Raw genomic sequence first — 54,350 nt, 5'->3', positions numbered from 1 at the left:
GCGGCAGGCCGGTCACTTCCTTGCCCTCGAAGACGTTGTAATCGATCGCCGACTGCTGGGTCTTCGACGAGATGGTCTTGGAGCGCTTCGGATCCCAAACCACGATATCGGCATCGGCGCCGACGAGGATCGCGCCCTTCTTCGGATAGATGTTGAGAATCTTGGCGATGTTGGTCGAGGTAACGGCAACGAACTCGTTCATCGTCAGGCGGCCAATGTTGACGCCGTGCGTCCAGAGCATCGGCATGCGGTCTTCGAGACCGCCGGTGCCGTTCGGGATCTTGGTGAAATCCCCCACGCCGAAACGTTTCTGCGCCGTCGTGAAGGCGCAATGGTCGGTCGCGACCACCTGCAGCGAACCGGAGGCAAGCCCGGCCCAGAGACTGTCCTGATGCTGCTTGCTGCGGAATGGCGGCGACATCACGCGACGGGCGGCATGATCCCAGTCGGGGTTGGAATATTCGCTCTCGTCGAGTGTCAGGTGCTGGATCAGCGGCTCGCCATAGACGCGCATGCCCTTGGCACGGGCGCGGCGGATCGCTTCATGCGCCTGTTCGCAGGAAGTATGGACGATATAGACAGGGCAGCCGGCCATGTCGGCAATCATGATGGCGCGGTTGGTGGCTTCGCCCTCGACCTCGGCAGGGCGGGAATAGGCGTGAGCCTCGGGGCCGTTATTGCCCTCGGCGAGCAGCTTCGCCGACATCGAGGCGACGACGTCGCCGTTTTCGGCATGCACCAGCGGCAAGGCGCCGAGTTCGGCGCAGCGCTGGAAGGACGCGAACATCTCGTCATCGTCGACCATCAGCGCGCCCTTATAGGCCATGAAGTGCTTGAAGGTGTTGATGCCCTTGTCGCGGACGATGGTCTCCATCTCCTTGAAGACCTGCTCGCTCCACCAGGTCACCGCCATATGGAAGGAATAGTCGCAATTGGCCCGGGTCGATTTGTTGTCCCACATGGTCAGCGCTTCGAGCAGCGACTGGCCGGGGGCGGGGAGGGCGAAATCGACGACCATGGTCGTGCCGCCGGAAAGGGCCGCGCGTGTGCCGCTCTCGAAATCGTCGGAAGAATAAGTGCCCATGAAGGGCATTTCGAGATGGGTGTGCGGATCGATGCCGCCAGGCATGACGTAACAGCCGGTCGCATCCAGCGTTTCGTCGCCCGAGAGGTTCGGACCGATCTCGACGATCTTGCCGCCGTCGATCTTGACGTCAGCCTTGTAGGTGAGGTCGGCCGTGACGATGGTGCCGTTCTTGATGACTGTGGTCATGATCGTTGCCTATCCTTATTTGTGAATGCGGCTGGCGAATAGAAGCCGGGCAGTTCGGGACTGAATTCAAGCCGGCCCTGCAAGGCCGCAAAGATCGTTTCGAGTACTGAGCGCCGCTCGCGCGAGATTTGCTGATTCCAGAAGCGCAGTACTGAATAGCCATTGGCATTGAGCCATTCGGTACGGCGTTGATCAGTCGCGTTATCGGCGTGCTGGAAGCCGTCGACTTCGACAATCAGTCGTTCGTCGCGACAGAGGAAATCGACAATGAATGGGCCGAGCGGAGCCTGTCGCGCGAATTTGTAGCCGTTCAGGCGTCGTGCGCGTAAGTCGCTCCAGAGGTAGTATTCCTCTTCGGTTTCGTTGCGGCGAAGCTGGCGGGCTTGCCCGGTTTTGGCCGGACGATGTTTACGGATATCCTGTCTGATAATTTTCGTCTCACCCGGAGCCCCCTCATCCGCCCTTCGGGCACCTTCTCCCCGAGGGGAGAAGGTGGAAGCCGCAACGTCAGCCGCTCCCTTCTCCCCAGCGGGGAGAAGGTGGCCCGAAGGGTCGGATGAGGGGGCTCCGGGTGAGACACTAGACATCACACCACGATCTCCGCCGTCTCCACCACCGCATGGAACAGCACATCGGCACCCGCTGTCGCCCATTCCTTGGAAATCTCTTCCGCTTCATTGTGCGAGAGCCCGTCGACGCAGGGGCACATGACCATCGTGGCAGGCGCGACCTTGGCGGCCCAGCAGGCGTCGTGGCCGGCGCCAGAGATCAGGTTCATGTGGGTGTAGCCGAGGCGCTCGGCGGCGGAGCGGACCGCGGTGACGAGCTTTTCGTCGAAGGTAACAGGCGCGAAATGACCGATCACCTCGATGGAACAGCCGACGCCGAGCGTGTCGCAGATCTTCGGGGCTTGCGCCTCGATCTTTGCACGCATGCGGTCGAGCTTGGCCTTGTCGGGTGAGCGGATGTCGACGGTGAAAACCACCTTGCCAGGCAGCACGTTGCGGGAATTCGGCGAAAAGAAGACTTGGCCGACGCCGCCGACGGCGCCCGGCTGTTCGCCCATCGCGACAGCCTGAACCATTTCCAGGATGCGCGACATGGCAAGGCCGGCATTCACGCGCATGTTCATCGGGGTCGAGCCGGTATGGGCTTCCTTGCCGGTCAACGTGAATTCCAGCCACCAGAGGCCCTGGCAGTGGGTGACGACGCCGATCTGCTTGCTTTCGGCTTCGAGGATCGGACCCTGCTCGATGTGATATTCGAAATAGGCGTGCATCTTGCGGGCGCCGACTTCCTCGTCGCCGACCCAGCCGATGCGCTTCAGCTCGTCGCCGAAGAGATTGCCCTCGGGATCTTTGCGGTTATAGGCGAAGTCCAGACTGTGCACGCCGGCAAAGACACCGGAAGCCAGCATGGCGGGGGCGAAACGCGCACCTTCCTCGTTCGTCCAGTTGGTGACGACGATGGGATGTTTGGTCTTAATGCCGAGATCGTTCATGGTGCGCACGACTTCGAGGGCCGAGAGCACGCCGAGCACGCCGTCATATTTGCCGCCGGTCGGCTGGGTGTCGAGATGCGAGCCAACATAGACGGGCAGGGCATCGGGATCGGTCCCAGGGCGGGTGGCGAACATCGTGCCCATCTGGTCGACGCCCATGGTGAGGCCCGCTTCGTCGCACCATTTTTTAAAGAGGCTGCGGCCTTCGGCATCCGAGTCCGTCAGCGTCTGGCGATTGTTGCCGCCTGCAACGCCCGGTCCGATCTTCGCCATGTCCATGAGACTGTCCCAAAGACGGTCGCCATTGACGCGCATGTTCTCGCCTGGTGCTGCCACCATTTTCAAGCCCTCACCTGTTTGCGGCAGTCATGCAAGGGGCATGCCTGCCTGTTCCCGTGGTCTTTCCCAGCGCCTCTTATTGGTTTTGTCGAGCGCCGGAAAATCGCCAGTTGCCTTTGGTTTTCATCTGGCGGATATTTGACCGATTGGTAAACATTACAACTTCCACCGCGGGGCTCAAGACGAAAATCACGAAAATTGCCGATAAAAATGCGGGCAGTTGCTTAAGAACGCGGCAGGGGGCTTGCCCTAGCCAAACTTGAGCGAAGAAGTTGAATTTCAAGGGGAAACAATAGCCGATGGCTATTCCGAGAGCAGCGAAGACACTGAGGCGGACACGAATCCAGGAGGAGAAGGAAGAGCAGATTCTGGAAGCAGCGCTCGACGTGTTTTCAGCGCGCGGCTTCCGCGGCTCGACGATCGATCAGATCGCCGAAGTGGCCGGAATGTCGAAACCCAATCTGCTCTATTATTTCCGCACCAAGGAAGCCATGCACCGGGCGCTTATCGACCGGGTGCTCTACACCTGGCTGGAGCCGCTGCGCGCGTTTGATGCTGAAGGCAATCCGGAGGAGGAGATCCGCAGCTACATCAGACGCAAACTGGAGATGGCGCGCGATTTTCCGCGCGAGAGCCGGCTGTTCGCCAATGAAGTTCTGCAGGGGGCGCCGCATATTGAAGACGAGCTGAAGGGGCCGCTGAAGGAGTTGGTCGACGAGAAGGCCGAGGTCATTCGCGCTTGGGCGAAATCAGGCAAGATCATCGAATGCGATCCCTACCACCTGATCTTCTCCATATGGTCGACGACCCAACATTACGCCGATTTCGATGTCCAAGTGCGGGCTGTGCTGGGGCAGGAGCACGCCGGCGACGAGCGGTTCGAAGACGCGGCGCGGTTCCTGGAACAGCTTTTCATCGGCGGTCTGCGGCCGGATTCCCCTCGGCCCTGAGGCCTACCCTTTCTTGCGCAACGGCACCTGGGCAAGAAGATCCGTATGCCTTCGGCTGTATAGGGCTTCTGTAAGACCGGCGCATCCGAATGGCTGTTCGCCTGCGCTATGCCCTCGCCATAACCCGTCGCAAAGACGAAGGGCATGCCTTCGGCAGCCAGCCGGTTGGCGATCCCCAAGCTGGTCTCGTCGCCGAGATTGACATCGAAAAGCGCGAAGTCGAAAGACTGCCCGGTCAGGATTTCCATGGCGTCGGCGACGCTCGGAGCCATTGTCACGTCGGCGCCCAGGCGGCGCCGGATGGCATTTCCCGTTCATGGCGATAATCCTTTCCACCAGCAGGATCTTCAGACCCGAAAGCGGTTCTTGATCGGTGGAGACGCGCTTGTGTTCGCCAATGCCGGCCGGCGCCGCATCCGGTAATCCGCGTTTCGGATTGACATGGAGAGATCGAGCGGCTGGCTCTGTTCGTCCAGTTGCGGGAGAACCGGCACGGGTACCGCGTCGACATCGACGATGATGCGAACAGATTGCGCAGATAAAGAGCGCGCGCCTGCACCCGCGCGCCTTCACGGAAGAAGGCATCCAGCAATCTGCTGTTTGTGCGCGAAGCACGCTGCGAAGTGACATGTGGACCGTATTCTGGGTGATATCGCAGATGATGCCGTTTACAGGAGGAGGGCGAAGTAGCGATATACTGCAGCATCTCTGTAATCCCAGAGAAACCCAGAAAACATGGGCCTCGTTCAATCCCGATCCACTGCTCTGCCCAAGCGCAGGCGCCACCTGTGGCGCGAGCGCTCTTCAATCCATCAGGCGAGGCAGATTTGCCGCCAATATATCGATGGCAAGGCGGACCTTCGGCAGCATCACCGGTGATCTCGGCCACACGGCATAGGCTTCAAAGATGTTGGACGGCACATCGGTCAGAACCCGCACGAGTTCACCTGATAGGACCCTGTCGCGCACGAGCCAACAGGTCAGCCAGGCAAGCCCCCGGCCTTCGACTGCGGCGTCCGCTATCGAGGCCAGATCGTCGAGCCGCAGCCGCGATTTCGGCAGGACTTCGCGCGGGGGACCGACCGCCGACGGAAAAATCCAAGCCCTGTCGTTGTCGCCCCTGCGATAGATGATACCCTGATGGTGGGCGAGCTCGTCGAACGTTTGCGGCACGCCATATTTTTCCAGGTAGGTAGGCGAGGCGCAGACCGTCATGGACTGCCGGGCGATCGCCCGCGCCATCAGGTCGGGATTGTCCTTCAGCGGGCCGTTGCGGACGGCAAGATCGAAGCCGTCTTCCAGGAGGTCGACAACGCGGTCGCTGAAGGAGAAATCAAGTTCGAGATCCGGGTGATCATCGAGCAGGCGGGTTAGAATCGGAGCGGCGCAATGACGTCCGAACAGCACCGGCATCGACACCCGCAGCCTGCCGCGGACCGCGCGCCTGCCCGATTCGAGCTGGGCCTCGCCGATCCGGATTTCTTCGATGGCTCTGAGGCAGCGCTCATAGAAGAACCGGCCTTCCTCGGTCAGGCTTTGGCTCCGAGTCGTACGGTTAAAGAGCCGGACGCCGAGCCTCTGTTCGAGTCGGGCGATCGTCTTGCTGACCGCCGAACGCGTAAGATGAAGCCGTTCGGCGGCGGCTGAGAAACCGCCGGCTTCGGCCGTCTGGACAAAGATCGAAATCCCCTTGAGCTGCTCCATATTTGTTTCCATGATGGCACCATTCTGTCGATTTAATATCGCAACAGCGGACAGATTTTCAACGATATATCTGCTGCTCCTCAATCGAGAAGGAGCAGACAGATGCAAACCACAAGGCAGTGGCAAACCGGCGCCATCGGACCGGAAGCCGATCTTAAGATCGGCGAAGCCAGAATCCCCGACGTGTCGGGCACGATGATCCGTGTGCGGACGCAGGCGGTCTCTCTCAATTTCCGTGACAGGCTGGTGCTCGAGAGCGGCATGGGCCTGCCGCTGCAGTTTCCCTTCGTGCCGGCCTCCGACATGGCGGGTGTGGTCGAAGCCGTCGGGCCCGACGTCACCCGATTTAAACCCGGCGACCGGGTGATCTCCACCTTTTCCCCAGACTGGATCGAGGGTCGGGGGCCGGGCACGGCCCACACTCCGCATTACCAGACACGGGGCGGCTTCTATCCGGGCGTGCTGTCCGAACATACCGTGCTTTCCGAAGAGTGGTTCACGCTTGCGCCGGCAACGCTCGATGCCGGCGAAGCGAGCACGCTGCCCTGCGCCGGCCTGACCGCTTGGTTTGCCCTCATTGAATGCGGCAGGCTCAAGGCAGGCGAAAAGGTGTTGGTGCAGGGAACCGGCGGTGTCGCGCTCTTCGGCCTGCAGATCGCTAAGGCGCATGGCGCCGAGGTCTTCATTACCTCAGGCAGCACCGAAAAGCTCGAGCGGGCGTCCGCGCTCGGCGCCGATCATCTGATCAACCGGCACGACGGCGATTGGGTGGAGCAGTTCTATCAATTGACCGGCAATTACGGCGCCGACCACGTGCTTGAGATCGTCGGCGGACCGCATCTCGGCCAGGCGCTGAAGGCTGTGGCGGTCAACGGTCGGATTTCGGTGATCGGCGTATTCGAGGGTTTTGATGTCTCGGCGCCCGTAGCGCCTTTGCTTCTTAAGGCGCCTGTCGTGCAGGGAATAACGGTCGGCCATCGCCGGGCGCTCGAAGATCTGGTGCGCGCCGTGGACCAGACCGGGCTCAAGCCTGTCGTCGACAGGCGTTATGCCTTCGAGGAACTGCCGGAGGCGCTCGATCATCTTTATCGCGGCCCGTTCGGCAAGGTCGTCATCGAGTTTTGAAACATGCGCTCCCCTCGCCTCAGGGAGGGGAGCGTTCTGCTATTCGGCAGCGACGGCGCCGCTTTCGAGGGCGAAACCTTCATCGACCCAGCCGGTCATCCCGCCGATCATCAGCTTCGCCTTTAGGCCGAGCTTGGCGAGGCGGAGAGCAGCCTTATCCGCGCCGTTGCAGTGGGGACCGGCGCAATAAACGACGAACAGCGTCTCCCTCGCCCACTCCGACATGCGGTGCGCGGTCATCTTGCCGTGCGGAAGGTTGATCGCACCTGGCACGTGGGATTGTGCAAATAGGGCCGGTGAGCGCACGTCGAGGAGAACGAAGTCCACCATGGCGCGGGCAAAGGCGGTATGGACATCCGAGCAATCGGTTTCGAATGCGAGCTTGGCGGCATAGTGGGCGGCGGCGAGATCGGGCTCGGCGGCTGGTACTTCGGCGACGGGGCTTGCCATCGGTCTTTCCTTTCCGTGTTGGAATTGCAGCTTGGTATCGCTGATGGTAGAGCTTTGCGAAATTGGCCATTATGACTGACATCGTAAAGATCATGCCAAACACATCGCCGCATCAGACGAAAGGACCGTTGGTCGCGGTGCTTGCCTATGACGGGCTCTGCACCTTCGAATTTGGGATAGCCTATGAGGTCTTCGGCCTGCCGCGTCCCGAGATGGGTGAGGGGTGGTATCGCTTCTCCGTCTGCGGCATCGAGCCGGGGCCGCTTCGCGCCGCCGGTGGATTGACGGTCGCGGTCGACAAGGGGCTGGAAGTGCTCGATGCGGCGGACCTGATCGTCGTTCCCGGCTGGCGGTCGATCGATGCGACGGTGCCAAAACCGCTCGCCAATGCGCTGAGAGCAGCGCATCAGCGCGGCGCGCGCATCATGTCGCTCTGCTCAGGTGTTGCGGTTCTTGCAGGCGCCGGACTGCTTGCTAACCGCAGGGCGACGACACATTGGCGTTATGTCGCCTCGATCGCGGCGCGCTATCCCGATGTCATGCTCGATGCCGACGTTCTCTACATCGACGAGGGCAGCCTGCTGACGGCGGCAGGCAGCGCCGCCGGCATCGATCTCTGCCTCCATGTCGTGCGCGGCGATTTCGGCTCCGAAGTCGCCAATAGCGTCGCCCGGCGTCTCGTCGTGCCGCCGCACCGCGAAGGCGGACAGGCGCAGTTCATCAGCGCGCCGGTTCCGGAGGAACGCGAGGGCATACGGCTCGGCCCGCTGATCGAATGGATGCGTCAAAGCCTTGCCGAAGAGCAGCCGATCAGCCTGCTCGCCAAAAAAGCCGGCATGAGCATGCGCACATTCCAGCGCCGCTTTGAAGCGACGACCGGTCTGAGCGTCGGCGAATGGCTGCTGAAGGAGCGGCTGCGCCATGCGCGCGACCTTCTCGAAAGAGAGCTTGCCGTATCGCTCGATGACATCGCGATATCAAGCGGCTTCGGCACGCTGGCGACGATGCGACACCACTTCCGCAAACGGCTGGGGACGAGCCCGCATGCCTATCGGAAGTCATTCGGCGGCTAGCGACTGAAGCTGCCACGGTGTCCAAGTTGTCGACAATTGCGTATCGTCGAAAGCCATCACTTTGTCGCCCGGCGAAGAAACCATCCAAGCCGAAAACTTCACTTACACTCTATGGCAAAGGTCTCGTACGGCTTGAGCTCAACAGTTTCGCCGATCATGTGCACCGGTTCATAATTGCAGATGAGGCATTCTCCGTTGATGGCGAGCTCCGTCGGCAAACTCAGCGCAATGTCTCTGGGTGTGAAGTTGGCGACCACGATGATCCAGCTCCTGTCGAGCGTGCGGGTATAGACGAAGACATCAGGGTGCTGGTCGAGCCAGGAGCGGTATTCGCCATAGATGATGATAGGATGGGTTTTCCGGAGAGCGATCAGCTTGCGATAATGGTTCCAGATCGACTTTTCGTCCCTGATGGCCGCTTCGGCGTTGACCTTCGGGTAATTGGGATTGACCTCGATCCAGGGGACGCCTGTGGAAAAACCGCCATAGGGGGCGGCGCTCCATTGCATCGGTGTGCGGGCATTATCGCGGCCGTTCTCGTTTGCCCCGCGGATGAACTCCTCCGGTGAAAGGCCGGCCTCCACATGCAACCTGTGCATGTTGATGGTTTCGATATCGCGATACTGTTCGATCGAGGTGAAGGGGACGTTCGTCATGCCGATCTCCTCGCCCTGATAGACGAAAGGCGTGCCCTTTAGGAGATGCAACACGGTCGCCAGCATCTTCGCCGACTCGACGTGATAGCCGCTGACATTGCCGTAGCGCGAGACGGCGCGCGGCAAATCGTGATTGCCCCAGAAGAGCGAATTCCACCCATCTTCGGATAGAGCAAGCTGCCACTTGCTGAGGACGGTCTTGAGTTTCACGAGGTCGAACGGCTTCGGGCGCCATTTCCCATAGACCGCATCCCATTGCTGGGTGACGTGCTCGAACTGGAAGATCATCGACAGTTCCCGGCGTTCGCGCCCGGAATAGAGCAGCGCTGCGCCGGGTGTGGCGCTCCAGGCCTCGCCGACCGTCAGAATATCGCGGCTGCCGAAGGTCTTGGCATTCATCTCCTGCAGATAATCGTGCAGATGCGGCCCGTCCTTGACGAGCTCCCGGTCCGCCTGCTTGCCGATGTAGTCGATGACATCCATGCGAAAGCCGGCAATGCCGCGCTCGAGCCACCAGTTCATCATGTCGTAGATTTCCGTCCGTACCTTCTCGTTCTCCCAATTGAGGTCCGGCTGGCGGCGTGAAAACATATGCAGGTAATATTCGCCGGTGGCGGGATCGAGCGTCCAGGCCGGCCCGCCGAAGGAGGATTTCAGGCCGTTGGGCGGTCCCCCGTCCGGCGCTGGTTTGCGCCAGATGTAGAAGTCGCGGAACAGGTTATCCAGCTCCTGCCGGGACTGGAGAAACCACGGATGCTCGTCCGATGTGTGGTTGACGACGAGGTCGAGCATGATGCCGATCCCCCGATTTTTCGCCTCAGCCACCAACTGGTCGAAATCTGCGAGCGTGCCAAACTCGGGGGCGATGTCCCGATAGTCGGATATGTCGTAACCATTATCGTCCATCGGCGACTTGTAGATCGGCGACAGCCAGATGATGTCGATCCCGAGTTTCTTCAGGTAATCGAGCTTTGCCGTGATGCCGGGAAGATCGCCGATGCCATCTCCGTTCGAGTCGCAGAAGCTGCGCGGATAGACCTGGTAGACAGTTGCCGTATGCCACCATTTCGGTTGGAGAGGCGATCGCGCGGGACCTCCCAGCGGTATCGTGGACTGATCCATCGGGCTTTCCTACTTGCTTGGGATCTTGGAAGAACACCGGTGATGCCTGCGGGTTCCACCGGGCCGGACCTTCATCCGGCTTCCCGTGGCCTCGGCCGACCTGGCGCAACTCAAGGAACCCCCACCCTCCGGGACCGTTAGAAGGTGTGCAACAGAGATTAACGGGAGACCGTCACGGTGCCGAACCGAAGCAGCAGCTGGTATGAGGAGGCGGTGATCTGCAGCATCGATGTCGAGAAATTCGCCGATGGCAATAGCGACGGCATTGGCGACTTCGTCGCATTGACCGAAAAGCTGACCTATCTTTCGGAACTCGACGAGGCGTGTCTGAAAGTGCGGCCGGAAGATATGGATGACCATGTGCGCATCTCCGCCGATCGGCAACATGATGTCGAGTGGCCGAAAGCCGATGTCGCGATGGGATTTGAAGAGATCTACATCCACAATGTGGGGCGCAATCAGCGCGAATTCATCGAAATCTACGAACGTGAGGCGCCGCCCGTTTTCAGGTCCGGCGCGACGGCTGCTGCATCCGATCTCTCAATCCGCGGGAACTTGACGGGCAGGCCAGGGATCAGCTGACGAGGACTTCAAATGCGGCTGATTTTGCACTCGCCGTACGAGTTGCCTGTCCAAAGGAGGTATCATGTTCAAGAAATACGCCTATGCCTGGATCACCGTCGGTTTCTTTCTGTTTTCGCTCACCGGCCACTGGTTATTTGGTTGGTTTGCTTTTGTCGGCGAGCAGCAGAGTCACGGTCAATCCGTTGATATCGATGCCTATCTCATGGAGATGGGCAGAGACACCTTTGAAAATTGGCAGTCCGAATTTCTGCAATTGCTCTGGCAGGTCGTCGGCCTTGCCTACTTCCTCTACATCGGATCTCCGTCTTCCAAGGAAAACGATGACCGCGCGGAAGCGAAACTGGACGCTCTGATCAGATTAAATGCCGGAGAGAACGCTGAAGCGATCATCGCCGAGATCGATAAGCACTTCATGAGAACCGGTGGACATGCGGGACCCTACGCCCACGACCTGGAAACGCGTAGGGGTCCTGAGAGGATCGGCGGCGCCACCTGACTTGGCTCATGAAACGGAGCTGCCGATAAGCTCCGCGTCATGGGAGGGTTATGCGGAGTGGTATTTGAGTCAGAGGCCGGCGTCTTCGGCTCGCGAAATGCCGGCTTGCCAGCTCTTCATGGGTACACCTGAGGCGTTTCGCCGGTTCCTGACTCTTGCGGGTGCGAGAACCAAAGCGATATCGCCGTTCAATACCCAACGCCGCTGGAAATCATAGGGTCGGCGCCCGCTGCCACCATATGAGGGATTTTCACTTGACCAGGAGAGACGCCATTGATGATCTTGTGGTGGAGCAAAAAGCGGATCCGGCAGACTGTCGATCACGAGATCATTGCCGAAGTTGATCAACAATAATCTCTCGTCGGACGGCTCCTCCGCGAAGAACCTCAGGAGGAAGGCGGTGCTGGACAAGATACTACCGTCCATTTGGCCGTCACGGGCGCAGGCCTGGCGAGAAAAAGCCTGATCTGTCTGACGTAGCTTCAGCAGGTCGCGATGAAGCTGAACGACTGGCGCGTTCCTCTCCCATTCGGCCCAATCAAGCTTCACCTTATCGAACGTCGCGCGAGCACATGGATCCGCCATGTGTCTGATAAGTTCTTCATCCCTCAGGTTGGGGAATTGGCTTATAAAACTGCGCCGTCCCTGCCGTACGATATCGGCGATTTCTCCGGTGTGATCGGCGAAATAATAGAACGGAGAAGAGGAACCAAACTCCTGTCCTTGAAAGAGCATGGGCGTCTGCGGCCCCAGCAGCTGGAGCGCCGTCAGGACTCGAAGGCGAGCCGGTGATGTTATGTGGCCGATCCTGGCTCCTGTGCCGGAGTTGGCGACCTGATCGTGATTTTGGAGAAAGTGCACGAAATTCCACGGCTTGAGGTCGAGCCCCGCAGTGCCCCGTGGCTTGTCCTGCCAATCATATCTTTGTCCCTGAAACAGGCAGCCATATTTGGCGGCAGAAACGAGTTCCTGAGCCGTGCCGCGATGATCATGAAAATAGGCTTCATTGCGGCCCGTCAGCGCTACCGTCGCGGAGCGGTGAAAATCCTCATTGCACAAGGCGTCCAGCCCATGCCCTCCCATCTCGGCCGGCCGCACCATATTGGTTTGTTGCGGCTCGTTTTCGCTGACGAGATAGATTTGACGCTGTCTCGCTGCTGCGCGAGCTTCCCTGGCGATGACCGTGACGATGTGTTCGCGGCTTGAGTCGAATAAGGCCTGCGTTGCATCGATGCGCAATCCATCAAAATGAAATTCGTCGATCCAATAAGCCGCGTTCTTCGCGACGTATTCGCGAACGCCACGGCTGTTCGGACCATCGAAGTTGATCGACTTGCCCCATTCGTTCGAGTAACGGTCGGTAAAATAGTCTGGTGTGAATTCGCAAAAACGCTCGCCTTTACCGAAGTGATTGTAGACGACGTCGAGGATTACCCCAATGCCGATCCGGTGGGCTTCGTCGACGAAGGCGCGCACATCATCCGGTGGTCCATAGAGCCGGGTCGGAGCATAGAGCAACGTGCCGTCGTAACCCCAGCCGAACTCGCCTTCAAACTCGTTGATCGGCATTACTTCGAGGCAGTTGATGCCAATCGTACGAAGTTTTTTCAGCTTCTCCCGAGCTGCCGCAAAGGTGCCCTCCCTTGTGAAGGTGCCGATGTGCATCTCATAGAGAGCAGCTCCGAAGGCTCGGATTCCTCGCCAATCTTGATCATTCCACTGATACCGCGCCGGGTCGACGACAACGGACGGTCCCGATGGACCATCCGGCTGAAAACGCGAGGCCGGGTCGGCAAGGAGATCACCTGTGTCTCCAAAGTGAAACCGGTATCGCGTCCCTGCAGCCAGCCCGGGCAGATAGAGGCAGAAGTAACCGCCGTCGTTCGCTGTCATCCTGTATTCGGAATTTTCCTCGATTACGAGGAAACAGCGTTCTCTAGCAGGGGCCCATAATCGGAACGAAACGCCGCTGGCATCAACCTCCGCTCCGATCGGGAGGCGTCGGCTCGAACTGGGAGACACCGGTTTCGACTTTTCGCTGCTCAAGTTATCGTGCATGGCTCTCTCGTGGAGATCGCCTGCGCTAACTTCGGCAGCCTCATGATGTTCCCGGAATTGCTTTTCGCGACCTTTCGGGCAGCCCATCAAGCCCGAAATCCGAATTTATGGCACAACGCAGTGCCGCGAACCGAGCTTGTCCGCGGCACTGCAAAGCCGTCATTCCGCCGCTTGGCGGGCCATCGGATTGTTCGGGTGGGTCGTCCAGTTGGCATAGTTCGGATCGACGACGCGGCCGGTGCGCTTGTCGATGGTGCCGGCGGCAAGCGGTTCCATGGTGATGCAGTTCTCGACCGGGCAGACGTTGACGCAGAGATTGCAGCCGACGCATTCCTCTTCGATGACCTCGAAATGGCGCAGGCCATTGACGACGCTGGTGATCGCCTGGTGCGAGGTGTCCTCGCAGGCGATGTGGCAACGGCCGCATTTGATGCAAGCGTCTTGGTCGATCTTCGCCTTGGCGACGTAGTTCAGGTTCAGATACTGCCAGTCGGTGACGTTGGAGACGGCGCGGCCGGTAATGTCGTCGAGGCTGCGATGGCCCTTTTCGTCCATCCAGCCGGAGAGACCCGTTATCATCTCCTGCACGATCTTGAAGCCATATGTCATCGCCGCCGTGCAGACCTGAACGTTGCCGGCGCCGAGAACCAGGAATTCGGCCGCGTCCCTCCAGGTGGTGATGCCGCCGATGCCCGAGATCGGCAGGCCATAGGTTTCGGGATCGCGGGCGATCTCGGCGACCATGTTGAGGGCGATCGGCTTGACTGCCGGGCCGCAATAGCCGCCATGGCTGCCCTTGCCGCCGACCGTCGGGTTGGGAGCGAAGTTGTCGAGATCGACCGACACGATCGAATTGATCGTATTGATCAGCGAGACGGCATCAGTGCCGCCGGCCTTGGCGGCCCGGGCAGGGCGGCGGATGTCGGTGATGTTGGGCGTCAGCTTGGTGATGACGGGCATGCGGGTGTACTGCTTGCACCAGCGCACGACCATTTCGATATATTCCGGGACCTGGCCGACGGCGGAGCCCATGCCGCGCTCCGACATGCCGTGCGGACAGCCGAAATTGAGTTCGATGCCGTCGGCGCCGGTCTCCTCGACCAGAGGCAGGATCGACTTCCAGGCCTGTTCCTCGCAGGGCACCATGATGGAGGCGATCAGCGCCCGATCAGGCCAGTTCATCTTCACCTGCTTCATTTCGCGCAGGTTTGTGTAGAGGTCGCGGTCGGTGATCAGCTCGATATTGTTGAGGCCCAGCAGGCGGCGGTCGGCGCCGAAGATCGCGCCGTAGCGCGGACCGTTGACATTGACGACGGGCGGGCCTTCCTCGCCGAGCGTCTTCCAGACCACGCCTCCCCAGCCGGCCTTGAAGGCGCGCTCGACGTTATAGGCCTTATCGGTCGGCGGCGCGGATGCCAGCCAGAACGGGTTCGGGGATTTGATTCCGACGAAGTTGTTGCGGAGATCAGCCATTGTTCATTCTCCCCTTCAAGCAACCGCGACAGCCGGAGCGGCTGTTGCGGAGAGGGCGCGATGGATGGATTCAGCCGCGTCGCGGCCATGGGCGACGGCGGAAACCGTGAGGTCCTCGCCGCCAAAGACGCAGTCGCCGCCGGCCCAGACGCCGTCGAGCGAGGTGCGGCCTTCGACGTCGACCGCGATGCGGCCGGACTCCATGCGCAGCGAACCAAGGCCGGAGGCATCAAAGGTCTGGCCGATCGCCTTGAAGATCTGGTCGGCGGCAATCACGCCGGTCTCACCGGTGCCGACGAGGCGGCCCTCGACGATCTTGGTGTATTCCACTTCGATCGCGGCAACTTTGCCGTCCTGCGACAGGATCGATTTCGGCGCCAGCCAGTGGCGGATGATGACGCCCTTCGAGCTGGCCAGATCCTGCTCGTATTCTGAGGCGTTCATGTGCTCCTTGCCGCGGCGGTAACAGATCGTCACTTCCTCGGCGCCAAGCAGCTTTGCCTGCACGGCAGCGTCGATCGCCGTCATACCGCCGCCGAGCACGACGACCCGGCGGCCGATCGCGATTTCGCCTTTGTCTTCAGCCTGGCGGAGCGCAGCGATGAAATCGACGGCGTCGTCGACGCCGGCCAGGTTTTCGCCCTCGATACGCAGCGCATTGACGCCGGCAAGACCTATGCCCAGAAAGATGGCGTCATATTGCGACTGCAGATCGGAGAGCGAGAAATCGCGGCCAAGGAGGGCGCCGTGGCGGACCTCGATGCCGCCGACCGAGAGCACGTAATCAACTTCCTGCTGGGCGAAATCGTCGACCGTCTTATAGGTGGCGATTCCGTATTCATTGAGGCCGCCGGATTTTTCCCTGCCGTCGTAAATCGTGACGGAATGACCCTTCACGGCGAGACGATGGGCAGCGGCAAGACCTGCCGGGCCGGCGCCGACGACGGCGATCCTTTTGCCGCTCGCTTCGGCCCTGACATAGAACTGTTTGCCGACCTGCATGGCGGCATCGGTCGCATAACGCTGCAGGCGACCGATTTCGACGGGCCGTTCCTCGGCCGTGTTGCGCACGCAGGCCTGCTCGCACAGCTCTTCGGTGGGACAGACGCGGGCGCACATGCCGCCGAGGATGTTCTGGTCGAAGATCGTCTTGGCCGCACCCAGCGGATTTCCGGTCGAAATCTGGCGGATGAAGAGCGGAATGTCGATCGAGGTGGGACAGGCCGTCATGCACGGCGCGTCATAACAGAAATAACAGCGGTCAGCGGCGACCAGCGCCTCGTGATTGTCGAGGCGCGGATGCAGATCGGAAAAATTAGCCTCATACTCGGCGCGCGAAAGCCGGCCGGCATGAATCCCAGTTTCCAGTCGTTCCATTGAAGTTCCCTCATTATTGGTAAACGGCCTGTGAGGAAAGCGTAACTCAGGTTTAAAAATTTATCAAACGGTAAAATTTTTACGGATCCTCCTCGGAGGCGTTCCGGTAAGTGCCGGTTTTTTAAAGATTAATTTCTTCAGTTTTGACCGATGATTCATCTGAAGATGAGGCGAGGGAAGAGCATCAGAAAAAAGATCACAAAAAAACGTTTTTTTTCGAATGCCAGGGAACCAAACACGGACTTCGCCGTTATCGCGATATCCGGATGGTGATCGCATCGACCCAACATGCGCGCCCCCAACCCACCATCCGGACGTACTCACGGTCCCCTCCCGGTGAGTGAAGACAGCCGGTGCGCCGCCCTCGCACCGGCTGTTTTTCTGTCGTCGGCAGGCTCATCGTTTCTGGCTTTTACACACGCTTGAAGATCTCGAATTCGGTTTCCGGAATAGTCAGCCGATATTCTATGCGGCCGGGCACCAGGCTCAATTCCGCTTTGCCGTTGACAGACGAGGGCACGACACGCTCCAGCACTGTGCGGCCGAAGCTGTTGTCGCTGAATTCGTGAATTTCAGACTGATCCTGCAGCACTTCGGCCCAGGCGATCTCGATCGCCTTCCTGTCGTTGATCATCGCTTCGCGGCAGTTCAACGTGATTGAAGTGGCGCCGCCTGATATTGCCCCGTAGGAAGCGGAGTTGACAATGAGCTCGTGGAGGGCGAGGCCGAGATGCACGGCGGCATTCGGCGTCAGATGGGCATTGATGCCGTAGATCGGCATGGAGCCGGATGTCTCCGGCCAGTAGGGAGCGAACTGTTTTTCCGCGAGCTCGAAGAGATAGGCGCCCCGCCAGCTCGAATCCGTGACGAGGTCCTGGGAATTGGAAAGCGATTGCAGCCTGCCGCGGAACTTGAGGAGGAAGCTGTCGAGCGAGAGCGTGTTGCGCGCAGTTTGGGTCGCAATGCCCTGAATGATGGCGAGAAGGTTCTTCGAACGGTGGGAGAGCTCACGCAGCAGCGATTTCAGCACTTTTTCGCGATGCCGGCTTTCAGTGACCTCAGTCATCACGGACAGAAGTCCAATCGTGCCGCGGTCGCCGGTGCGTTGGATCTTCAATTCATAGGTACGCATTTCCCCGTCGACGTCGATCTCGACCTCGGCATTGTTGGGAATGCCAGTCTCCAGCACCCTGCGTTTCAGCGCCGTCAGATATTGGCCATGGACATCGCCGAATAGGGCGGCATCACTGCCGCCAGGCATAAAAAGCGCTGCGAAGTGCGGCGGCAGATTTTCGACGTAGAAGATTGAAAGCCGGGCGTCCTGGCAGAGGATCGAAATCCCGGCGCTGCCGAGCGCCCGCTCCATCATTGCGGCTTTGCCTTCGAAGGTGAAAGGCGTGCCCGACAATGGTTCAGTCGTATTCACTCGGCCGCCTTTCCCTGTGACATCTCGGAGCGTCGCTTAACGGAACGCCGCGCCACCCGTGCCAACTCTAGAATAAAGCGTTGCAAAAACCGTTAAACTCATCGGGGCGGCCCGGTAGCACCGGAACGCCTGTCTCGGTCGTTTGGTTCCGAGAACCGGAAAATTGCGTCTCAGGCGGCTACCTTGGTCGATTCATTGAAGAAAAGCGCTTGACTGATCAGGGCTTTGACCATGTCGGGATTGAACGGTTTGGTGACGAGGAAAGTGGGTTCGGGGCGTTCGCCCGTCAAAAGCCGTTCCGGGAACGCGGTGATGAAGATCACCGGCACACTCGACGTCTTGAGGATGTCGTTGACCGCGTCTATGCCGGAACTGCCGTCGGCAAGCTGGATGTCAGCGAGCACCATGCTCGGCTTTGTCTTGTTGTAGAGCGCTACGGCTTCAGCATGCGTGCGGGCAATGCCGGTGACACGATGGCCGAGGCTTTCGACCATCTGCTCTATGTCCATAGCGATCAGCGGTTCATCCTCGATAATCATGATGTCGGTTGCGACCTGACGGGAGATTTCCTGCGAGGCCTTGTTGAGCAACTGCATGACATCCTGTTCATCGAGTTCGAGAATTTCCGCGATTTCTGCAACGCGAAAATTCTCCACCGAGGCGAGCAGGAAGGCCTGACGGGCGCCCGGCGAAACCTTGGACAGGTTGAGCGTGGCGCGCTGTTCCCATGCATAAGGGGAAGTCGGCTCCGGAATCTGGACCGCGGTGGAACCAAACAGTTGCGTGAACAGTTTGTAAAGTGCGACCCGGTCATTGGCCGTATCCGGGAAAATCGACAAATCGGCTATAATGGCTTCGAGAACGGCAGCGACATAAGCATCGCCTGAAGTCTGGGTGCCGGTAAGGGCGCGGGAATAGCGACGCAGATAAGGAAGGTGCGGCGCAATTCGAGTAGAAAGTGTCATCAAGGGCTCCCGTATGCAGGCCGGTCGTAGGTTCAATGGGCAGTTAACGCTGCCTTGGTAAAAAAGTTCCGGAACGGCAGGAACTTTTTTTGTCGCGCCGCATTATTCCACCCGACAAAGAAGGGGCGTAGCATTTTGATCCATGCCGCGGCAAATATCAGCGATATCGATAGTGGAACGGTCGGTGTCGGTGGTTGATTTCTTGATTGCACGCCTCTGGAACAGATAACGGTGAGAAGACGAGTTGATGACTACACGAAATAAAGAGGCGGCGGATCAGCGGAAGCTGGAGCTGCGGGCAAGCGATATTCTGGACCCGAACAACCAGATCGGCGTCAAGCTGCGGTCGCTCTATGCCGCGGCACAGGAAGAGGCGATCCCCGATCGTTTTCTCGACCTTCTCGAAAAGCTCGACCATGCTGAAATGATGGCTTCTGCCAAGATGGCCGAATAGGATCGTCGCATGGAAGAGAAACTGCAACCCAGCTTTAAGCGGGAATTGCTGGCGGCCCTCCCTAGCCTTCGCGCCTTTGCCATTTCGCTGATCGGACGCCACGATCGCGCCGACGATCTCGTCCAGGACACCATCATGAAGGCCTGGGCCAAGCAGGACCATTTCGAGATGGGCACCAATATGAAGGCCTGGCTCTTCACGATCCTGCGTAACGAACTCTACAGCCAGATGCGCAAGAGCGGTCGCGAGGTGCAGGACAGCGACGGGCTGTTCACGGAATCGATGGCCATGCATCCCTCGCAGTATGGCGCGCTCGATCTCCAGGATTTCAAGAAGGCGCTCGATCAGCTGCCGCCGGACCAGCGCGAGGCGATCATTCTCGTCGGTGCCTCAGGTTTTTCATACGAAGAGGCGGCCGAAATCTGCGGCTGCGCCGTTGGCACCATCAAAAGCCGTGTCAACCGGGCGCGGCAGCGCCTGCAGGAACTGCTGCAAATTTCAGGCGAGGCCGATTTCGGCCCGGATGCGACTTCGGCGCCGCTGACATCGAAGGCTTTTGCGTTCTGACAAGCGATTGTGCTTGAAAAGGAAGCGGGCTGCCTCGTGGGCGCGCCGGCGCACGGGGCGGACGCTGTGGCGGTTGTTATTCGAGGCACTACCCCTCCTCCTTCGTTCCTGTGCCTGTCACAGGAATGAGGGAGAGTCTTTTGCTTGCGTGTAGAAAGGGGATAGCACACCTTCCTACCTCTGTTCTTGTAGGCGAGCGAGTGGCTCCCTTAATCCTCCCGCTTCGAACCCATAAGATTGGCCGCGACGATGGCGGCCAGGACGCCGGCGGTGAGCAGCGGTTGGGCGCGGACGAGGCCGATGCCGACCGTCGCCAGAGATTCCAGCGCCGCACGGCGATCGCGGGCGCGGCGTGCCTCGCGGGCGTTGATGATCGACATCACCACCAGCATGATGATTGCGATCAGCAGCGCGCCGACGGCCAGGAAGAGGACGGCGGCGAGCGGACCGTAGATGCCGGCGAGCCAAATGGCGCCGGCGGCCACCGCCAGCGCATAGGCTGTGAGGAGGAAGAGCGCGGCAAGCGCAATGAAGATGCTGCTGCGTTTGACGCGCGCGACGGTCCGATGCACGCTTGCGCCCGTCAGCAGGCTAAGGATCGAGAGCATCGCGCTTCCTCAGCGACGGGCGAGGAAGGCGATGGCCAAGCCGAAAGCGGCAGCGGCGCCGATGGTTGCCAGCGGATGTTTGCGCACCGTCTCGCGCATTTCGGTGGCTCCGCGCTCATAGCCGTGCTGCAGCTCGCGCAGGAGATCCTCGCTGCGGCTGAGCAGTTCCTCATAGCCGGCGTTGGCTTGGCTGCGAATCTTCTCGCTCTGGTGGCGCGAGTTCTTGCCGACGAGGCGCGTCAGTTCGGCGAGCTCGTCGCGCAATGCCTCGAGCTGTTCTTCGATACTGGATTCGAGATGGTGGAAGGTGCCGTTGCGGCGGCTGCGGCCGGACTGGAAGATAGAATAGCTCATTGCTGTCTCCATTGGCTGGGGCGCGCGCGAGCCCGCCTGTTTCGCACGAGGGTCACCACCGTCCGTTGCATGAATGATGTCGCCCGGCATTGACCCAGATCATTGCCGACAACGTTTTGACGGGGCAAAAGTTCCGCGCGCGCAGGCTCAGGGACAGGAGAGGGCGCTGTGGGCGAGCACGAAAGGCGTGCCATCAGCCGGGATCTGATTGATCCGCAGCGCGCAACCAAAGACCGAAAGCATCGTCGCGTCGGTCAGCACTTCCTCGATGCTGCCGGCGGCGGCGAGCCGGCCTGACTTGATCAGGACGACGCGGTCGGCAAAAAGAGCGGTCAGGTTCAGGTCGTGCATGACGGCGATGACGCCGCCGCCGCGTTTGCAGAAATTGCGGGCGAGCGTCATGATGGTCAGCTGGTGGCTGATGTCGAGGCTCGAAACCGGTTCGTCGAGCAGCAGCCAGCAGGGCTTGCCGTCGACGATGGGTTCGGAAATCTGGCAGAGCACGCGGGCAAGCTGCACGCGCTGCTGTTCGCCGCCCGAAAGCTCCTGGTAAAAGCGGCCTTCGAAGCCGACAAGGTCGACGGAAGCGAGAGCGGCGGCGGCCGCCTGATCTGATTTGTCGGGGTGCAGGTTCAGGCCCGAGGTCAGGCCCATTCGGACGATCTCGCGCACGGTGAAGGGAAAGGAAATGGTGCTTGCCTGCGGCAGCACGCCGCGAACGGCGGCAAGCTGCCAGGGTTTCAGCCCCTTCACCTCGTCGCCGCCGATGCGCACCGAGCCGTCATAGGCGAGCTCGCCTGATATCGCCTTCATCGTCGTTGTCTTGCCGGAGCCGTTCGGTCCGGCGATCGCCGTCAGCTCGCCGGCCTTTGCGGCAAAGGTGACGTCGCTGATGATCGATTTGCCGGAAAGGCGCACGGAGAGGCCGGAAACTTCGATCATCTGACGTCGCTCACAAGTCGCTCAGAGGGCAAGGCGCGAACGCTGCTTCAGCAGGATCCACAGGAAGAACGGTCCACCGACCGCGGCGGTGATGATGCCGATCGGCAGCTCGGCAGGAGCGACCAGGGTGCGCGCCAGCACGTCGGCGAAGATCAGCAGCGAGCCGCCGAGAAGGGCTGCGGCCGGCAGCAGGAAACGATGGTCCGGGCCGATCGCCATGCGCAGGATGTGCGGCACGACGATGCCGACGAAGCCGATGCCGCCGCTGACGGCGACGGAAGCGCCGGTCGCGGCCGCGACGCCGACGATCGCGACATTCTTCAGCCGCTGTACTGGGACGCCCATGTGAAAGGCAGCGGCCTCGCCGAGCGTGATGGCATTGAGGCCGCGGGCCATGAAGGGAAGGGCGGTGAAGGACAGAAGCACGATCGGGCCGGCGGCGGCGATCTTCGTCCATGTGGCGCCGGCAAGCGAGCCCATGCTCCAGAAGGTTAGGTCGCGCAGCTGCTGGTCGTTCGCCATGTAGATCAGCAGGCCGGTCAGGGCCAGCGCAAGCGCGCCGAGCGCAATGCCGGCCAGCAGCATCGTCGCCACGGACGTCTGGCCGTGACGGGTGGCGATCCTGTAGAGCAGCAGCGTCGTGGCGAGGCCGCCGCCGAAGGCAGCCGCGGGCAGTGCGTAGATGCCGAGAGGCGCCTCGAACGGGGCTGCGAGACCACCGCCGAGCACGATCATTGCGACCGCTCCGAAGCTTGCGCCGGAGGAGACGCCGACAAGGCCGGGATCGGCCAGCGGATTGCGGAACAGGCCCTGCATCACCGTGCCCGAAACCGCCAGCGAGGCGCCGATGAGGAAGCCGAGAATCGTGCGGGGCAGACGGATATCGAAGATGATGATGCGGTCGCGGGCGCTGAGCGCCGTCTCGGAGCCGGCGATGTTGGCGATGACGTCGACGATCGAGGCATCCGAGGCGCCCGTCGTCACCGAAACCAGCATCGAGAAGATAGAGCCGGCGACGAGCAGGGCTATCGCCAGCAGGGCGAGGCGCGTCCTGTCGCCCGCCTGCCTGATGTCACGCATCTCTGCCAGCGGAAATCGTCGCCTTCGTTCCGTCATGGCTTGCGGCAGGGCCATGATCAGCCCCCGTAGATCGCCGCGTTCAGGTCCCGCACGGCGGCTGCCGTGCGCGGGCCGAAGCCGAGCAGGTAGACGCCGTCCATCCTGATGATCGCTTTCTTCTCGCCGGCCGGCGTCAGCGCAATTGCCGGCTGCGCCAGCAGGTCCTCATTCTTGGTGCTGGCGCCATCGCCGCGGTTCATCATCAGAATAATGTCGGGCTTGGCTTCGATGATCGCCTCGTCCGTCAGCGGCTTGTAGCCCGGGAATACGCCCACGGCGTTGACCGCGCCGGCGAGCTTGATGACGCCGTCGGCCGCCGTGCCGGTGCCAGATGCCATGATCCGGCCGTTCTGGGCGCTGAGGATGAAGAGAACGCGCTTGCGCTCGGTCTCAGGGCGCTTTTCGGCATCGGCGATCGCCGCATCGAGATCGGTCGCGACCTTTTCTTCGAGCGCCTTCGCCTTGTCGGGTACGCCGAGCAGCGTGCCGACCCGGTCGATCTTGGCGATGATGCCGTCGCGGGTAAAAGTGCTCGGCACGGTCTCGAAGGGCACGCTGGCATTCTTCAGCACAGCAAGCGCCTCCGGCGGACCGGACCCTTCGACGGCGATGATCGTGGTCGGGTTCATGGCAAGAATGCCTTCCGGCGAGAGCGCGCGCATGTATCCGACGTTCGGCAGCTTCAGCGCCGCCTCCGGATAGAGGCTTGTGGTATCGCGGGCGATCAGCCGGCTTTCCTCGCCGAGCGCATAGATGATCTCGGTGACGTCGCCGCCGACCGAAACCAGGCGTGAGGTGTCGAGCCTCTTCTCCTCGGCATAGGCGACGTGGACGAAGGCAAAGCTATTGCCGGCCGGCGCCGTGGGGATCAGCGGCAGTGCGAAGACGGCTGCCGTCAGGGCCAGCTCCCAAAGGCGATTCCCGCGCAGGTTGTTACGCATCGTCATTGCTGTGATCCTTATGCGGCGACACTTGCTGCCCGCGGCAGGCTTTCGATGATCTCGCGCCATTCGCTGCGTTCGCCGAAGCCTTCCTTTCGCTTGCCGAAGAACTGGATGATCATCTCGCCTTCGACATTGTAGGCCTCCAGCGAGGTGACGTGGCCGTCCCTGGTCGGCTTGCGCACGGCCCAGGTCTCGGCGATGTGATCCTGGCGCAGATGCAGGTGGAAGGTCGGGTCCATGATGTTGATCCACGGCCCCATCGCCTGCACATTGAAGATCGGCCCGGAATGGATCTGAACGATGCCGCTATTGGCTACGAAGCACATGATCGGCAGGCCCGATTTCACCGAAGCATGCATCATCTCGGCGGTCGCGGTGTTGTCGAGCTTCCAGGCATAGTCGTCGCCGACGTTGCGGATGGCCGCCTGGCGGCCGATCTTCAGGCGCTTCAGCATGCCGAAGAATTCGTGGGTATCGGTCAGCTTGCGCCAGTTTTCGCGTAGCTCGTCGCGGCTGACATCGGCAGCTTCGTCGGCGGTATTCGAGACCTCGGCCTCGACGAATTCCTGAGACTGGTCTTCGAGCTTCAGCTCGGCGACGATCGCATGATAGGCCTGGATATTCGAATTCGGGCGCAGGTGCACCTTATGCACGGCGTTCCCTGCCTTGTCGAAATATTGCAGGCTGAGGCGTTCCTGATCGCCATCCTTCTTGGAGACGGCGAAGCCGTGCTCCCAGCGGCTCGGGAAGATGCGCAGGTCGATATTCTCACCCAGCACGATTGCGCTCTGCATGCCGGTCTTGATGTTTTCGAAAACGCCGATCTTTTCGTGCACCGCGCTTTCGTTGCGCGACAGAGCCATCACCTCGCCGAGGCGTTCCACGCGCTCGAGAAGCTTCGTCGCGCTGCCGTCGATGCGGGTGATGCTGATGCCGGTTTCGGCGGCGACGAGGGCTGCCTCGGAAATCTTCAGCCGGGCGGCGATGTCGCGCTCACGCATTTTCGGATTTTCGGCGCGAAACGCACGGATTTCGGCCGGCGATGGTCTTTTCTGCTCAGTCATGTCTTACCTACTTATGGTCCTATTTATTGAGAATGAGCTTGCCCTGGCGGGTGATCTTCAGGCGGTAGACCAGCCCGTCGTGTTTGATCATGATCTCGTTCGTGCCGCGGAAGAGATCCGCGCTTTCGACGATCCGCTGTTGCGCCGCCGGCTCGCTGGGCAGTGGCGCATGCTTAAAGCTATCTGGCTTTTCAACCATCATTTCGGTTGGCAATTCCATGAGGCCGGGGATCGGTAGTCTCCGGTTGTGGCGACAATTAACTTGACTTTCTTACTCATACTTTTTTAAAGACGCAATAGGATACTAATGCAGTCAAGTTTTAGGGATTGCTGAGATGAAGCTGTCTGACGGCGGCCTGCGGTAATGACGGAGAAGCATATGACGATCAGGTTTGCGGCTGCTGCAGCCGGCTTATTGATGGCGGTTGCGGGCGTATGCCAGGCACAGGAGACGGCGCCGGCAGCCTCTCTCGATGTCGAGCTCAACGCGCTGGCGCCCTCGCAGAAGGGCCGCATGATGACCTTCGTCGCGCTCAACCAGCTGCCTGCCGCCATCAACAAGGTCTCCTTCGAACTCGCCTTCTTCAACGACACGAACGCCGTCGACCGCATTACCGTTCTCGACTTCCGCGATCTGCCGCAGGGCAAGAAGCGGGTGCGCCAGTTCGACATGCCGAATGTCAAATGCGAGAGGGTGACCCGCATCCTGATCAACGACACGCCAGTCTGCGACGGGCCGGCCGCCGGCGAATGCATGAAGGGTCTCGTCACCCGCTCGCAGATTTCCGTTCCTTTCGAGGGCTAAGATATCGCCGGGGATGGAACCCCGGCGGATATGTTTCAGGCTGTCCGAGGCGTAGACAATGGCGATTTCAGCGAAGTCCAGATCGAGACAGGTGCTCGTCGGGGAGGCGGACGCCGACGACAGTCTGAACGACAATACGCCCGGCATGCATCCCGGCCACGAGCTTCCGGAACTGCGCAACGCGCAACGCCAGCCGGCCGGCGAAACGGTGATCCACTACACGCGTTTCGCCCAGATATCTTCCTTCCCCGACCATCCGGAAAATGCGCCGGAAACCCCGGCTCCTGCGCCGCCGATGGATGCGTCGGTGGAAAAGCAGGAGGACGAGCAGACGCCGGTGCGGCGGCGGGTGGCGCTGAGTTGTGTTTGCTCGCTGATCTTCCATGCGACGCTGGCCGCCACGTTGCTTATTGTGATGCCTGCGCCCTCGGATGAAACGCTGATGGAGGCGGGCGAGGCCATCAGCGTGGTCATGCTTGGCAGTTCCGACGCCGATCAGAGCGCAGCCGGCGACACCGAGGTGACGATACAGGAAGAAGTGGTTCCAGAAGCTGTTGAACCCGATACGGTTAAGCCAGTCGAAACAGCGGAAGTACAGCCGGAGGTCGTCCAACCGGAAACCGTGCAGCCGGCTGACGCAGAGCCGGTCGAGACCGTTCAGCCTGTAAAGGACGTTACGCGTCAGTCAGCCGAGACGGTTGCGACTGCAGAACCGGAAGTTCTCGTATCGGAAAGCCCTGCCGAAACATCCGTCGCACAGCCGATGTCGACGGTGGTGCCGGAGCAGCCGGTGATGTCAAGCGAATCGCCAACGGCAGCCGCAATGCAGCCCGAACCCGAAGAAATCAAGCCTGTCGAGGTGGCTCCCGTCTCTCCCGAGCCGGAACCGCCGACAGAAGTGGTTACTCCGCAACCGAAGCCGAAACTAGAGAAGCCTGTAGAAAAGAAGGTGGTGGAAAGAAAACAGCCGCCGAAGAAAGCACAGGGTTCGGAGGGCGATGCCAAGCAGGAAGCGCGCCGGGGTGCCGCGGACGGACAGGCAGACGCCAATTCGAATGATAATTCGCGCACATCCGGCGGCAGGAATGGAGCAGGCGGCGCGTCGGAAGCCAACTACAAAGGCAAGCTTGTTGCGCGGTTGTTCCGTTGCGTCGATCGGATGGAGTCTCGCTATCGCGCGGCTCCCGCCACCTTAACCGTTCGCATCACCGTCAGCCGCAGCGGCGATATCACCGCATCGAGCGTTATACGCGGCTCGAGGCTCCCCGAGGTCGATAGCGCCGCCCTCGCCAGGGTGGCCTCCTGCAATCTGCCCGCGATGCCGGATACCATAGCGGCATCCTCGCGGACCTACACCTTCCCGGTCGAGGTGACTCCGCGATAAATATGATCAAAACAGTCTACTTTATACTTTACTCTAAAAATCAAGTTTAATAAGGTCCGTTCGCACACGCAGGAATCGTGTGACGATCAACGAGCGAACGGGTGGTATATGGCTCGCAAGGGCAAGAAGGGATCGAACCGGGAGGTCCGCGACAGCGCGGGTGAGGAGGCCGGCCAGGCATCCCATGGGCGATCGAAACTCGATGGCCGCAGCTTCCTCTATGTCGGCGGGCGTGACTGCCAGGTGGCGCATCTTCGCCAGATCTGCAGCAATTTCGGCGCCGAGCTTATTCATCACGACGGCGGCCTGCGCGAAGCGGTTTCCCGCATCGATACCGTGCTGCCTTCGGTCGACTGTGTGTTCTGCCCGATCGACTGTATCAGCCACGATGCCTGCCTGCGGGTGAAGACCGGCTGCAAGAAATTCGGCAAGGCCTTCATTCCGCTGCGCAACGGCAGCAAGTCCAGCCTGGAGCGTGCGCTGCAGTCGATGAACGAACGAGACAATTCCCGATGAACGACCACCACCCCGACGGCTTCACCATGATCGGCCTGCACAAGCTCGCCGCGCAGAGCAGCGACGGCCTCGTGCCCGAGCTCTACGAACTTTTTCAGCAGCATGCCGGACGCCAGCAGATCTATCCGAACGTGACGCTGTTCCCGACCTGGGAGGCGCGCATGCCCGGAGAAGCGACGACGAGACCGCTTGGCGCGGCGGCGGCAAACGGCAATAATATTCTCGCCTTTCCCTCTCGTGCGGCAAGGGCGGCCAAGAGGAAGGCGTAAGGAGATTTCATGTACATCGCAATGAACCGCTTCAAGGTCGTCACCGGGACCGAGGGCGATTTCGAGACCGTCTGGCGCAACCGTGATTCCAGCCTGGCCGAGGTGCCCGGTTTCGTCGAATTCCGCCTGCTGCGCGGCAAGCTCAACGAAGAGGAGGGCTATACGCTTTATTCCTCGCACACGGTCTGGAAGAGCGAAGAGGATTTTCAGAACTGGACGAAGTCCGAGAATTTCCGCGCCGCGCACCGCAATGCCGGCGACCGCAAGGCGATGTACAAGGGGCCGCCGGTCTTCGAAGGCTTCAACGTTGTCGACGGCATGTGAACCAGGGGCCTGATCGCATCGAGGTCCTGCCGGTTCTTCCGTCGCTCGATATCGATGCGACGCTTGCCTTCTATCGAGACAAGCTTGGCTTTGCCAATGTCGTCTATCAGGCGGAGGATTATCTCATCCTGCGGCGTGACGACATGGAACTGCATTTCTGGCGCACCGAAGATGCCGGGCTCTGCGAGAAGACCTCCGTCTATCTCAGGGGCGGCGGTATCGGCGCCCTTCATGCGGAATATCGCGAAAAGGGCATCGAACGCCTGACCGAGATGGAAGTGCGGCCGTGGAACATGGAGGAATTCTACATCCACGATCCACACGGCAACCTCTTGCGCTTCGGTCGCGTACCGCAGCAGCGCGGTTAAGCTCTGACGCGGAAGACAGCACCCGCCGCAACGGCCAGCCAGCCGAGCATCATCGCCCAGCCGCCGGTCGGGGCGGCATAGGGGAAGAGGCCGGTGCCGGTAAAGCGCAGGGTGACGAGGTCGCCCGCAAAGAGCAACGTTCCGACGATCATGAGAAAACCGGCCAGCCAGGCGGTTTTGAGCCTTGCGGCGCCGAGAGCCAGTGCCAGCAGGGCAGGGGCGTGGGCGAGGCACATGGTCGATGCGGAAGCCGCAAGGTTGGCTTGCCCGCCGCCATGGGCGGCAAGGGCGGCGAGCGCCACGCCTGATACACCGAACAGGCCGGCAAAGAGATAGAGCACCGGCTCCAGGCGCGTGTTCAGGCTCATGGCTGTTCCTCGTCAGGGGCCTTGTTCTGCATGTGATAGGCAAGGCGCTCGACCGGCGCCCAGATCAGGTCGCGCAACGCCTGGCTCGCGATCGTCTCGTCGAGCGCGCGGCGGAAGCAGAGCAACCATTCGTCGCGCTCGACAGGGCCGATATCGGCGACAAAATGGCGGCTGCGCAGGCGCGGATGGCCGCGCTTGTTGGTATAGAGCGGCGGGCCGCCGAGATAGCCGCTCATGTATTCGTAGAATTTCTCTTCGCTGCCTTGAAGGCTCGGCGGATGCACGGCGCGCACGTTTTTTGCCTCCTGCAGCGAGTCCATCAGCGCGTAGAAGCGATGCGTCAGCGCCCGCACGGCGGGATCGCCGCCGATCGCTTCATATAGAGTGGTGACCTTTTCCGTCACGAAACCATCCCCGATATCATTGCCATCCGCCCGACCCTTCATGCACCGGGCGGGAAATGATCGCAACCGTCATCAAAGTGCCGCGGCATTTCGCCATAATGCTTGCGGTTTAAGCAGTTCAGCCGTTTCTCCTTGACAAAACCGTCCGGACGGTATCTTTATAATCTTATGTCGAACGCTCACCATCGCAAGAAACAACCGGCTCTCGTGCGCCAGCAGTTGCTGGAGGTCGCAGCGCGGCTTGCTGCCAGCGATGGAATGGCGGCTGTCACGCTCGATGCGGTCTCTTCCGCCTCCAGCGTCAGCAAGGGCGGGCTGCTGCATCATTTCCCGACGAAGAATGCGCTGCTCGATGCGCTGTTCGAGAGCCTGCTCGAGAAGTTCGACGTCGATATCGAGGAACTGATGCGCGGCGATCCGCAGCCGCAGGGCCGTTTCACCCGCGCCTATTTGAGGGCGGTGTCCGGCCTCAAGGATCGTCCCGACGATTCAAGGAGCTGGACGCAGGTGACGATCGCGCTTCTTGCCGAACCCCGGCTGCGCCTTCGCTGGCGACGATGGGTGCAGGCGCGGGCGGAGGAATATGTCGGCACCGATTCTTCGCTCGATGCGCAGATCGTGCGCTTTGCCGCCGACGGCCTTTGGTTTGCCGATACGCTGGAGAGCCATGAGATCAGTGATTCTCTGAGGCGGGATCTCATCAACCGCCTTGTCGAGCTGACCGGAAAGTAATCCGAAAGGAATGCCGTCATGAGCCAGGCCGCCATTTACGGGCTGCTTTTTGCAGCCATCGTGCTCGAAGTCATCGGCACGACTGCGCTGCAATTGTCGCAGCAGTTCACCCGCATGGGGCCGACGGCCCTTGTCGTCGCTTGCTATGCGGCGGCGTTTTACTGCCTGTCGCTGACGCTGAAGAGCATTCCCGTTGGCATCGCCTATGCGATTTGGAGCGCTTTGGGGATCGTGCTGATTTCCTCGGTCGGCCTCGTCTTCTTCAAGCAGCGCCTCGATCTGCCGGCGATCATCGGCCTCGGGCTGATCATATCCGGCGTCGTCGTCGTCAACCTGTTCTCGAAAACCATTTCACATTGATTTTACTGCGATATTTTATAATTCTTCTCCAAGGTTTGCGCGACAAATTTCCCCTTTGTCAAACTCCTGACAAAGCGCTATGTGTTGCTCCGACGTGGAGGAGATCGAGGCGCACCTCAGCGCCTTTTTCCAAAGCGCTTTGAATTCTGCTTTTCCCGCTTATCAATCCTTCCTGCTTCCAGAGGAGCACAGCATGGCCATACGCACCGTTGTGTGGGGTGAAAACATTCACGAGAATACCAATGCGATCGTCCGGGGCATTTATCCGGAAGGCATGCATACGACGATCGCCAATGCGCTGAATACCGATCCTGGCATCTCGGCGACCACGGCGACACTGCAGGAGCCGGAGCACGGATTGAGCGAAGCCCGCCTTGCCGAGACCGACGTCCTGACCTGGTGGGGCCACAAGGATCACGGCGCGGTCTCCGATGTCGTCGTCGAGCGCGTCGCCAAGCGCGTCTGGGAGGGCATGGGCCTGCTGGTGCTGCATTCCGGTCATTTCTCGAAAATCTTCAAGCGGCTGATGGGCACGCCCTGCGCGCTGAAATGGCGCGAGGCGGGCGAGCGCGAGCGGCTGTGGACGATCAACCCGCGCCATCCGATCGCCGCCGGCATCGGCGAGCATTTCGAGCTGGAGAACGAGGAAATGTATGGCGAGCAGTTCTCGGTGCCCGAGCCGCTCGAAACGGTGTTCATCTCCTGGTTCCAGGGCGGGGAAGTGTTCCGCTCGGGCCTGACCTGGCGCCGCGGCGCCGGCAACATCTTCTATTTCCGCCCGGGCCATGAGACCTATCCGACCTATCACGACGCTACGGTGCAGAAGGTGCTGATCAATGGCGTCAAGTGGGCCTACAACCCTGAAGGCGCGTTGACTGGCATTACCGACGCTCCAAATGTGCCGGTGGAAAAGGCATTGGAGCCGATCGTCGAACGCGGCCCGAAACTGCACCAGGCCGGCGAAGCCGGTTACCGCTGAGGAGCATTCATGCGACTACTCGTTCTTGGCACGGGCGTGATGGCGAAAAACCAGCTCACCCACTTCAGCAAAATCGACGGGGTGACGGTGGTTGGTGCCGTCGACACCGATCCCGACCGGCTTTCCGCCTTTGCCGACAAGTTCAATATCGAAAAGCGGTTTCATTCGTTGGATGAGGCGATCGCCTGGGGCGAGTTCGATGCGGCGACGAACATTACGCCCGATCGCATCCATCACCCGACCACCATGGCGCTGATTGCGGCCGGCAAACATGCGCTCTGCGAGAAGCCGTTGGCGGAAAACTATCCGAAGGCGCTGGAGATGACGGAAGCGGCCGAAAAGGCCGGTGTCATCAACATGGTGAACCTCACCTATCGCAACGTCGCGCCGCTGCAGCGCGCCCGCGAGATGGTGCTCGCTGGCGAACTTGGCACGATCAAGCATGTCGAGGCATCCTATCTCCAGAGCTGGCTCGTCTCGCGCGCCTGGGGCGACTGGCGTACCGAATCGACCTGGCTGTGGCGGCTTTCCACCGGCCACGGCTCGAACGGCGTGCTCGGCGATGTCGGCATCCACATCCTCGATTTCGCCGCCTATGGCGCCGCGACCGACATCGACCATGTCTTTGCGCGGCTGAAGACCTTCAACAAGGCGCCGGGCGGTCAGATCGGCGAATATATGCTCGACGCCAATGACAGTTTCACCATGTCGGTCGATTTCGCCAACGGCGCGCTCGGCGTCATCCATGCCAGCCGCTGGGCGACGGGCCATCTGAACGAGTTGAAGCTGCGCATCTATGGCGAGAAGGGCAGCCTTGAGGTCATTCATCGCCCCAGCGGTTCCGAATTGCGCGGTTGCCTCGGCGAGGATGCGGAGACTGCCACCTGGAGGGAGATCGAGGTGACGCCGGTGCCGACCAACTACCAGCGATTCGCCGAGGCCGTAGCAAGCGGCATCCAGCCCGACCCGAACTTCCGCCACGCCGCCAACCTGCAGAAGGTGCTCGATCTCGCCATGGTGACGGAGCGCGAGCGGCGCGAGCTGAAGGTCTGATATCTGCTTGGGATATGGAAGCCGCCGTTCAGACGGCGGTTTGCCGCGCTATGGCGCGCCGATTGATCGTTGGTGCAAACGTAGAAAAAGGCCCCACCGAAGCGGGGCCCGAGGTAGTCAAGCCGCAGCAGGCGGTCTCGACCGCTTGATTATTCGATGACCTGCACGACTCGATGGGTGCGGGGTTCAACGATCACACGACGGTCGTTGACGACGGTATAGGCGTATTTCGGGTTGTCGGGCACCGGAGTGACGACGACATCGGCCGGAAGCGGCTTGCCGACGACGATCGGCTGCTCGACGACCACAGGGGAGGTCGGGGCCGGTTGCTGCTCGACATAGGTGACCACCTCGCGCGGCGGCGGATCGACAACGGCACCGGCGACACCGCCGGCTACGCCGCCGATGGCGGCACCCACAGGACCACCGACGATCGCGCCGGTGATGGCGCCACCAGCTGCACCGGTGACCGCTCCGTCAGCCAGAGCATTGGTGGCAAGCGACGATAGCGCAAGGGCGCCGGAGACAAGTATGATCTTGTACATTTTGCTTCTCCTTTGCTGGGGTTGCACTCGACTAACGATGTCGTCAAATCGAGGTTCCCGCAGCAAAGAGTCACGCTTTGGAAGGCCGGTTCATATTCTGTGAGGCGGCTGACGCATCCACCGGGAGGAATTATTCCAAGCGCCGGCGGAAGAGCCAGGCGGCAGCACTGAGCGTAACGGTGGCGATCAGCGCCAGCGGAATCGTCTGGTTCACCACCTCGCTCAAAGGGATATCCTTGAGGAAAACGCCTTTGACGATCACCAGGAAATAGCGCAGTGGATTGACGAAAGTTATCGGCTGCAGCCAGCCTGGCATGTTTTCGATCGGGGTCGCGAAGCCCGAGAGCAGCATGGCCGGGACCATAAACAGAAAGGCGCCGAGGATCGCCTGCTGCTGCGTCATCGACAGGGCGGAGATGAAAAGACCGAGTCCGGCAACAGAACCGAGATAAAAGATCGCGCTGCCGTAAAGCAGGAAGAGCGAGCCGCGCAGCGGCACCTCGAAGAGGAAGACGGCGGCGAGGATATAGACGGTGATATGGAAGAGGCCGATCATCATCGGCGGGATCAGCTTGCCAATCAGGATCTCGTGCAGGCGCAACGGCGAGACCATCAACTGGTCGAAGGTGCCGAGCTCGCGCTCGCGGGCGATCGAGAGCGCCGTGACGATCAGGCCGATCAGGAGCGCGATGCTGGCGATCAGGTTCGGCACCATGAACCATTGATAGGTGAGGTTCGGGTTAAACCAGTTGCGCGGCACGGATGAGACGATGCTGGCGCCGGCGCGTTTGCCGGCCGGCGTCTCGGCGGAAAGCGCTGCGCCGATTTGCGAGAGATAGCCCGCGACGATCTGCGAGGCGTTGGAGCGGCGGCCGTCGAGCACCACCTGCAGGTCGGTCGGCGTCCCCGCTTCGATATTGCGGGAGAAATCCGGGCCGATTTCGACCGCGGCGATGACCGCCTGATTGTCGATCGCCACCTGGACCTCAGCCTGTTCGGCGGCGATCTCGATATTGCGGAAGGTCGGCGAGCCATCGATGCGCTCGATCAGCTCCTGGCCCCAATGGCCGCTGTCGCGGTTGAGGATGATGACGTCGACATTGCGCACTTCGAGCGTCGCCGCATAGGAAAAGACGAGAAGCTGGACGATCGGCGGGCCGATCAGGATGGCGCGGCCCTTGGGGTCGCGCAGCACGGCGAGCAATTCCTTGACGATGAGGGCGTAAAGCCTTGTCCATCCCATCTCAGCTGATCCTCTTTCTGGTGCTGCGTGCGGCGAGCGCGAACATGACGCCGCCGATCGTCAGCATGACCGAGATTGCCTGTCCGAACATTGGCCAGATGTCGCCGGCGAGAAACACCGTCTGCAGGCTGGGGATCAGGTAGCGGGCCGGCACGATGAAGGTTATCCACTGGATGATCCTGGGCATGGAGTTGATCTCGAACAGGAAGCCCGAGAGCAGGAAGGCCGGCAGGAAGGCGGAGATCAGCGCCAGCTGCGAGGCGAGGAACTGGTTCTTGGTTGCCGTCGAGATCAACAGGCCTTGCCCCAGGGCCGGGATCAGGAAGGCGGCCGATAGGGCATAAAGCCCGGCGACCGAGCCGCGGAACGGCACGCCGAAGAGAAAGACCGCAAGCAGAACGCAGAGCGTCATCGAGGTGAGGCCGAGCAGAAAATAGGGCAGGATCTTGCCGGCAAGCAGCTCGACGGCCGTCACCGGCGTCGCCATCATCGCCTCCATCGTCCCGCGCTCCCATTCGCGGGCGACGACGAGCGAGGTGAGCAATGTGCCGACCAGCGTCATCACGATGGCGATCGAGCCCGGCACGAGGAAATTGCGACTGGTCAGCTCCGGGTTGAACCAGAAGCGCTGCTCGACCGCGATGGCGGGACTGTGGGAGGCAACGTCCGCCTGCCTCTGCTGTTCCCAGTTGGCAATGGCGCCTTGCGCGTAGTTCTGTACAAAATTCGCCGTGTTCGGATCGGAGCCGTCGACAATCACCTGGACCTGCGGGCGGCTGCCGGCGGTGTAGCGGGTGGTGAAATCGGCGGGGATGACGACGATGCCGCGCACCTTTCCGATCACCAGATCTTCTTCGAACAGGCGGCGGTCACGGCCGATCACCACGTCGAAATAGCGCGAGGCCCGGAAGCTGGCCGCGAGGTCCTGCGTCAGCGGCGTCAGCTCCTCGGTCACGAGGCCGATGCGGGTGCGCGTTGTATCGAGCGAGACGCCGTAGCCGAAGAGGAAGAGCAGGATCAGCGGCAACACGAAGGCGATGAGGATGCTGCTCGGGTCGCGGATCGCCTGGAAGCTTTCCTTGCGCACCAGAGCTGCAAGACGCCGGAGCCGGCCGGAGGAAATGCTCATGCGGCATCCTCCGCTTCCGATTGCTGCACCAGTGCGATGAAGGCGTCCTCCATCGTCGGATCCGGCCCGTTCTTCGTCGCGACACGTGCCTTCAACTCATCGGGAGAACCGAGCGCGATCGAACGGCCGCGGTAGATCAGCGAAATGCGGTCGCAATATTCCGCCTCGTCCATAAAATGGGTGGTGACGAGCACGGTGACGCCCTTTTCGACCAAGCCGTTGATATGCGTCCAAAACTCGCGGCGGGTGATCGGATCGACGCCGGAGGTCGGTTCATCGAGGAAGAGGGCGCGCGGTTCGTGCATGACGGCGCAGGCAAGCGCCAGGCGTTGCTTGAGCCCGAGCGGCAGATCCTTGGCGGGTTCGCGGGCGTGGCGGCCGAAATCGAAAATTTCGGTCATCAGCTCGATGCGCTCGTGCCTGCGCTGGCCGCGAAGTCCATAGACGCCCGCGAAGAATTCCAGGTTCTGCATGACTGTAAGATCGCCGTAAAGCGAGAATTTCTGCGCCATGTAGCCGAGCTGATTGCGCGCTTCGGCGGCGTCGCGGCGAAGATCGAAACCGGCAACGCGGCCTTCGCCACCGGTCGGTTTCAACAGGCCGCAGAGCATCTTGAAGGTGGTGGACTTGCCGGCGCCGTTCGGGCCGAGCAGGCCGAAGATCTCGCCGCGGCGAATATCGAAGCTGATGTCGTCGGCGGCGGTGAAATCGCCGAAGCGCTTGGTCAGACCCTTGGCCTCGATCACCGGGCGGTCGCCCTCCGCCTTCAGCGGCTCTTGCGCTTCGGCAAGCCGGGATCGGCCGCCGGGGCCGCCGCCGAGCATATCGACGAAGGCGTCCTCGAAACGCGGTGGGGCGGGGGAAAGCAATGCGCCATCGCCGGCCTTGCCGATATCGGGCGTCTTGCCGTTGGCCGCGACGAGGCGGATCGCCTCGCCCTGGATCACGCCGTCGATGACCCCATCGGCCTGCAGGAGTTCGGCGAGAACCTGCCGACGGCGGCCAGTCACATCGGAGACCCGAAAGACGCGGTCGCTGACGCGCTCGGTCATTTCATCCGGTTTTCCCGAGAAGAGCAGTTTTCCCTGATTCAAGAGCAGCACGTGGTCGCAGGCTTCGGCCTCGTCGAGATAGGCGGTCGACCAGACCACGCCGATTCCTTCCTTCGTCAGGTTCTCGACCATCTTCCAGAGGTCGCGGCGCGAGATCGGATCGACGCCGACGCCGGGTTCGTCGAGCAGCAGCAGGCGCGGCTTTTTCAGAAGCGCGCAGGCAAGGCCGAGCTTCTGTTTCATGCCGCCGGAGAGCTTTCCGGCGAGCCTTGTGGTGAAGCGCTTGAGGTCGGTGAAGGTCAGCAGTTCGTCGAAGGCGCCGGCGCGTTCGCTCTTCGGCAGGCCGCGCAAATCGGCATAGAGGTCGAGGTTTTCCTGCACCGAGAGATCCTCATAAAGACCGAAGCGCTGCGGCATGTAGCCGATCGCCGCCTGAATGCCGGCGGCGTTCTTTCTGGTGTCGAAGCCCAGAACGTTCATCGTTCCGGTGTCGGGCAGCATCAGGCCGGTCATCAGCCGGATCAGCGTCGTCTTGCCGGCGCCGTCGGGGCCGACAAGGCCGGTGATCGCCCCGCCGCCGATGGCGCCGGAGACGGCGTCGAGGGCCGGAGGCGCGTCGCCGAAGCGTTTGGTGACGCCGTCGATCCGAACGAGCCGCTTGGCGTCCCGACTGGGTTCGGGGGCGGTCATTGTCCGCCTGCCGGCGGCGCCGACAGCCGCACGGTGACCGGCATGCCCTGCCGCAGGTCGGGGCCGGGTGTGTCGATGACGATCCTCAGGCGATAGACAAGATCGGTCCTCAGTTCAGGCGTTTCCACCGACTTCGGCGTGAATTCGGCGACCGGCGAGACGAAGCCGATGGTGCCTTCATAGGGTCTATCCGGCCGGGTATCGGAGGCGATGGATACTTTCATCCCGGGGTGGATGCGGCCGAGATCGGGTTCGGCGACATAGCTGCGCACCCAGACAGGCTCTGTCAGGGAGAGCACGAAGACGGTATCGGCCGGCGAGACGATCGCGCCGTTTTCCCGCACCCGGGAGAGGATGACGCCGTCGTTCGGAGCACGCAGTTCGGTGTCTGCGAGCGAAGTTCGCGCCGAGGCGAGTGTGGCCTCGGCGGCCTTCAGCTGGGCGTCGGCGGCGGCGATATCCTCGACGCGCGAGCCTTCCTGCAGCAGCTTCAGTGCCTCGCTGGCGGATTGCGAGCGGGCGGCGGCCATCGCCTTTGCAGCGGTTGCCTGGTCGAGGTTCGCTTCGGAAATCGTGCCCTGCGGGCGAAGCTGGCGGGCGCGGTCATAGGCGAGGTTGGCATTCTGCAGATCCGCGAGGCTTTCGTCGTAGGCAGCTCGCGCCTGGGCGATCTCGGTCGGCCGCGGGCCGGCCTTCAGCTTGTCGAGCGTCGCGCGAAGGGCCGCGGCGTTGGCCTCGCCGGAGCGAACGGCGAATTCATAGGGTGCGGCGTCGAGCTTCGCCAGGACCGTCCCGCTCTTGACGACATCGCCCTCGTCGACGCGCAGTTCGGAGAGGCGGCCGCTGACGCGGAAGCCGAGCGAGACCTGACGGATATCGACATTGCCGTAAAGGACGAATTCGCGTCGCGCCTCGGGCAGCCAGCCGAACCGCTCGGGCAGGCCGTACCACCAGGCGGCGGCACCTGCCGCAACCAAGAGAAGGATCGCGATGGGGAGGATGCGTTTCATGCTGCGCCTCCTTTCGGCGAACCGATGACATCGGCCAGTTCGGCAGCAACGCCCCGCAGGATTTCTACCTGTTCCGGGCCGAAGGCATCCCATTCCATCTGGGCGAGCACGGAGGCATGGGCGAAGCGGAAGATGAGGATGCTGCCGACGAGGTTAAAAGTGCGCAGGCGCACATGTTCGGACGCCGGATCCTCGCCGAGAATGGCGCCGACCAGGCGCCGGCCCATTTCGATCATCGGCCGCATAATGCCTTGATAAACCCGCTTGAAAGCTTCGGTGGGCTCCATCTGCTCGCGGATGAGGAAGCGGGCCCAAGGTTCGGATTCCTTAGCGACGAAGAGCGTCACCATGGTCTGGAGAACTTCGGTCAGGAAGAGGCGGGCGTCCGTTTTGCCCAGCGGCTCGCCAGCTGCGTCGAGCGCCATCAGATGCGCGCCAATGCGCGCCCGCATGCCGCTGACATGGGAGTCGATCTGCATCATGAGATATTCGGCGGTGGCGATATAGAGGCCTTCCTTGCTGCCGAAATAATAGGGAATCGCCTGCAGGTTGACGCCGGCGGCTTCGGTCAGCTGGCGTGTCGAGGCGCCCTCGAAACCGTAGCGCCCGAAGACATCGAGAGCGGCGGTGAGCATCTTCTGGCGCGCGATCTCGGCGCGGGCTGAAGCTGGCGGATTTGGGTTGTCGCGTTCTCGGATCATGACATTTTATAGTGCCTCTACTGGAATAAGTCAATCGATTGATTTTTATGTTCCAAGGCTTCCGGGCGAGGACACGAGCTGCGACTTTCCTACCCTCTTCAGGATAGATTTCACGCAAGGCGCTCTAATATGTCCCATGCCTACTCAGCGGCTCCAAAGGCATATTGTTTCGCGTTATGCGCTCATTTTTCGACACAAAACTGCCTTGCTCTTTCCGTATCGGCAGGTCGATGCGTATCCAGATCTATATTATCGCTCTCCTGTTGAGCGCCATTATGTGGTCGATCTCGTTCGATGCGGCGCGAGAATCCTATCATGCCGCTCAAAGCGCGGGATTGATGCCGAACCTGCATATCAACAAGAAGCTGGACCGCATTCTCTAGACTGCGATCAGCGTCCAATCATGGATGTTTTGCCGATGCCGCCGTCCAGCCGCCGGCCAGGCATTGCTATGCCTGTCTCGAGCCCTTCCGCACAGAAGTCAAATTTCGTAAAATTTGATCGATCTGCTTAAAAGCCCTGCAAATACTGACGTGTAGAGTGTTCTCATGAAGGCGGCCGAAGCGTGGACAGACGCATCGATCGCTTGGAGCCGGGCGAAAGCCCGCCGATCCGAAAACGGGGAATTCGACATGCAGAAAACTCTTGCCGCCATCACCCTCACCTTTAGCATTGCCGCGGCTGGCCCGGCCTTCGCCATCGGGCCTGCGAGCCTCGCGCGCGACCTGATCTACACTTCCGCCATCGGCCATTCGCCTGAAATTCCCTTGACGACACGCGCCGGTTTCATGCGGCCGAGCGTTCCCCTCGTTATGCGCGGCCCAGCTGCCGTCGAGGGTCGGGGTTATCAGCTCAAGGCCTGTTCGCAGAGCCTGAGCTTTGCCATCGGCTATGTATTCACGACGGCGGTCGGTGCTGTGGAGGCAGTCACGCTTCTCCGCTAGAGCAATTCCAGGCAAAGCGCGAAGGGAATTGCGTACAAAAGGTTAGAGCGGTTCTGCGCTTCCGTGGAAAGCTGAACCGCTCTAGCAACGCGCTTCAGGCATCCAGTTCGCGACGCACATCGATATACCAGTCGACGAAGGCCTCGACGCCGACATCCAGTGTCGTGTCTGGCTTGTATCCCGTCAGTGCCACGAGAAGATCGGGAGCCGCGAAGGTGCGCGGCACGTCACCCTTCTGCATTGCCAGCATCTTGCGAATAGCACGACGGCCGAGCGCTTTTTCCACCGTCTCCACGAAATCCATCAGGCTGACGGGCTGACCGCCGCCGATATTGACGACGCGGAAGGGCGCCTGGCGCGAAAGCGTTTCGATCCCAGCGTCACCGAGGCGATTTTCCTCGCTCGGGGCAATTGCCGACAACCTGACGATCGCTTCGATGAGGTCGTCGATATAGGTGAAGTCGCGGCTCATATTGCCTTCGCCGTAGATCTCGATCGGCTGGCCTTCGAGCATGTTCTTGGCGAATTTGAACAGCGCCATATCGGGCCGGCCCCATGGGCCATAGACGGTGAAGAAACGGAAGGCCGTCGTCGGAATCTTGTGGAGATGGGCATAGCTGTGCGCCATCAATTCCATCGATTTCTTCGTCGCGGCATAGATGGTCAGCGGCTCGTCGGCGCGATCGGTCTCGCGGAAGGGGACAGTCGCGTTGGCGCCATAGATCGATGATGTCGAGGCCAGCATCAGATGGCGGACTTCAACCCGCCGGGCGATTTCCATGATGTTCCACGAGCCTTCGACGTTCGAATGTATATACGCTTCAGGATTTTCCAGGCTGTAGCGGACTCCGGCTTGCGCGGCGAGATGGATCAGGATGTCAGGCGCGGCCGCGGAGACTGCCGCCTCCAGTGCCGGCCGGTCCTCAAGCATTGATATGACAGGTCGGAAGGCCGGAAACTGAGAGAGTGCCGCGTGCCGCATCTCTTTGAGCTTGACATTGTAATAAGGAGTGAGGCCGTCGAAGCCCGTCACCTCATGCCCTTCCTGCAGCAGGCGCCTGGCCAGATGAAAACCGATAAAGCCGGCAGTGCCTGTAATGAAGTAGCGCATTCCCACCTTTTTCTCGGCTCCCTGCCGACGGCAAAAGCCGATTCCGTAAATGGCACCCACTTACAGGATAAAAAGAGGCCGAGTCGATAGGCGTTTGAAAGATAGCAGCTGATGCGAGGCCGCTGTCATCGTCTCCGGACATTATGCTGCATTGCACCATAACAGCTTGCATGTTATGGGCGGCGGGTCGTCCTGAGCACGATGCCGAAAAGATTGAGCGATTTTCGGACGACATCCCGTTCAGGCGGAACCAGGGATTGATGAGAAACATAGTCTATTGGATTCTCTCTGCGTTTCTGACCCTGGCCCTTGCGGTCGTGTCGCTGCGCTATCTCACGAACTTCTGGCTACTCTCCTTCATTTACAGTTTTCAGATCCATCTCGGCCTCACATTCGCCGCCGCCAGCCTCCTCATCCTGGCTGTCAGAAGACATGCTTACGGCTTTGTCCTTCTGCTTGTCTCGCTGCTCCTCACGGCGCACGGCGTTATCATGCTACGTGAATTTGCGGAGGACGACAGGGGTGCGGGAACGGCGCCGCTTTTTCGTCTGATGACGTTCAACGTTGCGATCGATAACTGGAAAAATTCGACCGCCATCGCGGATACGGTGATCGCTTCGAACGCCGATGTCGTCAATCTGCTCGAAGCCAAGCCGCTGACGTTCCATCTGCAGCGATTGTTCAAGGTCTATCCGTATCATATCGGCTGCGACAACGGCAAAGACAGCTGCGATACGCTGGTGCTGTCCAAACGCCCGTTCGTAACCCGCCAGGTCACGAGCATCGGCAGCTTGCGGAAAGACAGGCTGGTCGCAGCGAGCGTCGATTTCGGCGGGCAAACCGTCAATCTCGTATCGGCCCATCTGACCAAACCCTATTTCGACGATTACCAGATGAAAGAGTTGGACGATCTCAGCAAAGCGCTTGATGCGAGCTCAGGTCCGCTGGTGCTGTCCGGCGATTTCAATTCGTCGTCGATCGCCCCCAGCATTCAGGCTCTCCTGCGCGAGCAGAAGCTGAAGACTATGGCGCCCGAACCGGCGACATGGCCGATCGCCGCCGGCCGGTTCGGTATCGCCATCGATCACATATTCGCGCGCGCGCCGCTTCATCTGACCTCGTTGAAACGCCTCGACGACAATCTCGGCTCCAACCATTCAGGCCTGATCGCCGAATTCGTTGTCGATAAGAGCGGCGAGACGGCGCCGGCACAATAAACAGGCAAGACAAGCCAAACAGGCAAGACAAGCCGGGCCGAAATCAGAATCTGGTTCGGCCGCCCTTGCGGTCGATCATCTGAAAATTCTTGCCGTCAGTCTTCACGTTGACGCAGTCGGTCGACTTGTCGGGAAATCGGACACAGACCTCGCCATTGTTGATCTTGTAGCCATTCTTGCTGCCCTCGCGATATTCATAGCCGTTGCTGCCTTCTTTCAGCTCCGACGTGCCGGGCAGATGCTGGCGGATTTCCGCCTCGCTTGCGGCGCGCATGGTCGCCGTTTGGGCAAAGGCGATGGCCGGCAGCAGGATTGAAAAAAATCCGGCGAGGGCGGGCAGGGTACGCATCAGAGGACATCTCCTGTCAGGTCTGTCGGCTCATTCATTCTACGAGAATCCAGCAAGGGAATTCAACAGGGATGGTGGTCATGCCGGAGGCGCCGGCAGGCTGATCTGGCCCGCCGGTCGTTCTGGCGCTTGGCTTACGTTCTTCCGAATTCGTCGACGATGCGGATGATATCATCCTCGCCGAGATAGGAGCCCGTCTGAACCTCGATGAGCTCGAGAACGATCTTGCCGGGGTTGGCGAGACGATGAACTTCGCCGAGCGGGATATAGACGCTTTCGTTCTCGCGCAGCATCTGCACGTTGTCGCCGATCGTCACCTCGGCGGTTCCCTTTACGACAACCCAGTGCTCGGAGCGATGATGGTGTTTTTGCAGCGAAAGTTTCTTGCCCGGCGTGACGAAGATGCGCTTCACCTGAAAGCGGTCGCCGTTGAAGATGGAGGTATAGCCGCCCCACGGTCGGTACGATGTCGGATGCGTTTCGGTGAATTTCGCCGTGGCGGAAGCAGAGGCCAGCATCTTGACCAGCTGCCCAACATTCTGGCTGTCCTTGAGCGGACCGACATAGACGGCGTCCTCGCTGGCGATGACGGCGACGTCGTCCATGCCCTGGACGGCAAGGTGCACGCCGTGGGTCATGACGAGCGAGTTGCGGGTATTGACGACGGTCGTGTTTGCGGCCGCGACATTGCCGTTGTCGTCGCGGACGCCGGATTTCCAGACCGCATCCCAGCTTCCCATATCGGACCACTTGAATGGCGAGGGGACAACGGCGGCCTTCGAGGTCTTCTCCATGATCGCATAGTCGATGGAGATATCAGGGCTTTTGGCGAAATGATCGGCATCGAGGCGGGTGAAGTCGAGATCGCGGCTTGCCTTGGAAACAGCCTTGCCTGCCGCCTTCAGTACGTCGGGCGCATATTCCTGAAGTTCGGCAATCAGCTCTGTCACCGGAAACATGAAGATGCCCGAGTTCCAATAGAAGCCGCCATCGGCCAGCATCTGCTCGGCCTTGTCCAAGGCCGGCTTTTCCACGAAGCGGCTGACCTTGTGGGCGCCGTTTCCGAGCGCTTCGCCGATTTCGATATAGCCGTACCCTGTCGCGGGCTCGGTGGGATTAATGCCGAAGGTGACGAGCTTGCCAGCAGCGGCCGCATCGCGGGCGATGCGGATGCAATCGAAATAGCTTTTGTCGGCAAGGATCTCGTGATCCGAGGCGAGCATCTGGATGATCGTGTCCTTGCCGAAGAGCTCGGCGGCGAGCGTCGCGGCGGCGGCGACCGCTGCGGCGGTGTTGCGGGCAACGGGCTCGAGCAGCACGGCGGCGAGCGGAATGGCAAGTGCGCGGGCCTGCTCGGCGACCAGGAAGCGGAACTCCTCGTTGGTGACAACGATCGGGGCTTCATAGAGCGCCGGGTCGGAAACGCGTTCGAGGGTGTCCTGGAACAGAGTCTTGTTGCCGACGAACTGGATGAATTGTTTCGGCGCGGTGGCACGGGAAAGCGGCCAGAGCCGGGTGCCTTTGCCGCCGGCCATGATCACGGGAACGATTTTCTGCGTCATAGGCGGGTTCCTTGAAATACGTTTTCGTCGCATGATTATCGGGCGCCTGCCCAGTCTCTAATTCGATTGAGCCCTGCCTGCAGCAGGGTCAGAGCCGCAGTTTCGCTTCCGGCCTCGACGTAGCAGCGCATTTCCGGCGCGTTGCCGGACGGGCGGAAATGGATGATCCCGCCATCTCCGAGCGTCACCCGAAGGCCGTCTATGTCGGATTTCGCCGCCACCTCGCCGACCGGCCGCAGGAAAGCGGAGAGATTTTCATCCGAGGCGCGCAGATATCCCATCAGCGCCGCACTGGTCTCGACCGCGAAATTTTCCAGGCGGTCGGCGGCGGCAAAGGGCAAACGATAGGAGGCAGCGATGACAGAGAGCGGCTGCCGACGTGTGGCGGCCTGCGACAGAATCGCCAGCATCGGGACGAAGCAATCGCGCGTCGGCAGGGCACGCACGGTTCTGCCGTTGATAACGAAGGGGGTTGCGGTCAGCAGCCCGCCATTGGCCTCGAAGCCCATCACGTGATCTCGCCCAGCGGCGACGGCTTCTTCCATGCCTGTTATGACGAAGGGCGAGCCGACGCGGGTGCGCGTGACGGCAAAGGAGCCTGCTGCCTCGATACCGGAATTGGAGGTCACCGGTGTCACCACCGTGCCGGCTCCAAGGAAATTGGCTGCCACCAGACCGAGAAGATCGCCGCGCAGTGGCGTGCCGGTTTCGTCGGCGACCAGCGGGCGGTCGCCGTCGCCATCGGTCGAGACGATTGTATCGAAGCTGTTATCGGAGACCCAGCGCTTCATCAGCGTGATGGTTTCCTCGGAAACGGCTTCTGTATCGACCGGAATGAAGCTTTCCGAACGCCCAAGAACGGTGACCTCAGCGCCATAATGGGCAAGCACGTCGACCAGGAGATCACGGGCGACGGTGCTGTGCTGGTAGACGCCGATCTTCAGGCCGGACAGCGCGCCTTGCGGAAGCAGGGCCGTATTGCGTTCGAAAAAGAGCTGTCGACAGATCGCCTCACGATCTTCCATCGCCGCTGGCGCCTGGTTCACCGCTTCGCCGCTTTTCTCGATTTCGGCGGCCAAGGCGGTAATCGCAGCCTCGTCCGATTTGTCGATCTCGCCGTCCGGACGGTAGAACTTGATGCCGTTGCGGTCCGCCGGAATATGAGAGCCGGTTATCATCAGGCATGCGGCCTTGCTTTCAAGACCATAAAGAGCAAGGGCTGGCGTCGGGACATTGCCGCAGTCGAAAATGCGGAAGCCGAGCGCGGCAAGCGCGCCAGCGCAATTGCCCGAGATTTCGGGGCTGGAATCGCGAAAGTCGCGGCCGATCAAAATGACGTCGCCGGTCTGTGCCTTGCCGCTTTTCAGCAGATATTTGCCGAACGCCATCGCGTAGAGAGCCGAGGCGCGACCCTTGAGATCCACTGAAAGTCCGCGAAGGCCGCTCGTGCCGAATTTCATTTGAAGAGGTGTCTCCAGTTTACAATCAAGGTTCTACTCAGGCCGCCTGCCGGCGTAAATACCGAAGCCGTCATATAGTTAAACACGAACGACGATGCCTCGGACAGCCTCTCGCAGTCTTCTCTCGCCGATCCTAAAGACGTAGACCCATTGCCGACAGGCATTGCAGCGTAGATCGATTTTGTTAGAACCGTGTGTCCATTGTTTCGTCCATGCCGAAGGGTTCCTGATGAGCGATACATCCGTCAGTCTCGATGAGAGCTGGAAGGCCGCGCTGGCGGGGGAGTTTTCAAGCCCCTATATGCAACAACTCAAATCCTTCCTCGTCGCGCAGAAACGAGTGGGCAAGCGGATCTTCCCGAAGGGCAGCGAATATTTCCGCGCTCTCGATCTGACCCCGATTGCCAACGTCAAGGCCGTCATCCTCGGACAGGATCCCTATCACGGGCTTGGGCAGGCGCATGGACTATGCTTCAGCGTCCGACCTGGCGTGCGCATACCACCCTCGCTCGTCAATATCTACAAGGAGATGGAGACGGATCTCGGCATAGCGCCAGCGCGCCATGGTTTTCTCGAACATTGGGCAAGGCAGGGCGTGCTCCTGCTGAACAGCGTGCTGACGGTCGAGGAAGGGCAAGCGGCCGCCCATCAGGGCAAGGGGTGGGAGCGCTTCACTGATGCGATTATCGGCAAAGTCAATGACGAATGCGAATCCGTCGTCTTCATGCTCTGGGGCTCCTATGCCCAGCGCAAGGCCGCATTTGTCGATACGGCGCGGCATCTGGTGCTCAAGGCGCCGCATCCCTCGCCGCTTTCGGCCCATAACGGCTTCTTTGGCTGCAAACATTTTTCCAAGGCGAATGCCTTCCTCCAGTCCCGCGGGCGGCCGCCGATCGACTGGCAATTACCGGCAGATCCTCACGGCGGCTGAAGTGAACGCGGCCCCATCTTCGTTCACTAATGATAGACAATGCGTTTTGGTCTCAGGGTCTATTCCGGAGGCCGGGTGAGGCGCATTTATGATCCATCAAAAGCCCGCGAACGGCGGGCAAGAAAGGGGTCTCATATGCTCGATCAGATCAAGGGTCTGCACCACGTCACGTCGATGGCGGAGGACGCCCGCACCAACAATCAGTTTTTCACCCATGCGCTCGGCCTGCGTCGCGTCAAAAAGACCGTCAATTTCGATGCGCCTGATGTCTACCACCTCTACTATGGTGATGAGACCGGTGCGCCCGGCACGATCATGACCTATTTCCCGTTCCCGAAGATGGCGCAGGGCCGGCCCGGGACCGGGGAGGTCGGCACCACGGTATTTTCCGTTCCGCAGGACTCGCTGGGCTTCTGGAACGATCGCTTTGCCGCACTCGGCGTCGCCGGCCTGAAGGCGGAGGAAAGCTTCGGCGAAAAGCGTCTGAACTTCTCCGGCCCGGATGGCGATGGCTTCGCGCTCGTCGAGGTCAAGGACGATGACCGCGAGCCGTGGACGCATGGCGGCATCAGCGAGGATCACGCTATTCGCGGCTTCCACTCCGTTGCCTTGCGGCTGAGGGATGAAGGCGCCACCGCTGAACTGCTGAAGTTCATGGGCTACGAAGTCGCCGAGGAAAAGGAGGGGGTCAAGCGCCTGATCAGGCCCGGCGGCAACGGCGCGCACCTCATCGATCTTGAAACCATGCCGAACATTGCCCGCGCGCTTCCCGGCGCCGGCTCCGTCCACCATGTCGCCTTTGCCGTCGAAAATCGCGAAAAGCAGCTCGAAGTGCGCAAGGCGCTGATGGATACCGGCTATCAGGTCACGCCTGTCATCGACCGGGATTATTTCTGGGCGATCTATTTCCGCACGCCGGGCGGTGTTTTGTTCGAGGTCGCGACCAATGAGCCCGGCTTCGACCGTGACGAGGATACGGCTCATCTCGGCGAAGCGCTGAAGCTGCCGCAGCAGCACGCTCATCTTCGCGCCTTGCTCGAGCAGCATCTGCAGCCGCTCGAAGCGTAAGGAGGGCGAGATGACCGAAACAGGATATGTGCACCGGCTGCATGCCGGTGCACCTGACAAACCTATTCTGCTCGTCCTGCACGGCACCGGCGGCGACGAAAACCAGTTCTTCGATCTTGGCCGGCGGCTGTTGCCGGAAGCAACGATTCTTTCGCCGCGCGGCGATGTTTTCGAATATGGCGCGGCGCGGTTCTTCCGCCGCACCGGGGAAGGGGTCTACGACATGTCCGACCTTTCACGCGCGACGGAGAAGATGGCGGCCTTTGTCAAGGCATTTGCCGACGAATATCGGGCTTCTCACATTCTCGGCCTGGGTTTCTCGAACGGCGCAAATATTCTTGCCAATGTGCTGATCGAAAAGGGCATCTTCGACGCGGCGGTTCTGATGCATCCGCTCATTCCGTTTCAGCCCGAGGCTCGCTCGACGCTCGCGGGAAGAAAGGTGTTGGTGACAGCCGGGCAGCGGGATCCGATCGCTCCGATCGCGATGACCCAGGCGCTGTCTGCGCACCTGGAGGGCCGGGGCGCGGAGGTCAGGACGGTCTGGCATGCCGGTGGGCACGAGATCGCGCCATCGGAGATCAATGCGGTTGGCGACTTCCTCGGCGGCTATTGACCTGTGCCAGCACAGTGGCCAAGACAGCAAGCGGGGCCGGCGAATGCCGGCCCCGCATCGTTGCAACGATGATCATCTCGTCGTTGATCGACATTATCCATAGCGCGTCGCGATCTTTCAGATTCGCTCCTTGCGCTTTAAGTCCCCGATTACAGGTCGTTGCCGCAAACCGCAGCACAGTTTGCGCAACGTGCTTTAGGGGCGATGAGGATATTTGCCCCTTATTGCCTTCATGTAAAAATTCCCCGGTGATTCTGCCATCGTCAAACCGACGACGACGCCTTTGGGGACACCTTCATATTCTCGTCTCTGACCGTTGGTCAGATAGACCCGTAGATGCCGGCTGTCTTCGTCGTAGCTGATCGCCTCGATAAGTTTCGAATCAACCGCAGTTTCCACTTTGCACCCCGCAGTTTTGGATCTGAGATTACTGGTCAAGAATTGTCATTCACGCTCGCAGCGCACCATATTTATGCGGCGTCGCAGGGCCGTCAAGCGTGATCTGCTTTAACGTTCATTTTTTCCAGGAGCCTCTCGCTATAGTTGATATATGCAGCTTTTTCGAAGGCCTCACCTGTGGAAAGTCAATCGTTTCGAGTTCTTCCAGGCATGGAAATACTGGATGACACAGCCGAACGTGAAAGAATCGATCCCGTAGACATAAGCTTAACCAGAGGTTAAGCATCATGTACTAAAATACAACCTGTTATTAATCGCGATGTCTTCTCAACTATGGATAGGTACAGAACGCCGATTTCCGCGGCAGCCGTTTTGCTATCGCTGGTGAGCTGCGGCACTTCGCACCCAGGGGAAGATCATGCAGGAGACTCTTGCGCTTTCAATCGCGAGCTACAAGGATGGACAGTCCCCGTTGCTTGATGTGTTGGGAGCGCAGCGTTCTGTCGCGACCGCGCAGGCGAGCCTGGCGCGAGCGGTTCAGCAAACGGCGAAGGATCATGTCGTTCCGAATTTGGCAAGAGGTTGCGGCTACATTGTCGACGCCGCGATCAGGCCAACTTCTTATGAACACTGAGCTGCATGCCATTGCAGCGATAGATGGGAAATCGATCAACCCGCCACGCGGTCGGGTCTCATAAATGGGTTACATGTCTAATTATCTAGGACGGTGGCGACAACAGATACCGATACTGGCCGGCAATCGTAAGCAGCGCGCTCGGCTGACCTTTGCCGAAGGCGACTTCGCTGCGGTCTACGCCATGAGCGATGTTCACGGATGTTACGACGAACTCGTCGACGTACATCGCCGCATCGAGGAGGACGCAGCACGCATTCAAGGGCCGAAACTCATTGTCATGCTCGGCGATTATGTCGATCGTGGACCCGATTCGAGCGCGGTTCTGGAGTTCCTGAGCAAGAACCCGCCGCCAGGATTTCAGCGTCTGGTTCTTTGCGGCAATCACGATGCTGAGTTGGTGAAGCTCTATCGCAAACCGGCGGGCATTCTCGAATGGCTGGGTTTCGCGGGGACGGAGACGCTGCACTCATATGGCATCGATATCGAGCATCTCCTGCAGTCGGCGGCGGGAACTGAAACGATCGCCCGCGTCATTCGCAATATGATACCCGAGCGGCATATCCAGTTCCTGGAGTCGCTGCCGATCATGCTGCGCATGGGCAGGGTGGTGTTTGTGCATGCAGGCGTCAGACCCGGCATCGATCTTAAGAAACAAAAAGACAGCGACCTCATGTGGATCCGGCAGCCCTTCCTGGACGAGGGACCGCAGCTTCCTGTCCTCGTGATCCACGGGCATACTCCGGGGCGAGCCCCGACATTCGGTCCGCAACGCATCGGCATCGACACCGCGGTTTCAGCGACGGGCCGGCTGACCGTACTGACGATCAAGGGGACACGGGTAGGGCTGCTTTAGAGCCTTCGGACGCTCAAAGGACGCGTTGCCCTCTAAATCCACGTGTCGTGCTTTCCGAAAATCGATTCCGATCTTTAAGCCGATGCGCTGGGCGAAGAGAGCGTGGCGCACGCTTCAAAAAAACAGACGCCGCGGGATTGTGCCCGCGGCGTGAGAAGGTTCACATAATTGCCAGGCGCTGTCAGGCGTGCTGGTAAAGGTTGGTCCCGATCCCGGTATAGGTAAAGCCGTGTTTGCGGATCTCGTCACTGCGGTAGATGTTGCGCAGATCGACCAGGACCGGAGCGCGCATCGACTGCTTCAAGCGATTGAAATCGAGTGCGCGGAACTGATTCCATTCGGTGACGATGACGAGGGCATCGGCGTCGGCAGCGGCTTCGTAAGGGCCGTTCGCATATTCGATGTTCTCGATGACCTTGCGGGCATTGTCCATACCCTCGGGATCATAGCCGACGACCTGGGCGCCGGCGTCCTGCAGCGTCTGGATGATGGCGATGGCCGGGCTGTCGCGCATGTCGTCGGTGTTCGGCTTGAAGGTCAGTCCGAGGATGGCGACTTTCTTGCCGCGAATGTCTCCGCCGACGGCCGAAATGACCTTGCGGCCCATCGCCCGCTTGCGGTTGTCGTTGATCGAGATCGTCGTTTCGATCAGACGGACCGGTGCATCATAATCCTGCGCGGTTTTGGCAAGGGCAAGCGTATCCTTGGGGAAGCACGAACCGCCGTAACCCGGACCGGCGTGCAGGAACTTGGAGCCGATACGGCCATCGAGGCCGATGCCGCGCGAAACGTCCTGGACGTTTGCGTCGACCCTTTCGCAGAGATCGGCGATCTCGTTGATGAAGGTGATCTTCATGGCGAGGAAGGCGTTGGCCGCATATTTGATGAGCTCGGAGGTGCGGCGGCTCGTGAAGACCAGGGGAGCCTGGTTGAGGTAAAGCGGACGATAGACTTCGGTCATCGTCTCGCGTGCCCGGTCGTCGTTCAGTCCGACGACGATCCGATCAGGACGTTTGAAATCCTCGATCGCTGCGCCTTCGCGTAGGAATTCGGGATTGGAGACGACGGCGACGTCAGCCGAAGGATTGGTTTCCCGCACGATGCGTTCGACCTCGTCGCCGGTGCCGACCGGTACTGTCGACTTGGTGACGATGACGGTGAAGCCCTCCACATAGGTGGCAATCTCGCGCGCAGCCGCATAGACGTAGGAGAGATCGGCATGGCCGTCGCCGCGACGGGACGGCGTACCGACCGCGATGAAAACGACGTCGGCGCCACGAACGCTTTCGCCGACATCCGTCGAGAACGACAGGCGGCCAGTGCTGGTGTTTTCAGCAACCAGTTGATCGAGACCCGGCTCGTAAATCGGAATACGGCCCTCGCGAAGGGCCTCGATCTTGCTCAGATCCTTGTCGACGCAGATGACGTCGTGGCCGAAATCCGCAAAGCAAACGCCTGAAACGAGGCCGACATAGCCTGATCCAATCATCGTGATGCGCATATTTCCCTCAAATCATTAGAGTAGAACGTCATGCTGCGTCGCAGCATGGCGTTCGTCATACTCAATCTGGGCCAAAAGACAATATCGAAGATCGCTTAATACCCACATCGGAAGTCGCATTGAGGGTGCAGCTGTTCGTTGCCGGTCACCCGCTCGACAGCAAAAACATAGGTTTATGTGGGCGATATGACAAGTCGAGCCGTTCGTGAGAGCCGGCTCGACTTCAATCCGGAAATGAGACGGATTGCTCTATCGGCTGCCTCGGCTGCTACAGACGGTACCAGACGTACGGGTCTGTTCCCGATTGGATCTTGTCCCAGCGCAGATCCGTATCGCGCCAGTTCTTGATGCTGCTTTGCCTGTTGTCGAGCACCAGGTCGCCCTTGTCGGTTCTTACCACGAGGACGGCGTGCCCTTCGCCGGAGGGTGTAAAGGCCGTTGCGATCCGCAAGGCGCGCGATGACCAGCCCATCGCCATCAGGCGGCTGCGCTTGGTCAATGCAAAGTCTTCGCAGTCGCCGCTGCGCACATTCACCTTCCAGACATCGCCGTTCAGTTCGTTGCGGGAATCGTTGCGGCCGATCATGGTACGATTGACGGTGTTGTTCACATCCTTCAGCTGCAGCATTTCCTTGTCCGTCAGTACGATGACCGACAGTCCGTTATTGTCGCGGCATTCGGCAGGGTTCTGGGCGCAGAACAGCACCTGGGCGAAGGGCGGAACGATCTTGCCTTTTTCGGAGATATAGCTGACCTCCGAACCGCTGGTCAGGCCGCGGGCGAAACCTGCGGGGCCGGCCGCGAATGCAGAGCAAGCATTCCCCGCTGCAAAAGCCAGTGCCAGAAGTGTAACGAAGGTTCTCTTCATCTCTTAATCCCCGTCAGGGCAAGCGATTGCGATCAGGCTTGCCTTTTGGCTCAGTCAATGGCATGGCGATTTAGCGATCTGCCAAGTATTGGGCACAGAACGTCTGTCCCGTTTCTGCTGCTTGAAGGAGCATAAGCGGGGTCCTGTCTCGATTGGCTTAAGCCATTCGCGACAATTTTAACGATGTGGAATTCTGTTGCACTTTAACACGCAAGCGCTTGATCTGCAACTTATGTTAGTACGAGTATATTAACCGTAATGGTTGTGATTGCCTCGTTTTGGCTGCTGGTGAGTGAAGTCGAATGTTATCCAACCTCATCAACAGGCAGGTTTTGCGGGAGGCGATTCTCGTTGTCTTCATCGGCCTGGTGATATTGACGCTCATTCCTTTTGGAAGTGTCACACCTTTGCCCCTCGCCTTCGCCGCAATCGGTATGTTTGCTCTCGCCATCGTTTCGGTATTGCTGTTTGCGGAGCCAAGACAAACCAGCTGGGTGTTCAAGATCGCCTTGCTTTTGCTCGTCGTGCTGACGAGCTGGACATTTATCCAAACGCTCGAACTGCCGGCCAATTGGCTGGCAAATCCCGCCTGGGGCGCTGCACGCGATCTGGCGGGCGTCCAATATGCGGCGATCTCCGTCGAACCGGCCGACACGCTTGCCTCGATACTCTGGGTGGCTCTGCCTTTCGTGACTTTTCTGACCGGACTTATCTTGTGCGATACCGATCAACGAGCGCGGAAAGTGCTGGCCAGCCTGGGGCTTGCGGCGGGGGGCATCGCCGTTTTCGGCCTGCTGCAATTTTCGATGTTTCCCAACATCCTGATCGTCATAGAAAAACACGCCTACCTCGATAGCTTGACGGCCGTCTTCGTCAACCGCAATACCGCTGCGACCTTCCTCGGGTTGGGAACGTTGCTCATGCTGACGCTGGTCAGGGACATTGCCCGTTCCTATTCAACCCGTCCGCCCGGCGAGCCAGGTCGAAACCTTCTGCTCTTGAGAACGTGGGTCTATGTTCTGCTCCTGTGCGCATGTTTCACCGCGTTGATGCTGAGCCGATCACGCGCCGGAATATTCGCGACCTTTGTTGCCGCGCTCATCTATTTTCCCTGGCTTGTCGTCAATTGGAACAGCTCGAGGCGATATTTAACACCGGCTCCGAGATGGCGCTCGGTATTGAAGCTGCTCTCGGCGGTCATTTTCATCGTCCTGTTGCTGAGCTTGTTTGCAGGGCAGGCGATTTTGCGCGCGCAGGAGCGGCGGCTCGAGGATGATGATCGTTTCTGTATTCTGCCGGGCATATGGCGCGCCATTTCGGATCACTGGTTAACGGGGACGGGTCTTGGAACCTTCCGCACCGTGTTTTCTGCCTACCGCGATCCGGCCTGCGGCATCTTCGGGATTTTTGATCGCGCACATAATTTCTATCTGGAGGGATTTCTGGGGCTGGGGGTTACGTTTCCGGTTGCGACGCTTCTTGCTTTCGCAGTGCTTGCGAGGGTTTTCTGGCGCGGGCTCTCCGCGCGGCGGCGCCTGAGGCACTATGTTCTGCTCGGAATAGCGGCGACGGTTCTGGTCACTCTTCATGCCGCGGTCGACTTTTCGCTGCAAATCCCTGGTTTCGCGGTATTTTTCTCCGCATTCTTGAGCGCCGTCGTTGCGATCAGCCTCGGCCGCAGTCACGGCGAAACGGATCGCCATTATGGGTGACCGGTCCGCACCTAATGGTTTAAATGAATGGAATTTATGAAGGTTTTTCGAAAATGCCGATTGAATCAGGGCTGCGGGTTGACTCTTAAACGCAAGAAATTTTATAGCGGACCAGCCTTTTGATTTTTGCCGGCGTCAGAGAGCCGGGCTGAGGCCGTTCGTTTGCTGAAGGGCTCGGCGTTGCCGGGCTGCCACAGTTAGAGAATGATAAACGGCGTTCGGTAATTATTGATCAGGGATTGTCTTGTAATTTGTCCGATTGCGGAGCAGTAGCTTCAAGGGCGTCAACACGGGTTATTCTATGGGTTGTTTTCCTGTCGGTAGTACACGCGTCGCCATTGTTGTAGCGCTAACGAGTATATTGGCAAGCTGCACGTCCTTGCCAAGATCCGGTCCAGATCACAAAGATGTCGATCGAGGGGCGGCGGTAAAGGTAACAACGAAGGAGCGTCGCGTCGGTATCGACTACGCCCTGGTTGATCTAAGCAAGAACGTTCTGTCCTATTTCACCTCTCCGCAGCCGACCTCCTTCAAGGGTTTTGGCGGTGGGCGCGGCGGTGCGCCT

General features: G+C 60.3%; 59 protein-coding genes and 2 pseudogenes (2 of these 61 running past the window's edge). 27 read left to right on the top strand and 34 right to left on the bottom strand.

Going from position 1 to position 54,350, the window contains the following annotated elements; genetic code table 11:
* The 3 genes in view from hydA to RHE_RS16830 are tightly spaced (each overlapping or abutting the next) and all read right to left on the bottom strand, a layout consistent with a single transcriptional unit that may run on beyond the window.
* Positions 1-1,273, bottom strand: partial view of a dihydropyrimidinase gene (hydA, locus tag RHE_RS16840; protein ID WP_011426526.1) — the 5' portion only. 182 nt of this gene lie to the left of the window's left edge; only the first 1,273 of its 1,455 coding nucleotides appear in the window; it begins with the start codon at positions 1,271-1,273; its stop codon lies off the left edge, out of view.
* Positions 1,270-1,860 (bottom strand): endonuclease domain-containing protein, encoded by a 591-nt coding sequence (locus tag RHE_RS16835; protein ID WP_011426525.1) that lies wholly within the window; start codon positions 1,858-1,860, stop codon positions 1,270-1,272. Before RHE_RS16835 ends, hydA begins: the two co-directional genes overlap by 4 nt.
* A complete protein-coding gene (locus RHE_RS16830) occupies positions 1,860-3,113 on the bottom strand; it encodes a Zn-dependent hydrolase (protein ID WP_011426524.1) in 1,254 nt (417 codons plus the stop codon). The genes RHE_RS16835 and RHE_RS16830 overlap by 1 nt, the downstream gene beginning before the upstream one ends.
* A 299-nt stretch (positions 3,114-3,412) precedes the next feature.
* Here RHE_RS16830 and RHE_RS16825 point away from each other — a divergent pair, with 299 nt between their 5' ends.
* Positions 3,413-4,063: a TetR family transcriptional regulator C-terminal domain-containing protein gene (locus RHE_RS16825; RefSeq protein WP_011426523.1), complete on the top strand. Its 651-nt coding sequence runs from the start codon at positions 3,413-3,415 to the stop codon at positions 4,061-4,063.
* Positions 4,064-4,066: 3 nt separating this feature from the next.
* On the opposite strand, the pseudogene RHE_RS34375 reads toward RHE_RS16825, so the two are convergent.
* Positions 4,067-4,435, bottom strand: a pseudogene (locus RHE_RS34375) (HWE histidine kinase domain-containing protein); the annotation flags it as partial.
* Between the two features lie 432 nt (positions 4,436-4,867).
* Complete coding sequence (locus tag RHE_RS16815; protein WP_042118944.1) at positions 4,868-5,767, bottom strand: LysR family transcriptional regulator; 900 nt, start codon at positions 5,765-5,767, stop codon at positions 4,868-4,870.
* Positions 5,768-5,869: 102 nt separating this feature from the next.
* Here RHE_RS16815 and RHE_RS16810 point away from each other — a divergent pair, with 102 nt between their 5' ends.
* Positions 5,870-6,892 carry a zinc-dependent alcohol dehydrogenase family protein gene (locus RHE_RS16810; RefSeq protein WP_011426519.1) on the top strand — a complete coding sequence of 341 codons (1,023 nt, stop codon included), beginning with the start codon at positions 5,870-5,872 and terminating at the stop codon, positions 6,890-6,892.
* A gap of 39 nt (positions 6,893-6,931) precedes the next feature.
* Here RHE_RS16810 and RHE_RS16805 read toward each other — a convergent pair whose 3' ends face one another.
* Positions 6,932-7,342 carry a rhodanese-like domain-containing protein gene (locus RHE_RS16805; protein ID WP_011426518.1) on the bottom strand — a complete coding sequence of 137 codons (411 nt, stop codon included), beginning with the start codon at positions 7,340-7,342 and terminating at the stop codon, positions 6,932-6,934.
* A 71-nt stretch (positions 7,343-7,413) separates the two neighbouring features.
* Between RHE_RS16805 and ftrA the strand changes: the two genes are divergently transcribed.
* The gene (gene ftrA / locus RHE_RS16800; RefSeq protein ID WP_042118941.1) at positions 7,414-8,415 is read left to right on the top strand and encodes a transcriptional regulator FtrA; all 1,002 of its coding nucleotides are present in this window, start codon (positions 7,414-7,416) and stop codon (positions 8,413-8,415) included.
* Positions 8,416-8,513: 98 nt separating this feature from the next.
* Here the strand turns inward: ftrA and RHE_RS16795 are convergent, their stop codons facing one another.
* Positions 8,514-10,193: a glycoside hydrolase family 13 protein gene (locus RHE_RS16795; protein ID WP_011426516.1), complete on the bottom strand. Its 1,680-nt coding sequence runs from the start codon at positions 10,191-10,193 to the stop codon at positions 8,514-8,516.
* A gap of 177 nt (positions 10,194-10,370) precedes the next feature.
* Between RHE_RS16795 and RHE_RS34075 the strand changes: the two genes are divergently transcribed.
* On the top strand, positions 10,371-10,775 hold the full coding sequence (locus tag RHE_RS34075; RefSeq protein ID WP_011426515.1) for a dehydrogenase: 405 nt from the start codon (positions 10,371-10,373) through the stop codon (positions 10,773-10,775).
* 64 nt (positions 10,776-10,839) lie between these two features.
* Positions 10,840-11,274: a DUF6766 family protein gene (locus tag RHE_RS16785; protein ID WP_011426514.1), complete on the top strand. Its 435-nt coding sequence runs from the start codon at positions 10,840-10,842 to the stop codon at positions 11,272-11,274.
* Positions 11,275-11,343: 69 nt separating this feature from the next.
* Here RHE_RS16785 and treZ read toward each other — a convergent pair whose 3' ends face one another.
* The 5 genes from treZ to RHE_RS16760 form a co-directional block, all read right to left on the bottom strand.
* On the bottom strand, positions 11,344-13,332 hold the full coding sequence (treZ, locus tag RHE_RS16780; RefSeq protein WP_011426513.1) for a malto-oligosyltrehalose trehalohydrolase: 1,989 nt from the start codon (positions 13,330-13,332) through the stop codon (positions 11,344-11,346).
* 159 nt (positions 13,333-13,491) lie between these two features.
* Positions 13,492-14,805: an NAD-dependent dihydropyrimidine dehydrogenase subunit PreA gene (preA, locus tag RHE_RS16775; RefSeq protein ID WP_011426512.1), complete on the bottom strand. Its 1,314-nt coding sequence runs from the start codon at positions 14,803-14,805 to the stop codon at positions 13,492-13,494.
* A 15-nt stretch (positions 14,806-14,820) separates the two neighbouring features.
* The gene (locus RHE_RS16770) at positions 14,821-16,182 is read right to left on the bottom strand and encodes an NAD(P)-dependent oxidoreductase (RefSeq protein WP_011426511.1); all 1,362 of its coding nucleotides are present in this window, start codon (positions 16,180-16,182) and stop codon (positions 14,821-14,823) included.
* Between the two features lie 412 nt (positions 16,183-16,594).
* Positions 16,595-17,590 carry a sensor histidine kinase gene (locus RHE_RS16765; RefSeq protein WP_041678736.1) on the bottom strand — a complete coding sequence of 332 codons (996 nt, stop codon included), beginning with the start codon at positions 17,588-17,590 and terminating at the stop codon, positions 16,595-16,597.
* Between the two features lie 188 nt (positions 17,591-17,778).
* Positions 17,779-18,573, bottom strand: a complete 795-nt coding sequence (locus RHE_RS16760) for a response regulator (RefSeq protein WP_011426509.1) — start codon at positions 18,571-18,573, stop codon at positions 17,779-17,781.
* Between the two features lie 247 nt (positions 18,574-18,820).
* On the opposite strand from RHE_RS16760, the gene RHE_RS16755 reads away from it, so the two are divergent.
* Positions 18,821-19,027, top strand: a complete 207-nt coding sequence (locus RHE_RS16755; RefSeq protein WP_011426508.1) for a NepR family anti-sigma factor — start codon at positions 18,821-18,823, stop codon at positions 19,025-19,027.
* 9 nt (positions 19,028-19,036) lie between these two features.
* On the top strand, positions 19,037-19,594 hold the full coding sequence (locus tag RHE_RS16750; protein ID WP_011426507.1) for an RNA polymerase sigma factor: 558 nt from the start codon (positions 19,037-19,039) through the stop codon (positions 19,592-19,594).
* A 209-nt stretch (positions 19,595-19,803) separates the two neighbouring features.
* On the opposite strand, the gene RHE_RS16745 is transcribed toward RHE_RS16750, so the two are convergent.
* The 7 genes from RHE_RS16745 to hemP all read right to left on the bottom strand — a co-directional run bounded on the left by RHE_RS16745 (position 19,804) and on the right by hemP (position 24,827).
* A complete protein-coding gene (locus RHE_RS16745) occupies positions 19,804-20,202 on the bottom strand; it encodes a hypothetical protein (RefSeq protein ID WP_020922073.1) in 399 nt (132 codons plus the stop codon).
* A gap of 9 nt (positions 20,203-20,211) precedes the next feature.
* Positions 20,212-20,556 (bottom strand): DUF883 family protein, encoded by a 345-nt coding sequence (locus RHE_RS16740; RefSeq protein ID WP_011426506.1) that lies wholly within the window; start codon positions 20,554-20,556, stop codon positions 20,212-20,214.
* A 147-nt stretch (positions 20,557-20,703) separates the two neighbouring features.
* Complete coding sequence (locus RHE_RS16735) at positions 20,704-21,498, bottom strand: heme ABC transporter ATP-binding protein (protein ID WP_011426505.1); 795 nt, start codon at positions 21,496-21,498, stop codon at positions 20,704-20,706.
* 21 nt (positions 21,499-21,519) lie between these two features.
* Complete coding sequence (locus tag RHE_RS16730; RefSeq protein ID WP_011426504.1) at positions 21,520-22,632, bottom strand: FecCD family ABC transporter permease; 1,113 nt, start codon at positions 22,630-22,632, stop codon at positions 21,520-21,522.
* A 2-nt stretch (positions 22,633-22,634) separates the two neighbouring features.
* Positions 22,635-23,564, bottom strand: coding sequence for a heme/hemin ABC transporter substrate-binding protein (locus RHE_RS16725; protein ID WP_011426503.1), 930 nt, complete (start codon positions 23,562-23,564; stop codon positions 22,635-22,637).
* Between the two features lie 11 nt (positions 23,565-23,575).
* Entirely contained in the window at positions 23,576-24,625 is a 1,050-nt protein-coding gene (locus RHE_RS16720) for a hemin-degrading factor (RefSeq protein WP_011426502.1), read from the bottom strand.
* Between the two features lie 19 nt (positions 24,626-24,644).
* Positions 24,645-24,827, bottom strand: coding sequence for a hemin uptake protein HemP (gene hemP / locus RHE_RS16715; protein ID WP_011426501.1), 183 nt, complete (start codon positions 24,825-24,827; stop codon positions 24,645-24,647).
* Positions 24,828-25,004: 177 nt separating this feature from the next.
* Here hemP and RHE_RS16710 point away from each other — a divergent pair, with 177 nt between their 5' ends.
* The 6 genes from RHE_RS16710 (at position 25,005) to RHE_RS16685 (ending at position 28,291) form a co-directional block, all read left to right on the top strand.
* On the top strand, positions 25,005-25,430 hold the full coding sequence (locus tag RHE_RS16710; RefSeq protein WP_011426500.1) for a hypothetical protein: 426 nt from the start codon (positions 25,005-25,007) through the stop codon (positions 25,428-25,430).
* A 58-nt stretch (positions 25,431-25,488) separates the two neighbouring features.
* Positions 25,489-26,814, top strand: coding sequence for an energy transducer TonB family protein (locus tag RHE_RS16705; RefSeq protein WP_011426499.1), 1,326 nt, complete (start codon positions 25,489-25,491; stop codon positions 26,812-26,814).
* A 108-nt stretch (positions 26,815-26,922) separates the two neighbouring features.
* Entirely contained in the window at positions 26,923-27,330 is a 408-nt protein-coding gene (locus RHE_RS16700) for a DUF2325 domain-containing protein (protein ID WP_011426498.1), read from the top strand.
* On the top strand, positions 27,327-27,599 hold the full coding sequence (locus RHE_RS16695) for a hypothetical protein (protein WP_011426497.1): 273 nt from the start codon (positions 27,327-27,329) through the stop codon (positions 27,597-27,599). The genes RHE_RS16700 and RHE_RS16695 overlap by 4 nt, the downstream gene beginning before the upstream one ends.
* A gap of 9 nt (positions 27,600-27,608) precedes the next feature.
* Complete coding sequence (locus RHE_RS16690; RefSeq protein WP_011426496.1) at positions 27,609-27,923, top strand: antibiotic biosynthesis monooxygenase family protein; 315 nt, start codon at positions 27,609-27,611, stop codon at positions 27,921-27,923.
* The gene (locus RHE_RS16685) at positions 27,920-28,291 is read left to right on the top strand and encodes a bleomycin resistance protein (RefSeq protein WP_011426495.1); all 372 of its coding nucleotides are present in this window, start codon (positions 27,920-27,922) and stop codon (positions 28,289-28,291) included. Before RHE_RS16690 ends, RHE_RS16685 begins: the two co-directional genes overlap by 4 nt.
* On the opposite strand, the gene RHE_RS16680 is transcribed toward RHE_RS16685, so the two are convergent.
* Positions 28,288-28,659: a DUF423 domain-containing protein gene (locus tag RHE_RS16680; protein ID WP_011426494.1), complete on the bottom strand. Its 372-nt coding sequence runs from the start codon at positions 28,657-28,659 to the stop codon at positions 28,288-28,290. The two genes, RHE_RS16685 and RHE_RS16680, sit on opposite strands and share 4 nt — an antisense overlap.
* Positions 28,656-29,063, bottom strand: coding sequence for a group II truncated hemoglobin (locus tag RHE_RS16675; RefSeq protein ID WP_011426493.1), 408 nt, complete (start codon positions 29,061-29,063; stop codon positions 28,656-28,658). The genes RHE_RS16680 and RHE_RS16675 overlap by 4 nt, the downstream gene beginning before the upstream one ends.
* Positions 29,064-29,231: 168 nt before the next feature.
* Here RHE_RS16675 and RHE_RS16670 point away from each other — a divergent pair, with 168 nt between their 5' ends.
* From RHE_RS16670 to RHE_RS16655, 4 genes are all read left to right on the top strand, one after another.
* On the top strand, positions 29,232-29,795 hold the full coding sequence (locus RHE_RS16670; RefSeq protein ID WP_042118936.1) for a TetR/AcrR family transcriptional regulator: 564 nt from the start codon (positions 29,232-29,234) through the stop codon (positions 29,793-29,795).
* An 18-nt stretch (positions 29,796-29,813) separates the two neighbouring features.
* Positions 29,814-30,155 carry a DMT family transporter gene (locus tag RHE_RS16665; RefSeq protein ID WP_011426491.1) on the top strand — a complete coding sequence of 114 codons (342 nt, stop codon included), beginning with the start codon at positions 29,814-29,816 and terminating at the stop codon, positions 30,153-30,155.
* Positions 30,156-30,348: 193 nt separating this feature from the next.
* Complete coding sequence (locus RHE_RS16660) at positions 30,349-31,134, top strand: ThuA domain-containing protein (protein ID WP_011426490.1); 786 nt, start codon at positions 30,349-30,351, stop codon at positions 31,132-31,134.
* Between the two features lie 9 nt (positions 31,135-31,143).
* Positions 31,144-32,187, top strand: a complete 1,044-nt coding sequence (locus RHE_RS16655; protein WP_011426489.1) for a Gfo/Idh/MocA family protein — start codon at positions 31,144-31,146, stop codon at positions 32,185-32,187.
* 149 nt (positions 32,188-32,336) lie between these two features.
* Here the strand turns inward: RHE_RS16655 and RHE_RS16650 are convergent, their stop codons facing one another.
* The 6 genes from RHE_RS16650 to RHE_RS16625 form a co-directional block, all read right to left on the bottom strand.
* Positions 32,337-32,732 (bottom strand): DUF1236 domain-containing protein, encoded by a 396-nt coding sequence (locus RHE_RS16650; protein ID WP_011426488.1) that lies wholly within the window; start codon positions 32,730-32,732, stop codon positions 32,337-32,339.
* 130 nt (positions 32,733-32,862) lie between these two features.
* Complete coding sequence (locus RHE_RS16645; RefSeq protein ID WP_011426487.1) at positions 32,863-33,975, bottom strand: ABC transporter permease; 1,113 nt, start codon at positions 33,973-33,975, stop codon at positions 32,863-32,865.
* 1 nt (position 33,976) lies between these two features.
* Positions 33,977-35,104 carry an ABC transporter permease gene (locus RHE_RS16640; protein ID WP_011426486.1) on the bottom strand — a complete coding sequence of 376 codons (1,128 nt, stop codon included), beginning with the start codon at positions 35,102-35,104 and terminating at the stop codon, positions 33,977-33,979.
* Positions 35,101-36,846 (bottom strand): ATP-binding cassette domain-containing protein, encoded by a 1,746-nt coding sequence (locus tag RHE_RS16635; protein ID WP_011426485.1) that lies wholly within the window; start codon positions 36,844-36,846, stop codon positions 35,101-35,103. Before RHE_RS16635 ends, RHE_RS16640 begins: the two co-directional genes overlap by 4 nt.
* Positions 36,843-37,856, bottom strand: coding sequence for a secretion protein HlyD (hlyD, locus tag RHE_RS16630; RefSeq protein WP_011426484.1), 1,014 nt, complete (start codon positions 37,854-37,856; stop codon positions 36,843-36,845). Before hlyD ends, RHE_RS16635 begins: the two co-directional genes overlap by 4 nt.
* Positions 37,853-38,557 carry a CerR family C-terminal domain-containing protein gene (locus tag RHE_RS16625; protein WP_011426483.1) on the bottom strand — a complete coding sequence of 235 codons (705 nt, stop codon included), beginning with the start codon at positions 38,555-38,557 and terminating at the stop codon, positions 37,853-37,855. The genes hlyD and RHE_RS16625 overlap by 4 nt, the downstream gene beginning before the upstream one ends.
* Positions 38,558-38,787: 230 nt before the next feature.
* On the opposite strand from RHE_RS16625, the gene RHE_RS33680 reads away from it, so the two are divergent.
* The gene (locus RHE_RS33680; protein ID WP_009988813.1) at positions 38,788-38,940 is read left to right on the top strand and encodes a hypothetical protein; all 153 of its coding nucleotides are present in this window, start codon (positions 38,788-38,790) and stop codon (positions 38,938-38,940) included.
* 249 nt (positions 38,941-39,189) lie between these two features.
* Positions 39,190-39,501 carry a hypothetical protein gene (locus tag RHE_RS16620; RefSeq protein ID WP_042119312.1) on the top strand — a complete coding sequence of 104 codons (312 nt, stop codon included), beginning with the start codon at positions 39,190-39,192 and terminating at the stop codon, positions 39,499-39,501.
* A 94-nt stretch (positions 39,502-39,595) separates the two neighbouring features.
* Here RHE_RS16620 and RHE_RS16615 read toward each other — a convergent pair whose 3' ends face one another.
* The gene (locus tag RHE_RS16615) at positions 39,596-40,612 is read right to left on the bottom strand and encodes an NAD-dependent epimerase/dehydratase family protein (RefSeq protein WP_011426481.1); all 1,017 of its coding nucleotides are present in this window, start codon (positions 40,610-40,612) and stop codon (positions 39,596-39,598) included.
* Positions 40,613-40,872: 260 nt separating this feature from the next.
* Here RHE_RS16615 and RHE_RS16610 point away from each other — a divergent pair, with 260 nt between their 5' ends.
* Positions 40,873-41,829, top strand: a complete 957-nt coding sequence (locus RHE_RS16610; RefSeq protein WP_011426480.1) for an endonuclease/exonuclease/phosphatase family protein — start codon at positions 40,873-40,875, stop codon at positions 41,827-41,829.
* Positions 41,830-41,872: 43 nt separating this feature from the next.
* Here the strand turns inward: RHE_RS16610 and RHE_RS16605 are convergent, their stop codons facing one another.
* The 3 genes from RHE_RS16605 to RHE_RS16595 form a co-directional block, all read right to left on the bottom strand.
* Positions 41,873-42,178 (bottom strand): hypothetical protein, encoded by a 306-nt coding sequence (locus RHE_RS16605; protein ID WP_011426479.1) that lies wholly within the window; start codon positions 42,176-42,178, stop codon positions 41,873-41,875.
* A 134-nt stretch (positions 42,179-42,312) separates the two neighbouring features.
* Entirely contained in the window at positions 42,313-43,740 is a 1,428-nt protein-coding gene (locus RHE_RS16600; RefSeq protein WP_020922051.1) for a mannose-1-phosphate guanylyltransferase/mannose-6-phosphate isomerase, read from the bottom strand.
* A 35-nt stretch (positions 43,741-43,775) separates the two neighbouring features.
* Positions 43,776-45,200 (bottom strand): phosphomannomutase, encoded by a 1,425-nt coding sequence (locus RHE_RS16595; protein ID WP_011426477.1) that lies wholly within the window; start codon positions 45,198-45,200, stop codon positions 43,776-43,778.
* A gap of 229 nt (positions 45,201-45,429) precedes the next feature.
* Here RHE_RS16595 and ung point away from each other — a divergent pair, with 229 nt between their 5' ends.
* The 3 genes from ung (at position 45,430) to RHE_RS16580 (ending at position 47,815) form a co-directional block, all read left to right on the top strand.
* Positions 45,430-46,131, top strand: coding sequence for a uracil-DNA glycosylase (gene ung, locus RHE_RS16590; protein WP_020922049.1), 702 nt, complete (start codon positions 45,430-45,432; stop codon positions 46,129-46,131).
* 135 nt (positions 46,132-46,266) lie between these two features.
* Positions 46,267-47,199: a VOC family protein gene (locus tag RHE_RS16585; protein WP_011426475.1), complete on the top strand. Its 933-nt coding sequence runs from the start codon at positions 46,267-46,269 to the stop codon at positions 47,197-47,199.
* Between the two features lie 10 nt (positions 47,200-47,209).
* On the top strand, positions 47,210-47,815 hold the full coding sequence (locus tag RHE_RS16580; RefSeq protein ID WP_011426474.1) for an alpha/beta hydrolase: 606 nt from the start codon (positions 47,210-47,212) through the stop codon (positions 47,813-47,815).
* Positions 47,816-48,010: 195 nt separating this feature from the next.
* Here RHE_RS16580 and RHE_RS31815 read toward each other — a convergent pair whose 3' ends face one another.
* Positions 48,011-48,253: a KTSC domain-containing protein gene (locus RHE_RS31815; RefSeq protein ID WP_073990393.1), complete on the bottom strand. Its 243-nt coding sequence runs from the start codon at positions 48,251-48,253 to the stop codon at positions 48,011-48,013.
* Between the two features lie 352 nt (positions 48,254-48,605).
* Between RHE_RS31815 and RHE_RS16575 the strand changes: the two are divergent.
* Positions 48,606-48,848: pseudogene (locus RHE_RS16575) on the top strand (efflux transporter outer membrane subunit); the annotation flags it as partial.
* Positions 48,849-48,912: 64 nt separating this feature from the next.
* Positions 48,913-49,704, top strand: a complete 792-nt coding sequence (locus tag RHE_RS16570) for a metallophosphoesterase (RefSeq protein ID WP_042118932.1) — start codon at positions 48,913-48,915, stop codon at positions 49,702-49,704.
* 181 nt (positions 49,705-49,885) lie between these two features.
* Here RHE_RS16570 and RHE_RS16565 read toward each other — a convergent pair whose 3' ends face one another.
* Both RHE_RS16565 and RHE_RS16560 read right to left on the bottom strand, forming a co-directional pair.
* A complete protein-coding gene (locus RHE_RS16565; RefSeq protein WP_020922045.1) occupies positions 49,886-51,205 on the bottom strand; it encodes a UDP-glucose dehydrogenase family protein in 1,320 nt (439 codons plus the stop codon).
* Positions 51,206-51,473: 268 nt separating this feature from the next.
* Positions 51,474-52,073 carry a transglutaminase-like cysteine peptidase gene (locus tag RHE_RS16560; protein ID WP_011426471.1) on the bottom strand — a complete coding sequence of 200 codons (600 nt, stop codon included), beginning with the start codon at positions 52,071-52,073 and terminating at the stop codon, positions 51,474-51,476.
* A gap of 302 nt (positions 52,074-52,375) precedes the next feature.
* Between RHE_RS16560 and RHE_RS16555 the strand changes: the two genes are divergently transcribed.
* Positions 52,376-53,785: an O-antigen ligase family protein gene (locus tag RHE_RS16555; protein ID WP_011426470.1), complete on the top strand. Its 1,410-nt coding sequence runs from the start codon at positions 52,376-52,378 to the stop codon at positions 53,783-53,785.
* 301 nt (positions 53,786-54,086) lie between these two features.
* Positions 54,087-54,350: the start of a polysaccharide biosynthesis/export family protein gene (locus RHE_RS16550; protein WP_011426469.1), read on the top strand. The gene runs 948 nt beyond the window's last position; the window shows 264 of its 1,212 coding nt (coding positions 1-264); the start codon lies at positions 54,087-54,089; the stop codon falls past the right edge of the window.

Source organism: Rhizobium etli CFN 42 (assembly GCF_000092045.1).
Taxonomy (GTDB): Bacteria; Pseudomonadota; Alphaproteobacteria; order Rhizobiales; family Rhizobiaceae; genus Rhizobium; species Rhizobium etli.
Note: the sequence above shows the minus strand (reverse complement) of the source record. Positions and strands in the feature narration are given on the sequence as shown.

What these genes read in the sequence shown, in the direction of transcription:
- RHE_RS16610 (WP_011426480.1), top strand. Translation starts at nt 40,873, where the DNA reads ATGAGAAACATAGTCTATTGGATTCTCTCTGCGTTTCTGACCCTGGCC.
- RHE_RS16740 (WP_011426506.1), bottom strand. Translation starts at nt 20,556, where the DNA reads ATGAGCTATTCTATCTTCCAGTCCGGCCGCAGCCGCCGCAACGGCACC.
- RHE_RS16730 (WP_011426504.1), bottom strand. Translation starts at nt 22,632, where the DNA reads ATGGCCCTGCCGCAAGCCATGACGGAACGAAGGCGACGATTTCCGCTG.
- treZ (WP_011426513.1), bottom strand. Translation starts at nt 13,332, where the DNA reads ATGCACGATAACTTGAGCAGCGAAAAGTCGAAACCGGTGTCTCCCAGT.
- RHE_RS16670 (WP_042118936.1), top strand. Translation starts at nt 29,232, where the DNA reads ATGTCGAACGCTCACCATCGCAAGAAACAACCGGCTCTCGTGCGCCAG.
- RHE_RS16725 (WP_011426503.1), bottom strand. Translation starts at nt 23,564, where the DNA reads ATGACGATGCGTAACAACCTGCGCGGGAATCGCCTTTGGGAGCTGGCC.
- RHE_RS16555 (WP_011426470.1), top strand. Translation starts at nt 52,376, where the DNA reads ATGTTATCCAACCTCATCAACAGGCAGGTTTTGCGGGAGGCGATTCTC.
- RHE_RS16835 (WP_011426525.1), bottom strand. Translation starts at nt 1,860, where the DNA reads ATGTCTAGTGTCTCACCCGGAGCCCCCTCATCCGACCCTTCGGGCCAC.
- RHE_RS16625 (WP_011426483.1), bottom strand. Translation starts at nt 38,557, where the DNA reads ATGATCCGAGAACGCGACAACCCAAATCCGCCAGCTTCAGCCCGCGCC.
- RHE_RS16830 (WP_011426524.1), bottom strand. Translation starts at nt 3,113, where the DNA reads ATGGTGGCAGCACCAGGCGAGAACATGCGCGTCAATGGCGACCGTCTT.
- RHE_RS16595 (WP_011426477.1), bottom strand. Translation starts at nt 45,200, where the DNA reads ATGAAATTCGGCACGAGCGGCCTTCGCGGACTTTCAGTGGATCTCAAG.
- RHE_RS16585 (WP_011426475.1), top strand. Translation starts at nt 46,267, where the DNA reads ATGCTCGATCAGATCAAGGGTCTGCACCACGTCACGTCGATGGCGGAG.
- RHE_RS16705 (WP_011426499.1), top strand. Translation starts at nt 25,489, where the DNA reads ATGGCGATTTCAGCGAAGTCCAGATCGAGACAGGTGCTCGTCGGGGAG.
- RHE_RS16615 (WP_011426481.1), bottom strand. Translation starts at nt 40,612, where the DNA reads ATGCGCTACTTCATTACAGGCACTGCCGGCTTTATCGGTTTTCATCTG.
- RHE_RS16635 (WP_011426485.1), bottom strand. Translation starts at nt 36,846, where the DNA reads ATGACCGCCCCCGAACCCAGTCGGGACGCCAAGCGGCTCGTTCGGATC.
- RHE_RS16760 (WP_011426509.1), bottom strand. Translation starts at nt 18,573, where the DNA reads ATGACACTTTCTACTCGAATTGCGCCGCACCTTCCTTATCTGCGTCGC.
- RHE_RS16750 (WP_011426507.1), top strand. Translation starts at nt 19,037, where the DNA reads ATGGAAGAGAAACTGCAACCCAGCTTTAAGCGGGAATTGCTGGCGGCC.
- RHE_RS16735 (WP_011426505.1), bottom strand. Translation starts at nt 21,498, where the DNA reads ATGATCGAAGTTTCCGGCCTCTCCGTGCGCCTTTCCGGCAAATCGATC.
- RHE_RS16720 (WP_011426502.1), bottom strand. Translation starts at nt 24,625, where the DNA reads ATGACTGAGCAGAAAAGACCATCGCCGGCCGAAATCCGTGCGTTTCGC.
- RHE_RS16605 (WP_011426479.1), bottom strand. Translation starts at nt 42,178, where the DNA reads ATGCGTACCCTGCCCGCCCTCGCCGGATTTTTTTCAATCCTGCTGCCG.
- RHE_RS16815 (WP_042118944.1), bottom strand. Translation starts at nt 5,767, where the DNA reads ATGGAGCAGCTCAAGGGGATTTCGATCTTTGTCCAGACGGCCGAAGCC.
- RHE_RS16665 (WP_011426491.1), top strand. Translation starts at nt 29,814, where the DNA reads ATGAGCCAGGCCGCCATTTACGGGCTGCTTTTTGCAGCCATCGTGCTC.
- RHE_RS16650 (WP_011426488.1), bottom strand. Translation starts at nt 32,732, where the DNA reads ATGTACAAGATCATACTTGTCTCCGGCGCCCTTGCGCTATCGTCGCTT.
- RHE_RS16695 (WP_011426497.1), top strand. Translation starts at nt 27,327, where the DNA reads ATGAACGACCACCACCCCGACGGCTTCACCATGATCGGCCTGCACAAG.
- RHE_RS16700 (WP_011426498.1), top strand. Translation starts at nt 26,923, where the DNA reads ATGGCTCGCAAGGGCAAGAAGGGATCGAACCGGGAGGTCCGCGACAGC.
- ftrA (WP_042118941.1), top strand. Translation starts at nt 7,414, where the DNA reads ATGACTGACATCGTAAAGATCATGCCAAACACATCGCCGCATCAGACG.
- RHE_RS16655 (WP_011426489.1), top strand. Translation starts at nt 31,144, where the DNA reads ATGCGACTACTCGTTCTTGGCACGGGCGTGATGGCGAAAAACCAGCTC.
- RHE_RS16745 (WP_020922073.1), bottom strand. Translation starts at nt 20,202, where the DNA reads ATGCTCTCGATCCTTAGCCTGCTGACGGGCGCAAGCGTGCATCGGACC.
- RHE_RS16580 (WP_011426474.1), top strand. Translation starts at nt 47,210, where the DNA reads ATGACCGAAACAGGATATGTGCACCGGCTGCATGCCGGTGCACCTGAC.
- RHE_RS16825 (WP_011426523.1), top strand. Translation starts at nt 3,413, where the DNA reads ATGGCTATTCCGAGAGCAGCGAAGACACTGAGGCGGACACGAATCCAG.
- RHE_RS16795 (WP_011426516.1), bottom strand. Translation starts at nt 10,193, where the DNA reads ATGGATCAGTCCACGATACCGCTGGGAGGTCCCGCGCGATCGCCTCTC.
- RHE_RS16810 (WP_011426519.1), top strand. Translation starts at nt 5,870, where the DNA reads ATGCAAACCACAAGGCAGTGGCAAACCGGCGCCATCGGACCGGAAGCC.
- preA (WP_011426512.1), bottom strand. Translation starts at nt 14,805, where the DNA reads ATGGCTGATCTCCGCAACAACTTCGTCGGAATCAAATCCCCGAACCCG.
- hemP (WP_011426501.1), bottom strand. Translation starts at nt 24,827, where the DNA reads ATGATGGTTGAAAAGCCAGATAGCTTTAAGCATGCGCCACTGCCCAGC.
- RHE_RS33680 (WP_009988813.1), top strand. Translation starts at nt 38,788, where the DNA reads ATGCGTATCCAGATCTATATTATCGCTCTCCTGTTGAGCGCCATTATG.
- RHE_RS16620 (WP_042119312.1), top strand. Translation starts at nt 39,190, where the DNA reads ATGCAGAAAACTCTTGCCGCCATCACCCTCACCTTTAGCATTGCCGCG.
- RHE_RS16600 (WP_020922051.1), bottom strand. Translation starts at nt 43,740, where the DNA reads ATGACGCAGAAAATCGTTCCCGTGATCATGGCCGGCGGCAAAGGCACC.
- RHE_RS16660 (WP_011426490.1), top strand. Translation starts at nt 30,349, where the DNA reads ATGGCCATACGCACCGTTGTGTGGGGTGAAAACATTCACGAGAATACC.
- RHE_RS16755 (WP_011426508.1), top strand. Translation starts at nt 18,821, where the DNA reads ATGACTACACGAAATAAAGAGGCGGCGGATCAGCGGAAGCTGGAGCTG.
- RHE_RS16805 (WP_011426518.1), bottom strand. Translation starts at nt 7,342, where the DNA reads ATGGCAAGCCCCGTCGCCGAAGTACCAGCCGCCGAGCCCGATCTCGCC.
- RHE_RS16560 (WP_011426471.1), bottom strand. Translation starts at nt 52,073, where the DNA reads ATGAAGAGAACCTTCGTTACACTTCTGGCACTGGCTTTTGCAGCGGGG.
- RHE_RS16690 (WP_011426496.1), top strand. Translation starts at nt 27,609, where the DNA reads ATGTACATCGCAATGAACCGCTTCAAGGTCGTCACCGGGACCGAGGGC.
- RHE_RS16640 (WP_011426486.1), bottom strand. Translation starts at nt 35,104, where the DNA reads ATGAGCATTTCCTCCGGCCGGCTCCGGCGTCTTGCAGCTCTGGTGCGC.
- RHE_RS16645 (WP_011426487.1), bottom strand. Translation starts at nt 33,975, where the DNA reads ATGGGATGGACAAGGCTTTACGCCCTCATCGTCAAGGAATTGCTCGCC.
- RHE_RS16570 (WP_042118932.1), top strand. Translation starts at nt 48,913, where the DNA reads ATGGGTTACATGTCTAATTATCTAGGACGGTGGCGACAACAGATACCG.
- RHE_RS16565 (WP_020922045.1), bottom strand. Translation starts at nt 51,205, where the DNA reads ATGCGCATCACGATGATTGGATCAGGCTATGTCGGCCTCGTTTCAGGC.
- ung (WP_020922049.1), top strand. Translation starts at nt 45,430, where the DNA reads ATGAGCGATACATCCGTCAGTCTCGATGAGAGCTGGAAGGCCGCGCTG.
- RHE_RS16710 (WP_011426500.1), top strand. Translation starts at nt 25,005, where the DNA reads ATGACGATCAGGTTTGCGGCTGCTGCAGCCGGCTTATTGATGGCGGTT.
- RHE_RS16770 (WP_011426511.1), bottom strand. Translation starts at nt 16,182, where the DNA reads ATGGAACGACTGGAAACTGGGATTCATGCCGGCCGGCTTTCGCGCGCC.
- RHE_RS16785 (WP_011426514.1), top strand. Translation starts at nt 10,840, where the DNA reads ATGTTCAAGAAATACGCCTATGCCTGGATCACCGTCGGTTTCTTTCTG.
- hlyD (WP_011426484.1), bottom strand. Translation starts at nt 37,856, where the DNA reads ATGAAACGCATCCTCCCCATCGCGATCCTTCTCTTGGTTGCGGCAGGT.
- RHE_RS16680 (WP_011426494.1), bottom strand. Translation starts at nt 28,659, where the DNA reads ATGAGCCTGAACACGCGCCTGGAGCCGGTGCTCTATCTCTTTGCCGGC.